Source organism: Streptomyces sp. 7N604, from assembly GCF_052245475.1.
Classification (GTDB): domain Bacteria; phylum Actinomycetota; class Actinomycetes; order Streptomycetales; family Streptomycetaceae; genus Streptomyces.
The window spans coordinates 1-57,113 of sequence record NZ_JBQQBX010000029.1; the positions used below are offsets into that span (position 1 = coordinate 1).

Here is a 57,113-nt window from a genome sequence, read left to right on the forward strand (position 1 = left end):
CCCCCCCTTCCCGCCCCGCGAAACACGTCCCCACAAACCGGTGACCAGGCCGGTTTGGGCCGCCGTTCCGCCCTGCGGAACGCATGCCACAAACCGGTGGCCCGGGCGGTAAGGCCACCTGTTCCGCGCTGCGGAACCGTGGCCCCCGAAGCGAGGGGCCCCGAGCCTTTGGCTCGGGGCCCCTCGTTGCTCGCTTTCCGCCGCGGAGCGGGCTACGGCAGCTGCGCTGCCCGTGCCTCACGGCGGTTGTCGCGGAACGTGTTCACCCGGCGGGCCGTGGCGAACAGCGGGATCACCGCGCCCATCACCAGCTGCAGGGCGCAGCCCGTCTGCAGCAGCAGCTGTCCGCCCGGCGCGTCGAAGGCCCAGGCGGCCAGCATGCCCATGCTGAGCACGATCCAGCCGAGCATCGCCACCGCGAGCCGCCCCCGCGGCTTCGGGTACTCGACCCGGCTCACCATCAGCCACGCCACCCCGATGATCGCCAGCAGCGTCGGGATGAAGGGCAGCTCCAGCAGCACGATCGAGACGACCGTCAGCGCCCCGAAGGGGCTCGGCATCCCCTGGAAGATGCCGTCACGCAGCGTGACACACGAGAATCTCGCAAGCCGCAGCACCACCGCCAGCAGCACCACGATCGCGGCCAGCGCCGAAACCCGCTGGTGCGCGTCGTCGGCGACCATGCCCCAGACCAGTACGAAGTACGCGGGCGCGAGCCCGAAGCTGATCAGGTCGGACAGGTTGTCCAGCTCCGCGCCCATCGCCGAGCTGCGCAGCTTGCGCGCCACGAGCCCGTCGAAGAGGTCGAAGACCGAAGCCAGCAGCATCAGCATCACGGCCGTGGCCGCGCTGTGCCGCGCCATGCCGCCGTCCTCACTGCCTGTGAGGTGCGGGATGAGGACGCCGGTGGTGGTGAAGTACACGGCCATGAAGCCGCAGGTGGCGTTGCCCAGGGTGAGGGTGTCCGCTATCGACAGCCGCGTGGACAGCGGCATGTCGTCCATCTCGTCGGAGTCCGCCTCGACCTCGGGAACCCAGGCGCCGGAAGGCTGCGCCTGAGGCTCGGGATCAATCACGGTCAAGGCGAGTCACCCCCGCGATCGTGGGCTGCCCGACATCGACCGCCACGTCGACACCGGCCGGGAGGTAGATGTCGACGCGGGAGCCGAACCGGATCAGGCCGATCCGCTCGCCCTGCTCCACCTTCGTACCCTGCGGCACGTACGGCACGATCCGCCGGGCCACGGCACCGGCGATCTGCACCATCTCGATGTCGCCGAGCTCGGTGTCGAAGTGCCAGACGACCCGCTCGTTGTTCTCGCTCTCCTTGTTGAACGCCGGAACGAAACCGCCGGGGATGTGCTCGACGGACGTCACCGTGCCGGCCAGCGGCGCGCGGTTGACGTGGACGTTCAGCGGACTCATGAAGATCGCGACGCGGGTACGTCCGTCCTTCCACGGCATGATGCTCTGCACCACACCGTCGGCCGGCGAGATCACCCGGCCCTGGGTGATCTCGCGCTCGGGGTCGCGGAAGAACCACAGCATGCCCGCCGCGAGCGCGGTGGTGGGCACAGCGAGGGCGGCCCAGCGTCCCGAGCGGCGGGCCCGGGAGAGGCTGAGGGCCGCGGTGGCCACGGTCGGGAGGAGCCACGGCGATGCTCCGCGCGCGAGGCGGACCCGGCCGCGTGGTGCAGAGGATTGGCTGTGGGGCATGGATGACCTTCGTAGCGGATGATGCCGCGCTGCAATGGGGGACGGCGGCTTTCCGGGATGCTATCGGTAACGCGTGGCAACTGGGCAAGCCAGCAGCCGAGTCGGTGCCCGAAGACCGAAATCCGGGTGTGATCTTGTTCTAGATCTTCCCGAAGGTATTGCCCCAAAGCGGACAACTATCCCTGGAATCGGTATTCCTCGAGCAGCCGGCGACCAATGATCATTTTCTGAATCTCGGCGGTACCTTCACCGATGAGCAGCATCGGTGCCTCGCGGTAGAGGCGCTCGATCTCGTACTCCTTGGAGAAGCCGTAGCCGCCGTGGATTCGGAACGCGTCTTCCACGACCTCTTTGCAGTACTCGGAGGCGAGGTACTTCGCCATTCCTGCCTCGAGGTCGTTACGCTCCCCGGAGTCCTTTTTGCGTGCTGCGTTCACCATCATGGCATGGGCCGCCTCGACCTTGGTAGCCATCTCGGCCAGCTTGAACTGAATGGCCTGGTGCTGGGCGATCGGCTTGCCGAAGGTGTGACGCTGCTGGGCGTACGAAACTCCCAGCTCGAAGGCGCGCTGGGCGACACCGCAGCCTCGCGCGGCGACGTTGACACGGCCGACCTCGACGCCGTCCATCATGTGATAGAAACCACGTCCGGTTTGCCCGCCAAGCACCCGGTTTTCTGGGATTCGCAGACCATCCATGATGAGCTCGGTGGTGTCAACCCCCTTGTAGCCCATCTTCTCGATTTTCCCGGGGATGGTGAGACCCGGCCGGACCTCGCCGAAGCCCGGCTCCTTCTCGACCAGGAAGGTCGTCATCGACTTGTGCGGCGGCGTGCCCTCGGGGAGCCCCTCGTCCGTCCGGCACAACACCGCCACCAGCGTCGACGAGCCGCCGTTGGTCAGCCACATCTTCTGGCCGTTCAGGACGTACTCGTCGCCGTCCTTGACGCCCTTGGATGTGATGGCCGACACATCCGAGCCGAGGGCCGGCTCCGACATCGAGAAGGCGCCGCGCACCTCGCCGAGCGCCATCTTCGGCAGGAAGTAGTCCTTCTGCTCCTGCGTGCCGTGCTGCTTGAGCATGTACGCCACGATGAAGTGGGTGTTGATGATGCCCGAGACGCTCATCCAGCCACGGGCGATCTCCTCCACGCACAGCGCGTACGTCAGCAGGGACTCGCCGAGGCCGCCGTACTCCTCGGGGATCATCAGCCCGAAGAGGCCGAGTTCCTTCAGGCCTTCGACGATCTGGGCGGGGTACTCGTCGCGGTGCTCCAGCTCGGTCGCGACCGGCAGGATCTCCTTGTCGACAAAGCCACGGACGGTGGACAGGATCTCCTGCTGGATGTCCGTCAGCCCGTGGGTCTGCGCGAGGCGGCTCATCTCTACTTCTCCTGGGGGTTCTTCGAAGTGTCCGGCAGCTCCGGGCGGCCGGGCTGCTCGCCGCCGCGCTCCTTGATGTACGTCTCGGTGGGGACCATCACCTTGCGGCGGAACACGCAGACCAGCGTGCCGTCCTGCTTGTATCCCTTGGTCTCGACATAGACGATTCCGCGGTCACTCTTGGACTTTGACGGCGTCTTGTCGAGCACGGTCGTCTCGCCGTAGATCGTGTCGCCGTGGAAGGTCGGCGCCACGTGCCTCAGCGACTCGATCTCCAGGTTGGCGATGGCCTTGCCGGACACATCCGGCACGGACATGCCCAGCAGAAGCGAGTAGATGTAGTTCCCGACCACGACGTTCTTGCCGAAATCGGTGGTCTTCTCCGCGTAGTTCACATCCATGTGCAGCGGATGGTGGTTCATCGTCAGCAGACAGAAGAGGTGGTCGTCGTACTCGGTGACCGTCTTCCCGGGCCAGTGCTTGTAGACGGCCCCGACCTCGAACTCCTCGTAGGTGCGTCCGAACTGCATGGTGCTCAGGCCTCCGGGATCTCGAACTTGCTGGTGCGCTGCATGCCGGCGGCGCGGCCCTTGCCGGAGATGACCAGTGCCATCTTGCGGCTCGCCTCGTCGATCATCTCGTCGCCGAGCATCGCGGAGCCCTTCTTCCCGCCGGCCTCGGACGTGTAGTACTCGTACGCGTCCAGGATCAGCTCGGCGTGGTCGAAGTCCTCCTGCGAGGGCGAGAAGATCTCGTTGGCCGCCTCGACCTGGCCCGGGTGCAGGACCCACTTGCCGTCGAAGCCGAGGGCCGCGGCGCGCTGGGCCACCGCCTTGTAGCCGTCGACGTTCTTGATCTGCAGGTAGGGGCCGTCGATCGCCTGGAGGTTGTGCGTGCGGGCCGCCATCAGGATGCGCATCAGGATGTAGTGGTAGGCGTCCGCCGGGTAGCCCGGCGGCTGCTCGCCTACGACCAGCGACTTCATGTTGATGGATGCCATGAAGTCGGCCGGGCCGAAGATGATCGTCTCGACGCGCTGCGAGGCGGCCGCGATCGCGTCGACGTTCACCAGCCCCTTGGCGTTCTCGATCTGTGCCTCGATGCCGATCTTGCCGACCTCGAAGCCCATCGTCTTCTCGATCTGGGTGAGCAGGAGGTCGAGCGCGACGATCTGCTCGGCGTCCTGGACCTTCGGCAGCATGATGCAGTCGAGGTTCGGGCCGGCGCCCTCGACGACGGTCACGACATCGCGGTACGTCCACTCCGTCGTCCAGTCGTTGACACGCACGACCCTCGTCTTGCCCGTCCAGTCGCCCTCGTTGAGGAACTTCACGATGGTGTGCCGCGCCTCCGGCTTGGCGAGCGGGGCGCACGCGTCCTCCAGGTCCAGGAAGACCTGGTCGGCGGGGAGGCCCTGCGCCTTCTCCAGGAAGCGCGGGTTGCTGCCCGGCACGGCGAGGCAGGAGCGGCGCGGCCGCAGGCGGTTGACGGGGCTGGTCATGCGGGGACCTCCAGGGGGTCGAGCTTGTTCGCTGTACGGATCTCGTCGACGATACGGCCGATGATCTCCGTGATACCGAAGTCCTTCGGGGTGAAGACGGCCGCGACTCCGGCCGCGCGGAGCGCCTCGGCGTCGGCGGAGGGGATGATTCCACCGACGATGACCGGGATGTCCCCGGCGCCGGACTGACGCAGCCGCTCCAGTACGTCCGGCACGAGCTCGGCGTGCGAGCCGGAGAGGATCGACAGGCCGACGCAGTGCACGTCCTCGGCGACGGCCGCCGAGACGATCTGGTCCGGCGTCAGCCGGATGCCCTGGTAGATCACCTCGAACCCGGCGTCCCGGGCCCGTACGGCGATCTGCTCGGCGCCGTTGGAGTGCCCGTCGAGGCCGGGCTTGCCGACCAGCAGGCGCAGCTTGCCGCTGCCCAGCTCGTCAGCCGTCCTGGCGACCTTCTCGCGGACGGAGGCGAGCGGGCTGCCCTCCTCGGCCGCGACCGCGAGCGGCGCGCTGCTGACGCCCGTAGGAGCCCGGAACTCGCCGAAGACGTCCCGCAGGGCCCAGGCCCACTCGCCGGTCGTCACGCCCGCGCGGGCGCATTCGAGGGTGGGGGCGAAGAGGTTGGTGTCACCCGCGGCCGCGGCCTTGAGCGCCGAGAGGGCCTCCTGCGCGCGTCCCTCGTCGCGGTTGTCGCGCCATGCGTGCAGGGCGGTCACGACCCCGGCCTCGTTCGCCGGATCGACCGTCATGATCGCGGTGTCGAGGTCGGCGGTGAGCGGGTTGGGCTCGGTCGACTCGAAGCAGTTCACACCGACGATCTTCTCCTCGCCGGACTCGATGCGCGCCCGGCGCTCGGCGTGCGAGGAGACCAGCTGGGCCTTGAGGTAGCCGGACTCGACGGCCGCCATGGCGCCGCCCATCTCCTGGATCCGGTCGATCTCGGTCAGGCACTCCTCGACCAGCGCGTCGACCTTGGCCTCGATGACGTGCGAGCCCGCGAAGATGTCGTCGTACTCGAGCAGGTCGGACTCGTGGGCCAGGACCTGCTGTATGCGCAGGGACCACTGCTGGTCCCAGGGCCGGGGCAGACCCAGCGCCTCGTTCCAGGCCGGGAGCTGGACGGCACGCGCGCGTGCGTCCTTGGAGAGGGTGACGGCCAACATCTCCAGGACGATCCGCTGGACGTTGTTCTCCGGCTGGGCCTCGGTCAGGCCGAGGGAGTTGACCTGGACGCCGTAGCGGAAGCGGCGGTGCTTGGGGTTCTCGACGCCGTAGCGCTCGCGGGTGACCTGGTCCCAGATGCGGCCGAAGGCGCGCATCTTGCACATCTCCTCGATGAAGCGGACGCCCGCGTTCACGAAGAAGGAGATCCGGGCGACGACGTCCCCGAACTTCTCCTGCGGGACCTGCCCGGAGTCCCGTACGGCGTCCAGCACCGCGATGGCGGTCGACATCGCGTACGAGATCTCCTGCACCGGCGTGGCCCCGGCCTCCTGCAGGTGGTAGCTGCAGATATTGATCGGGTTCCACTTGGGGATGTGGGCGACCGTGTACGCGATCATGTCGGTGGTCAGGCGCAAGGACGGGCCGGGCGGGAAGACGTGCGTCCCGCGCGACAGGTACTCCTTGACGATGTCGTTCTGCGTCGTCCCCGACAGCTTGGTGATGTCGGCGCCCTGCTCCTCGGCGACCACCTGGTAGAGGGCCAGCAGCCACATGGCGGTGGCGTTGATGGTCATCGAGGTGTTCATCTGCTCCAGGGGGATGTCCTGGAACAGCCGCCGCATGTCACCGAGATGGGAGACCGGGACCCCGACCCGGCCGACCTCGCCGCGGGCGAGGATGTGGTCGGGGTCGTAGCCGGTCTGCGTCGGGAGGTCGAACGCGACCGACAGGCCGGTCTGGCCCTTGGCGAGGTTGCGCCGGTACAGCTCGTTGGACGCCTCGGCCGTGGAGTGCCCGGCGTACGTCCGCATCAGCCACGGACGATCCTTCTGACGCTCAGTCATGCGGCTCGCTCACACATTCCGGAAGCGGTTGATGGCATCGATGTGCTTCGCGCGCATCTCCTCGTCGCGCACGCCCATGCCCTCCTGCGGGGCCAGGCACAGCACGCCCACCTTGCCCTGGTGGAGGTTGCGGTGCACGTCGTACGCGGCCTGGCCGGTCTCGTCCAGGGTGTACGTCCTGGACAGCGTCGGGTGGATCTTGCCCTTGGCGATCAGGCGATTGGCCTCCCACGCCTCGCGGTAGTTGGCGAAGTGGGAGCCGACGATCCGCTTCAGCGACATCCACAGGTAGCGGTTGTCGTACTCGTGGTTGTAGCCGGAGGTCGAGGCGCATGTGACGATCGTGCCGCCCTTGCGCGTGACGTACACGGACGCGCCGAAGGTCTCGCGGCCCGGGTGCTCGAAGACGATGTCCACGTCCTCGCCGCCGGTCAGCTCGCGGATGCGCTTGCCGAAGCGCTTCCACTCCTTCGGGTCCTGGTTGTGCTCGTCCTTCCAGAACTTGTAGCCCTCGGCCTTCCGGTCGATGATCGCCTCGGCGCCCATCTTCCGGCAGATCTCCGCCTTGTCCTCGCTGGAGACGACACAGATCGGGGTGGCGCCGCCGGCCAGCGCGAACTGCGTCGCGTAACTGCCGAGTCCGCCGCTCGCGCCCCAGATCAGAACGTTGTCGCCCTGCTTCATCCCGGCGCCGTTGCGGGAGACGAGCTGCCGGTAGGCGGTGGAGTTGACCAGGCCGGGGGCCGCCGACTCCTCCCAGCTCAGGTGCTTGGGCTTGGGCATGAGCTGGTTGGACTTGACGAGCGCGATCTCCGCCAGGCCGCCGAAGTTGGTCTCGAAGCCCCAGATCCGCTGCTCGGGGTCGAGCATCGTGTCGTTGTGGCCGTCCGCGGACTCCAGCTCCACCGACAGGCAGTGCGCGACGACCTCGTCGCCGGGCTGCCAGGCGTTGACGCCGGGCCCGGTGCGCAGCACGACGCCCGAGAGGTCGGAGCCGATGATGTGGTACGGGAGGTCGTGACGCTTGGTGAGCGGCGACAGCTTTCCGTAGCGCTCGAGGAAGCCGAAGGTCGGCAGCGGCTCGAAGATCGACGTCCACACGGAGTTGTAGTTGACCGAGCTGGCCATCACGGCGACGAGGGCCTCGCCGGGGCCGAGCTCGGGCACCGGCACGTCGTCCACGTGCAGGGACTTGCGTGGGTCCTTGTCCCGGCTCTCGACTCCGGCGAACATCTCCGCCTCGTCCTTGTGGACCGTGACCGCCCGGTACGACTCGGGGAGCGGCAGGGCGGCGAAGTCGGCAGCGGTGCTGTCGGGCGAGAGGATTGCGTCCAGGATCTTGTTCATGGTGGGCCTCCGGCGAAGCGTTGCGGAACGCTTGAGGGAACGCTGGGGTCTTTGACGGTTGGTGCTGCGTGCCGTCGGTTCGGCGCAAGGTGTTGCTTGGCTGCGCGGGGTGGCCGCGGTGGGTCCCGCCGGACGGAGTCCGGGGGATGTGCCTGTGACGCAGGCGTCCGGGCGCGCAATAGGCTTGCGGGGACAGCCGGGCGCAGGTGCCTTCACTCCGCGCCCGGCCGCCCGGACCCCTTCAACGTATGGCACGCCGTGCCACTCGGCAAGACACTGCGTGCCAACAATTTCTCTCAGATGTCATCCCGCAGGTACTTATGAGCAACAACGGCCGCCCCTCCCGGGGCGGCCGTTGCCGACAGTGATGAATCGCGTGCCGTCAGTGCGTATTCTCCAGCGGCGGGGCGCCGATGCCTGCCGCGACGGCGCCGAGCGGAGCCGTCGGAGTGAGCGCGGTCAGCCGCTTGGCCGGATCCCGCCCGGCGGGACCGCACGCCCGCCCGTGCTGCGAGCTCACTTGTCCTTCAGGGCCCGCTCGATGGTGCGCATGACCTCGCTCAGCGGGGCGTCCGTTCGGGCCACCGTCACCAGCACCTCGCCCTCCGCGGACACCGATGCCGCGGGCCCGCGGTCCGCCGTGGGCCGGCCCGCGCCTATCCCGGTCCCGAAGGTGTCCCGGACGATCTCGAAGGCGTGGTCGAGCTGGGTCTCCACATCCCCCTGTCCGCCGCTGCGCAGCCAGCGCCGCAGCACGTGGTTGTGCGCCGTGACCACCGCGGAGGCCGCGACCTCGGCGAGCAGCGGGTCGTCGTCGCCGTCGCGGTGCGCGCGCTCGTCGAAGTGGCCCAGCAGATAGCGGGTGAACAGCCGCTCGTAGCGCGCGACGGAGGCGATTTCGCGCTCCCGCAGGGTGGGCACCTCGCGGGTCAGCCGGTACCGCTCCACCGACACCGCGGGCGAGGCCGCGTACATCCGCATGACCTCCTTGATGCCCCGGCAGACCGTGTCCAGCGGATGCTCATGGGGCGGGGCCGCCTCCAGTACCGCCTCGGCCCGGACGAGCGTGTCGTCGTGGTCGGGGAAGATCGCCTCTTCCTTGGAGCGGAAGTGCCGGAAGAAGGTCCGCCGCGCGACCCCTGCCGCGGCGGCGATCTCGTCCACCGTCGTCGCCTCGTACCCCTTCGTCGCGAAGAGCTCCATCGCCGCGGCCGCCAACTTGCGGCGCATGGTCAGCCGCTGGGCGGCTGCGCGGCGGCTGCCCGGGCTCTCCGAGGGCTCCACAGGAGGGGTACGAGGGGACTTAACGGGCTGGGACATGTGGGGAACGTAACACGATGCGCTTTCGCCGTGCGGGGGCGGACTGCCAACGGGGTCCAGCAGACCGCCCCACGCCGCGTCCCCCTCAACGCCGGGCATACTCGCGGAAGCCGCGCCCCGTCTTACGGCCCAGGCAGCCCGCCGCGACCAGGTGCTCGAGCAGTGGCGCGGGCGCAAGGCCCGGGTCGCGGAACTCGCGGTGCAGCACCTGCTCGATGGCGAGCGAGACGTCCAGGCCGACCACGTCGAGCAGCTCGAACGGGCCCATCGGGTAGCCGCCGCCGAGCTTCATGGCGGCGTCGATGTCGTCCAGCGACGCGTAGTGCTCCTGCACCATCTTCACCGCGTTGTTGAGGTACGGGAACAGCAGCGCGTTGACGATGAAACCGGCCCGGTCGCCGCAGTCCACCGGGTGCTTGCGGACCGCAGCGCACACCTCGCGGACGGTGGCGTGGACGTCGTCCGCGGTGAGGACCGTACGGACCACCTCGACCAGCTTCATCGCGGGCGCCGGGTTGAAGAAGTGCATCCCGATCACGTCCTGGGGCCGCGAAGTGGCGCGGGCGCAGGCGATGACGGGCAGGGAGGAGGTCGTCGTGGCGAGCACGGCGCCCGGCTTGCAGACCTTGTCGAGCGTGCCGAAGAGCTGCTGCTTGACCTCCAGGTCCTCGGCCACCGCCTCGACGGCCAGGTCCACGTCCGCGAAGGCGTCGAGCGAGCCCGCGGGCGTGATCCGGCCCAGCGCCACGTCCTTGGCCTCCTCCGACAGTCGCCCCTTCTCGACCGACCTGGCCAGCGACTTGGCGATACGGGCCTTCGCCGTGTCCGCCTTCTCCTGGCTGCGGGCGGCGAGCACCACGTCGTAGCCGGCCTTGGCGAAGACCTCCGCGATGCCGCTCGCCATGGTGCCGGAGCCCGCGACGCCGACGGCGGTGACCGTACGGCTGCGCGCGGCGGCACCGGCCTCGACCGGGGTCTCGGCGTCCGGCACGACGGTCGCGCTGCCCGGCGCCTCGTACGTGTAGAAGCCGCGGCCCGACTTGCGGCCGGTCAGCCCGGCCTCGCTGAGCTGCTTGAGGATCGGGGCCGGGGCGTTCAGACGGTCACCGGACGCCGCGTACATCGCCTCCAGGACGGTGCGGGCGGTGTCGATCCCGATCAGGTCGAGCAGGGCCAGCGGGCCCATCGGCAGGCCGCAGCCGAGCCGCATCGCGGCGTCGATGTCCTCGCGGGTGGCGTACTTCGCCTCGTACATCGCGGCGGCCTGGTTGAGGTAGCCGAAGAGCAGTCCGTCCGCCACGAAGCCGGGCCGGTCGCCGACCGCCACCGGCTCCTTGCCCAGTTCGCGGGCCAGCGCGGTGACCGCGGTGACGGCGGCGGGCGCGGTGAGCACCGAGGAGACCACCTCGACCAGCCGCATGGCGGGCGCGGGGTTGAAGAAGTGCAGGCCCAGGACCCGTTCCGGCCGGGCGGAGTCGGCGGCGAGGCGGGTCACGGAGAGCGCGTTGGTGCCGGTCGCCAGGATGGTGTCGGGCCGGACGATGGAGTCGAGCGCCGCGAACACCTCGTGCTTGAGCTCGTAGTGCTCGGGCACGACCTCGATGACCAGGTCGGCGTCGGCCGCCGCCTGGAGGTCGGTGAACGTACGGAAGCGGGCGAGGACATCCTGCCGCTCCTGCTCGGTGAGCCGCTCGCGCTCCACGGCGCGGGCCGTCGAGGCTTCCAGGGCGGTCGCGGCCTGCATGGCTGCGGCCTCGCTGATGTCGATCCCAATGACCTCCCGGCCTGCGCGGGCCAGCACCTCGGCGATGCCGGTGCCCATCGTGCCGAGGCCGACGACGGCGACGGTGCTGAGGGTGGAGGGAGTGGAGGCGGGATCCGGGGTGGACGGACGAACCATCGCGGGACTCCTGAGGGTGTTCCCCGGGCACCGCGGCCGCGGGGAGAGTGACGACTGAGGGGTTTTCCGGGTGCGGATAGGGTCCGGCTGCGCGAACGCGCTCACCGCGGAAGGGGGTTGCCTGATGTGGGGCTGCACGGCGGGCAGCGATGCCCGGCGAGAAAGGCGGCCGGCCCTGTCCCGAGGCCATGCCGTACTGCGTGCGTGTTGTGTGTGCAGAACCGACTGCACGAGGCGGCTGCGTCACCAGGCCGCCCGAGCGGGTGTGCTCGTACCAGGAGCTTAACCCGTGGGTAACCAAATCCGCCAGAGGAACTTGGGCGCGGTCGGCTGTGGCGCAGGCCACGCGGGGGAGGAGGACTGCATGGAAGCGGGTGAGGGGCACGGCATGGGGACGGAAGACGCATTCCGGTCGCTGGCGGAGCGGGCGCGGGGGGAGGCCGCGAGACGGGGGGAGGGGGCGGAGTACGAACGACTGGCCGCGCTTGTGGAGGGCGGATCCGTGGTGAACGAATCTGTGGGGGAGGGGCCTGCGAGGAACGGATCCGCGGGGAACGGATGTGTGAGGAGTAGCTCCGCGGGGGGCAGCTGCGCGGGGGGAAGTCACGCGGCTTGCTGTGGCGAGCTGGCACGTGTGCTCGCCGAGTCCGGGTGGCCGCTGTGGGCGCGGGAGATCGCGGCCTTCGCGCTGGGGTGTGCCGGGGACCGGCGGGCGTTCGAGACGCTGGTGCTGCTGCTCAACCACCGGGATCCGCCTCGCTGCGCCACGGCTGCCCACGCGCTGGCCCGGCTCGGCGACCCGCGTACGGCCCGGGCCGCTGCTGCCCTCGCCACGAATCCGCTGCGCACCGCGTACGCCCTCTACCCGGTCCGGCTGCTGACCGAGCTGCGCGCGCCGGAGTCGGTGCCCGCGCTCATGGCCACCCTGGAGCGGCTGCTGGCGGACGGGGGACCGTACTGGCAGGTGGCCCTCGCCTGCGTCGAGGGCCTGGGCGCTCTCGGCGACCCGCGAGCGATCCCTTCGCTGACGGCCGCCCGCGACCACCCGCGCCTGGCAGCGGCGGCCGCCGCTGCCCTGGCCCGGCTGCCGGGCGGACGCTGACCGCGCTCAGAGCAGCGTCAGTGGTGACTGCGTTCAGAGCAGCGTCAGTTGGGTCGGGGGCGGGAGGACCGGGTCGGGGTCGGGCGGTTGCGGGATGCGGCGGGCGGCGCCGGGGCGGGAGGGCCCGATGCCGAACTCGGTCGCGTACTCGTGGACTTGGCGGGTGATCTGCCGCTGGTACCACTTCGGGGCATACGCCCCGCCCCCGTACATCGTCTCGTAGCGCCGTACGAGATACGGATGGTGCTGCGCCAGCCAGGCCATGAACCACTCCCGCGCCCCGGGCCGCAGATGGAGCGCCAGCGGTGTCACCGACGTGGCGCCTGCGGCCGCGATGGCCCGGACCGTCGCGCGCAGCTGCTCGGGCGAGTCGCTGAGGAAGGGGATGACCGGCGCCATCAGGACGCCGCACGGGATGTCGTTGTCGGTCAGGACGCGGCAGACCTCCAGGCGGCGCTCGGGCGACGGCGTGCCCGGCTCGACCGTGCGCCACAGCCCGCCGTCCAGGAAGCCCACCGAGACGGACACGCCGACCTCGGTCACCGCGGCGGCCTGGCGCAGCAGTTCGAGGTCGCGGAGGATCAGCGTCCCCTTGGTGAGGATCGAGAACGGGTTCGCGTAGTCGCGCAGTGCGGCGAGGATGCCCGGCATCAGCCGGTAGCGGCCCTCGGCCCGCTGGTAGCAGTCGACGTTCGTGCCCATCGCGATGTGTTCGCCCTGCCACCGGCGGGAGGCCAGTTCGCGGCGCAGCAGCTCGGGGGCGTTGACCTTGACGACGATCTGGGAGTCGAAGCCGGTCCCGGTGTCGAGGTCCAGATAGCTGTGCGTCTTGCGGGCGAAGCAGTAGACGCACGCGTGCGTGCAGCCGCGGTACGGGTTGATCGTCCACTCGAATGGCATCCGGGAGGCGCCGGGCACCCGGTTCACGATCGTCCGCGCACGGATCTCGTGGAACGTGATCCCGCGGAACTCGGGGGTGTCGAAGGTACGGGTCACCGCGTCGGTGCCGAAGAGCGCGGGCGCCGCCGTGGTCGCGTCGCCCGCCGCCAGACCGTCCCAGCGCATGGCGCCTCCCTCTTCCTCGCAAGCCGTTCCTTGCACACCCGTCACGCTAGAACACTTATTCGAATGGCGCCAGACGGTATCCCGTAACGGCTCACGCGGGGCCCCCGATTTGGGCCGGGGCAGCGCCGGTGGTTGGCTTGGCGGGCAGGACGCACCGCGGGTCACAAGGACTTGCGAGTCGACGGAAGGAAGAACGATGGCGCAGGTAGAGGCCACGACGGAGCGGATCGTCGCGGCGGATCCCGAGACGGTGTTCCGCGCGCTCTCCGACTACTCCGGCACCCGCGCCAAGCTGCTCCCCGAGCACTTCAGCGAGTACGAGGTGCGCGAGGGCGGCGAGGGCGAGGGCACCCTGGTGCACTGGAAGCTCCAGGCCACCAGCAAGCGGATCCGCGACTGCCTGCTCGAGGTCTCCCAGCCGACCGCCGGGCAACTCGTCGAGAAGGACCGCAACTCCTCCATGGTCACCACCTGGACCGTGACCCCGGCGGGGGAGGGCAGGGCGAAGGTCGTCGTCACCACTGTCTGGAACGGCGCGGGCGGCATCGGCGGCTTCTTCGAGAAGACCTTCGCGCCCAAGGGGCTCGGCAGGATCTACGACGCGGTGCTCGCCAAGCTCGCCGCCGAGGTGGAGAAGTAAGCCGTCGGTCTCGATGTCGTCGGCATCAATACGGCCTCGGTCTCGGTGGGGCCTCGGTCTCAGTGAGCATCACGAAGCCCCGGACGCAGGCAGTCCGGGGCTTCGTGATGCTCACCGGATCGAGTGGTTTTCCCGGCGGTTCCGGCGTAAGCCGTGGGTGCCCGGCTGGTGCGAAAGTCCCTGATGAGCGCCCGAAAGGCGCCCCAGGCAACGTAGTTGGCGTTCCTTCCCGTACCCCTCCCGTCAAATTCGCCGCGCTTGCTCGCTGTTGTCGCGTAATGCGAGAAATGGGCGGCGGGTGCAGGAGCGACGAGGGGAGCGGTACGTGGGCGATCATCGCCGACATCGTCCCGCCACGCGCGCGTGGCCGCTACATGGGCCTCATCGGCGCCGCGTTCGGCCTCGCCTCGGTCGCGGGCCCGCTGCTCGGCGGCTTCTTCACCGACCACGCCTCCTGGCGCTGGTGCTTCTACTTCAGCGTGCCCCTCGCCCTCGCCGCGATGGCGGTCATCGCACTCGTCCTCAGGCTGCCCAGGCCCGCCGTCAGGCCCCGGCTCGACGTGCTCGGCGCGCTCCTCCTGGCGGCGTCCTCCACCTGCCTGGTACTGCTGACGAGTTGGGGCGGCACCGCCCGGCCGCCCGGCCCGTCACCGTCCAGCCCTCCCGCGAAACCCGCCAGGACATCGAACTCGCGGGCGGCGCGGTGCTGCGTGGCACCGTACGGGCGCACGGCGGGCGCCCGGTCGAGGACGCCCGGGTCACGTTGCTCGACGCGGCGGGCAATGTCGTCGACACCCTGATGACGGGAACTGATGGCATTTTCCTCTTCGTTGACCTGTCGGCAGGTGAGTACACGGTGATCGCCGCGGGCTATCCGCGGTGGCCACGGTCCTTCAGGTCGCGGGCGGCGGCCGCACGGAGCGGGACCTCCTGCTCGGCCACGAGGACTGAGAAAGCCTGAGAGGACGGAGGGGACGGAGAGGACTGAGGAGATCCAAGGCGGCCTGCGCGACTTGCGCAAACGGCACGCGCTGCACCCTTACTCACCCGTACCGTGGTGACGGTGCCGCGGATCATGCGGCAGGGAAGGAGCCTCCCGGCTATGGACAGTGGCATTCCGTCGCAGGCACCGGCCGGTCCGCCGCAGCCGAGAGCCCTGTCCGGAAAAATCCCGCTCGCTGTCGTCGTCGTGGACACCAACGGCCTCGTCTCGCACTGGAGTTCAGGCGCGCGGAGGCTCTTCGGCAGCACCCGTGAGGAAGCCGTCGGCGTGCCCGCCGCGGATCTCCTGCCCGTCTCCGGCGCCCTCGACGCCGAGCAGGGCGGCTTCGCCTCGTACGAGGAGGGGGCCGGGCCCGGGTTGGGGGACTCGCTCAGCGGCCGGATGTCGTACCCCGCCGCGGGCCGGGCCCGGATCTCCGACACCGGCGCCGGCCCCTCCGCGCGCGTGGGCGAGGAGTCACTGGACGTGCTGTGGTGGGCGTACCCGCTGATCGGCCCCGGCCCCGAACGGCTGCTCGTGCTCGCCGCCGGGACCCGCGGGCTGTGCGGGCCCGGCGGGCCGTACCACGATAGCCCGGAAGCCGAGGAGTGCTGCCCCGGCGAGAGCATCGCACCCGGCTTCGCGCTGCACACGGAGTTCCCCGGCGCGGACGAACTCGCCGGCAGACTGTCGGAGATCTTCCCCAGCATGAGCGTCGCCCAGGGCACCCGGATCGCCGCGCAGGTCCTGGAACTCGGCTATCCCGTACTGGAGTTCAGCCGCCACGACCGGGTGCCCGTCACCCCCGACTGGGGCGTCCCGCGGCGTGCCGGGCGCCCGCGCAGGCCGCAGGGTGGCGACCCCGCCGCCTTCGTACCGCTGTCGCCCGGCTCGGACACCGGCTCCGAGGAGGACCTCGAGTACGCGGCGGTGCGCGAGCGGCTGGAGTTCCTCAACGAGGTGAGCAGCGGCATAGGCTCCTCCCTCGACCTGGCCAGGACGATCCGCGAGGTCACCAGCGCGGCCGTCCCCCGCTTCGCCGACTTCGCAGGCACGCATCTGCGTGCCCAGGTGCTGGCGGGTGAGGAGTTCCCCGACGGCGTGCCGGACGTCACCACCATCTGGCACCGCGTCTGGGTGGAGCACAACGACGAACCGGGCCGCTGGGACGACACCGTGCCGGTCGGGGAGGCCATCGCCTTCCCCGAGCACACGCCGTTCTTCCAGTGCATGGTCACCGGCGAGCCGGTGCTCATCCCGCGGATCAGCGACGAGCTGGGTGCAAGGATCTCCGGCCAGTTCGAGAAGCGGGACCTGCGGCCGCTGATCAACGGGCGGTCGATCCTGATCGTGCCCCTCAAGGCCCGCGATGTCGTCCTCGGCTTCATGGTGCTGCTGCGCCGGGCCGACCGCGAGCCGTTCAACGACATGGACCGTACGACCGGCGCCGAACTCGCCGCCCGCGCCGGGCTGGTGCTCGACAACGCGCGCATGTACACGCACCAGGAGAACGTCGCCGAGACGCTCCAGGACAGCATGCTGCCGCAGGTCGCCCCGCGCCTGCCGGGCTGCGACACCGCCACCCGCTACCTGCCGGGGACACGGCTCGGACGCGTGGGCGGCGACTGGTTCGACACCATCAAGCTGCCCGGCTCGCGCACCGCGCTCGTCGTCGGCGACGTCATGGGCCACGGCCTCAACGCGGCCGCCATGATGGGCCAGTTGCGCACCGCCGTGCAGACGATGGCCGCACTCGACCTGCCGCCCGCCCAGCTGCTGCGCAACCTCGACGACCTGGCGCAGCGGCTCGGCGAGCACTACCTCGCCACCTGCCTCTACGCGGTCTACGACCCGATCCGCTCCGAGCTGCTGATCTCCAACGCCGGGCACATCCCACCCGTACTCGTACGGGCGGGGGACGGGCGCAGCGAGCTGCTCGAGGTGCCCACGGGTGCTCCGATCGGGGTCGGGGGAGTGGCGTTCGGGACGGCGAAGGTGCGGGTGGCGCCCGGCGACCGGCTCATCCTGTGCACGGACGGGCTGGTGGAGGTGCGGGGTCAGGACATCGGGGCGGGGCTCGCGGCCCTGTGCGAGTCCGCGGCGCACCCCGCGGCCTCCATGGACGCCGCCTGCGACACCATCATCCGCGCGCTCGCCGCTTCTTCCTGGGACGAGGGCCAGGGCGGCCGCAAGGACGACGTCGCCCTGCTCATGGCCCGGCTGAACGGGATCCCGCGCGAGCAGGTGGCCGCCTGGCGGCTGGGCACAGACCCGCGGGAGGTGGGCCGGGCCCGGCGGATGGTCCGCGAGCGGCTCACCGACTGGGGCCTGGAGGAGGCCGTCGACACCGCCGAGCTGCTGGTCAGCGAGGCCGTCACCAACGCGGTGCGGCACGCCTACACCGAGCAGGTCGAGCTGCGGGTCGTACGGACGGACGCGCTCCTGTGGGAAGTGTCGGACGACGACCGCGCACTGCCCGTGCTGCTCGACGCGGACCGCGAGGACGGGTACGGGCGCGGGCTGCGGGTGCTCGGCTCGCTGACGCGGGAGTGGGGGACCAGCTCATCGGCGCGCGGCAAGACGGTGTGGTTCGAGCAGTCGCTGCCGCGCCCGGCGAGGCCTGCGACGCGTGCCGGCTCGAACAGCCGGTGAAGGATCGCTACTGCCCCTTGCCGGGCCCCCTGCCCTGGCAGTAGAAGATCTTGACAGTCCGTCAGCGGATCGTGGGGAGCGCACTATGAGCGTGTCGCAGCAGTACAGGGACGCCTGGGAGGGCTACTGGAAGGACACCTCCAGTGCCTCGGGCGAGGCGATCTGGGACTCCGAACCGAGCCTCACCGCGATCCCGCACATGGAGCTCTTCGCGCCGCACGCCGTCGCCTCGCTGCCCGTTGTCGACCTGGGCTGCGGGAACGGCACGCAGACCCGCTACCTCGCCACCCGCTTTCCGCGGGCGATCGGGGTGGACCTCTCGCACACGGCGATCGAGCACGCGCTCCGCGCCGACACCGAAGGCGTCGCGGAGTTCCGGCAGCTCAGCCTCACGGACGCGGACGGCATACGGGAGCTGCACGAGCGGCTCGGCGACGTCAACGTCTATATGCGCGCCGTCATCCACCAGAGCGAGCCGCAGGACCGGGCGCGTGTCGCGGCAGCGGTGGCGGCGCTGGTGGGATCGGCCGGGCGGGCCTTCGTGGCGGAGCTGACCTCGGGGTCGCGCGCGGTGCTCCAGAAGGCGGTGCAGTCGCCCGGCGGTCCGCCGCCGAAGCTCAGCAAGGTCTTCACGCACGGGCTCAAACCGGCCGACGCCGACGACTCGGAGGTGGAGCGGCTGTTGCGGGAGGCGGGGCTGACGGTGCTGGCGCAGGGTGCCACGGTGCTGCCGCAGACCGAGTACCTCGCGGACGGCACGCGGATCGATCTTCCGGCGCAGTGGCTGGTGCTGGGCCCCGCGGGCTGACCGGAGCAGGGAATGGCACGAAGGGCTGGACGATGTGAACCTTCGTGCCCGCACCGCCGTTGAGTAGATGCCGGATCAGTCATCCCCCCAAGACCGGCACCGGCCCGGCGGTCGGCTCCAAGAGAGCTTGCCGCCGGGCCGACTTGTTTGGGGGGCGCAGCCCGGGCTTGCGCCCCCTCACGTAACAGGCCTGTTCCGTTCATCAGGGGCTGGCAACAAGGGACCTGCCCCGTGAACCCGCTGTCTCTGGAATGCCGTTTCGGAGGTGAATTCGCCAAGGACAACGCCGAAAGGGCACACCACCATGTCACTCAACCGCTCCCGTAAGATCGCCGGACTCGCCGCTCTGGTCGTCAGCGGGGTGCTCCTCACCGGATGCAACCCCTTCAGCGACGAGCCCGACGCGGCCGGCACGTCAAAGGCCGCGGCCTCCAGCGTCGACTCGCCGGAGTCGGACAGCCGAGCGGACGGCGTGGTCACCGGCACCCTGACCTATATGGCGCCCGGCAAGCTCGAGGTCGACGGCCGTCCTTTCTACGTCGCTGAGGACACCGAGATCTGGGGTTCCGGCCTCATCTGCGGTGACCCGGCGGGACAGGCCCTCGACGAGTGCACGGCCGAGGAGCTGGAAGCAGCCGCCAAGAAGGGCGGTGCGGAAGCCGAAGTGGAGATCCAGAAGGGCACGGCCGTCAAGGTCACCGATCAATACAGGAGTGACAACCCGTCCGAGGTGGACGAGGGGCACGTCGCCGGCGCCGATGGCGGCACCGACTCTTCCGAGAACCCCGCCGGGACCGACCGCGGCCAGGCCAGCGGGGCGGACGGCGGCAACGACGCGACCGCGGACAACCGCGCGGACGGCACGGTCACCGGCACCCTGACCTATATGGCGCCCGGCAAGCTCGAGGTCGACGGCCGTCCTTTCTATGTCGCTGAGGACACCGAGGTCTGGGGCGCAGGCGACATCTGCGGTGACGGAGAAGGACATGTCGCCGACGAGTGCACGGTCGAGGAGCTGGAAGCAGCCGCCAAGAAGGGCGGTGTGACGGTGGCCGTGGACATCAAGAAGGGCGTCGCGAACGTGGTCCGCGAGCAGTGACCTGGGGTCATCCTCAGGCTGAGGTCACTGACCCGCTTGTGTGAGTCCCCCTGTGAGCCCCACCCCCGCGTGACCCGCGGGGGTGAAACTCACGGCAGCGTGGCAGGTGCTCAGGCTCGTCGTTGGCCGCACGGCCTGGGAGAAGGGACCGCTTCGGCAGCCTGGTACGCGATGCGCCCCCAGCTGCCGCTGCGGCGCAGGGTCAGTCCCATACGGGCCAGGTACGGTTCGAGCCGGACGAGCCGAGCTCGCAGCGTGGGCCGCCGCAGTGGCTGGTCGGACGTGCCCAGCAAGAGGCGGAGATCGTGGCAGCACCACGGCCGACGGTCCCGGACCAGCAGACGCAGCAGAAGCCGCTGCGTACTGTGCAACGGACCCGCGGCGCTGTGCAACGGGCCCGCGCACGCCGGCGGGCCGGGTGGATCCGGTGACGGGTCCGCCGGAGTGGCCGTGAACCAGCGCTGTTCAGCGGTCAGTCGGGCGGTCAGCTCCCGGATCGGCATGTTCCGTTCGAGGACATTCGCTGCGCCGGCCCTGAGCAGCCCCAAAGCGTCGGCACCGCTCGGTACGAGCGCGATCACCGGTGAGAGCCTGCTCAGAACGCTGGTCCGCCGACCGAGATCCGGCAGCCAACGAGGGTGTGGCACGTCCAGGATCACAAAGGGCACTGAGCTGTTGAGGAGTTGAAGATACGCTTCGGACGAGCCCCACCCCTCGAGCATCGGCGGCACCATTCCGGCAATGCGCACATTCCGCAACAGCGGTCGGCTCGCCGAGTGGTCCAGGGTGATCGTCAGACCTCTGCTGTTCAGTCGGCCCGGATTCCTGAAGTGAACGGTGGAGTTGGGCACGGGTTGCATCTATCGACCTTCCGTGTCTTCCGACCGCACCGCGATGTCTCGTGCACTGATGATCCTGTATGTCCCATGCTGTCAGCGGCCCGAGGAACCGTGGCGACTGATCGCGCGGGTCTTCCCCCTCTGCGCTGCGGTCGGTGAGGGTTCGAGCCGCCGGAATGGACGGTGGTGACGTCGGCCGCTGTCAGTGGAGCTTCGCGGTGCCACCGCCGTCGACCGGCAGGCCCGGGGCCGAAACTCTCAACTCTTGATGCCTGCTTGCATCGGCGAAAGTCGCCTACTGAACCCTCGTCTAACGCGCGGGGCTTGGGGCGCCCCGGGGTGGGGCGGCCGCGTCGAGCAGGGGCGACGACGCGTTTTCCGGCTGGTACAGGTCCTTCAACTGCCTGCGCGAGGTGACACCGAGTTTCTTGAAGATGCTGCGCAGGTGGGCATCGATCGTGCGCGGGCTCAGAAAGAGCCGGGTACCGATCTCCTTGCTCGTCGCACCCGTGGCCACGAGGCGAGCGATGGTGAGCTCGCGCGGAGTCAGCTGTTCCAGTTTGTCAGGGGTGCGCCGCCTGGCCTTCTCGCCTGTCGCGCGCAACTCGGCGGCGGCCCGGTCGGCGAACGCCTCGGCCCTCATCGAGTCGAACAGCTCGTGGGCACTGCGTAGGTGAGTGCGAGCCTCTCGTCGTCTGCCGTGTCTGCGCAGCCACTCGCCGTAGAGCAACTGTGCCCGGGCGTGCCAGGTGCGGTCGCGGCTGTCGCCGAGCCGCTTGATGGCCTCGTGGTAGTGAGCGTCGGCCCGGTCGTCCTCGGCGATGAGTGCAGCGGCGCACTGCTCGACGCCCTCGCCCCACTCGGTCCGGACCGTGGATGTACGAGTCCTGAGGGCCTGGTGGGCCGCGACCGCAGCATCACGTTCGCCGCACCGAACGGCCGCCTCGACCAGCTCGGCCAGCGCAAGGCCAGTGACGGCCGGGTCCCCATAGGCGCTCGCCGTCCGTGCGGCCGCCAGCGCGGCCGCGTATTCGGCTCTGCCGTTGTGGAGCAGGGCGGTCGCCCACATGCAGAAGGCGACCTGCAGCCCATCGCCGCGCTGGTTCGCCCCGTGCGCCATCGCACGGATCCGCTCGGCCGCCCCGGGCTCCGCGCGCAACGCCGTGAGCTGCGCGCAGGCGTATGTGAGCCGGGTCACGCCGGTCACCTCGACGAGCGCCTCCATCTCGCCCAGCGCCGACAGCGCGCCCGGAACATCGCCGGCCCGCACCGAAGCGCCGGCCAGCGTGGCCAGGCCGATGGGGAGTGCGAGGAGCGAGCCTGCGGCGCGCGCCGTCTCCACCTGCCGGGCGGCGATCCGCATGTACGCGTCCAAGTTCCACAGTTCCATGGCCAGCAGTGAGCCGAGCCACGGTCGGCGCACCCAGACGTCCGCGTCGGCATCGTCGATGATCGGCTCGAGCTTCGACACGCCCCTCTGGTAGTCGCCGGTGAACAAGTCCAGCACGGCGTCCAGCACCAGATCCACGGCACGCGGCGGCACAGGCGCAGGCGGCGCCGCGAGGGCCGCGCGAAGGGTGGTCATCATCCCGTCCCCGACCCGGCCGACGAGCATCCCCGCCTCGACCGCGTCCAGGTAGTACTCACGCGCCAGCGCGGGGTCGAGCTGTGCGACCCGTTCGGCCGCCCGGAGCAGCAACAGGGGAGCCTCACTGCCACGCTCCAGGCTGAACGCCATCTGGCCGCGCAACAGGTCGACTTGGGCTCGCTGACGCACGCTGAGGGGACTGTTCTCGACCGTGCTCAGGAGACTGACAGCGTTGTCCACCGCGCCGACTTCGAGTTTGGCCCGTGCTGCAGCGAGTGTCCGTGCGGCCCGTCGGCCCGGGTGCGCAGTGAGCGCGGCCGAGCGCTCCAGGAAGGCCGCCTCTGCCGCGATGCCCCCGCGGGCATGCGCACGATCCGCGGAGCGTACGAGTGCGTCGCCGATGTCCTCGTCCGGTCCTGGCGTCGCCTGCGCGCGGTGCCACGCTCTGCGGTCCGGGTCGTGGGCGGGATCGGTGGCTTCGGCGAGGGCATGGTGCGCCCGGCGCCGGTCCTCGATGGAGGCGGCTCGGTAGGCCGCCGATCGCACGAGCGGATGCCGGAAGTGGATGCGGGTGCCCAACTCGATGAGGCCGGCGGCTTCAGCGGGTGCCGCCGCCGTGGCCTCGATGTCCAGCACCTCGGCCGCTCGCCACAGCAGGGCCGGGTCCCCGGTCGGCTCGGCGGCCACGACCACCAGGAGCTCCTCGGTGCGGACCGGCAGGCTCTGAAGGCGCTCGCGGTAGCTGTTCTCGATCCTGCTCGGCACCGGCATGGTGTCGGGCAGCCCGAAGCCGCCCGCCAACTGCGCCGGTCCCATGCTCTTGGGCAGTTCGAGAAGTGCCAGCGGATTGCCGTGTGCCTCGGCGAGGATCCGCTCACGTACCCCCGCGTCCAGCGGAGCACGGAACTCCGAGGCCAGAAGCTCCCGGGCGGGTGCATCGGCCAGGCCCTCGACCCGTAGGGTCGCAAGTCCCGTGAACGCGTCCCCGGCCTCGTCACGGTGGGCGATGACCAGGACGATCGGTTCGGCCTCGATCCGCCGGGCGACGAAGCCGAGGGCCTGAGCCGATGCCTGGTCGAGCCACTGTGCGTCATCGATGACACAGAGGAGGGGTTGCTCCGCCGCGGTCTCGGCAAGCAGGTTCAGCACTCCAAGGCCCAGCCGGAACTGGTCCGGGACAGTGCCGCATGTCTGCCCGAATGCCACGGACAAGGCCTCGCGCTGCGGCTGTTGAAGATTATCCATCCTCTCCAGCATGGGTGCACAGAGCTGGTGCAGTGCCGCGAACGCGAACTCGGCCTCGAACTCGACGCCGGAGGCTTCCAGGGTCCGGAAGCCGGCCGACCGCTCCAGGAGTTGTTTCAACAGGGCGGTCTTTCCGATTCCCGTTTCCCCGAGCAGGACCAACGACCCTCCGCGCCCCTTACGGGCCAAGTCCAGGAGTCGGTCGAGCTCTTCAAGCTCCTTCGCCCGGCCGTGCAGTAGCGAGATACGTGAACAGCTGGCTATGTGCATGAGCGCATCTTAGGGACGGCCCAAATGGCCGCCCAACGATTTGCCGAGGGCGACCCGCCGACTGTGGGGAATACGACAACCCGCCTGTGTTCGCCTTTCACTTCGGCCTCGTGGGGCACCGGTCGGAGCCGAGAAGGCGGGCCCGGTCCATCGGCCAACCGCCGCGGGCTCCTGCGCTACACGATACGGGCCCTTACGCCACACGATACGGGCATTCCAACGGCCCAATCGGCTGCCCGTATGCGGCAGACAGAGTGGCGTATCCGCGCTGAACTGGGAACATTCAGCGGCCCCTTCGGGCAGAAGCGGTCATCGAGGCAAGCCAAACGGAGGTCGGGGCGGCGGTGGATTCCCCCTACGATGAGCAGGGGGCTCATCATGAGGTCGAGAAGCGGCTGTGAGAACGACGCGGCTACCGCCGCCGAGTTCCGAACGGGTTTCTGCTTCTGCTCGGCTACCGGGCCGGGGGCCAGTGCCGTCTGATCACGGACCGCCGCAGCAGTCTCCTCACCTCATTCTCCGGAGACCTGGCCATAGCGGAGCCCAGGAGATCGCCAAGGTTTCGGACCTGCCGGCCCGAATGCAGCGGTCGCCCGACGTCAAGGTCCAGGGCGCTTCTTGTCCTTCCGGTTCTCCTTCCGTCGGTTCCTGGTCTCCCCACAGGTTCGGAGCAGGCAGCTCGAACTGACCGTTGCCGGACGATCAGGACGGACGCAGACAGGAGCGCGACGATGGAGATCACCGTCATCGGGGGCGGGCGTGTCGGCACCGGGCTGGCGCGGCTGTGGAGGACAGCCGGACACGCCGTGACGGTCCTGAGCAGTGAAGGCGGTGACGCCGCTGGAGCGGACGTGGTCGTGGTGGCCGTACCCGCTCCTGCGGTCTTCGAGGCGCTGGGCAGGGTCTCGGGCCTGGCGGGACAGGTGACCGTCGACACCTGTAACGTCTTCGGCGGTCGTGATGAGGAGTTCCCTTCGCTCTCGCATCAGCTCAAGTCGATCATCGGCGGGCCGACGGCCAAGGCCTTCTCGACCAACTTCGCTGCCGATTACGACCGCGTCGGTGAACAGCTCGTCAGACCGAGCAACCTCTTCGCCGCCGAGCCGAAGGCGCGGGAGATCGCCGAACGGCTGAGCCACGACGCCGGCTACGACCCCGTCTTCGTCGGCGACCTCGACCCGGGCGCGCGGCTGCTCGAGGACAGCTTCGGGCTCACCCGGGCCCTCGCGCGCCAGTTCGGGCATTTCTTCTACCGTTACGCTCGCCCCGGAGCCCTTTGAGCAATGCCAAGCGGGGACACGTGCTGCCATTTCTGTTCGTGCGGCGGTGCCCAATGTACCGATGACGAAAATGACTTCGCAGTTCGGCGTTATGGGGCGTGGCATGTACGTAGATGCGGCCTCACGCGGGCCCGTGGTTTTCCAAACGTTTCCCGCGTGATCGAGCGTCAAGTCATCGGGCGCGAACCGGAGCGGTGATTGATAAGTGGTAAGTGGTGAGTGGCGAATGGGTGAGTGTTGAGAGATGAGAGGTGAGGGCTGGGTGAGTGACCGGACCAGGAATGTGGTGCCCCCGTTGTTCCCGCATGCATGCGATGTCGAGCTGCTGGGGGCGGGGGGCGCCCGGTGAGGCTCTGGGGCGAGAGGTCTTCGCGTCCCGCTGGTGGGACGCGCGGCAGTGGTGATGTCGCGGCAGCGAGCCTTGACGCCCACCCACGCGTCGGACTCGTCACCGACACGGTCGGGAGTCTGCTCCTCGTCCGTACCTCTCGCGACAGCCCGCCCGGCCCCGGTGATCTGGCCGAGCTGGCGCAAGTCCTGACGCAGAGCGATACCGGCACGGCGACCGTGGTCGTCGGGGTGGGCCGGAATGAGGTTTCCTCGCTCTGGGCGCGGCTGGGGGAGGACGTCCCTTCGCTGCGCGCCTCGGGCGCGAGGTCCGTACGGCTGGTCATGTCCGGGGCGGGAAGCGGAAGTCCGGACTCGCCCGCCGCGGCGTACGAGCTGGCCGACGCCTGGGAGATGGACGTCCTCGCTCCGGACGGGAACGTGGTGATTGTTCCCGGCGGAACACTTTTCGTCGCGGGATCCGGGGACGTGTCCCGCGGCTGGCGGCGTTTCACGCCGCGGGGAGAGTCGGTGTTCCTGGGGCCGCGCATGCCCGAGCCCTCCTGGCAGAGGGCCCTGGGCGCACTGCCCGCCCGCACCCGCGGCAGATGTGTGGTGGAACAGATACCGGCGGGGGTGCTGGTCCGGCCTCTTCAGGCGCCGGCGCCGGGCCCCGACGACCTCAGGGACGCGCTGCGGGTCGACCATCTCCGGCCGACCGTTCTGGTGGGCGTTCCCGGCGCGCCCGCCGTCCCCGCCGATGCCGTCGCCGAGGTCCTGTCCGCCCTGCCCGATGCGCTGCGCCCCAAGGTCCGCCTCGCTCCGGGGGCGGGCGTGGACCTGCTGCCTCTGGGACAGCAGGTCGCGAACCTGCTCGACATCGAGGTGGAGGTGCTGACCGGCCTCCCGATGGTCATCGAGGACGGGTCGCCGCACCGGGGGGCACCGGAAACGCCGGTGGTACTCGTCGGCGACGACGGCCGGTTGACCTGGCAGCCGTTCGTACAGGCGGTGGCTTGCCCGCCCGCTTCGGCGGCAGGGGGGCGGAGCGGTCCGCGCCTGCTGAGCTGGCACCCGCCGATGCCCGGCTGGGACGGCGCGGGGAACGGAGCCGTCCGGCTCATCGGCACCTGGCAAGCGTTCGTGACGCGAGCCGGGCTGAGCGTCGAGTCCGTGGGGCACGAGCGGCCCTCACTGGACGGACGCGCGGTGGACGCCGAGCGGATGGCCATCGAACTCGGCACGCCGGGCGCGCCGCTGGACGTCACGGTGCTCCCGGCCCTGGCCCTGCTCTTCGACGGGCTGGGGGCCGAACTGCTCAGCGGTGCGGTGATGTACGTGCGGGGTTCGTGCGACCACGACGTGGTTCGGGAACTGCGCACGCTCGCGGACCGCCACGGCGTGGCCCTGTCGGCGCCGGGTGCGCTCGCGGAGCCCGCGTCCAGGGGCAAGGGGTGAACCCCCGCGCCGTCAGAGCCGTTGCGGTGGCGAAGCCGGGTCCGTGCCATGGGCCCGGGGAGCAGGAGAGGCCGCCGCGGCCGCAGTGCGGCGATGCCCCGGGCCAGAAAGGCAGGAACCGATGTCCGACGAGCGCTCGTCACCCGATGACCCGCCGCGTAACCAGTCGGCGCCCGGCGGGCCCGAGGTAGCGCCTGCCGCGCGCCCGGTCCAGTTCCGCCGGCCCGTGTCGCTGCCCGCGGCGACGGCGAACGCCGGTGCCGCGCTCGCCGAAGGTCTGGGGACAGCGCAGCCGCAGGCCCCCGCCCCGGCTCCGGTGAGGCATGAACCGGTGGCCCCACCGCGGGCAGGGTCGCGCCCTTCCGGAGAACGACCCGGCGACGGCGGGACCACCCGCCCCCCGTCCGCGACGTCCGCGACCGCTTCCACAGGCGCGACCGCCTCCACCGGCGCGACCGACGCCACAGCCGCGACCGCGACCACAGCCGCATCCCCCTCCGCCGCCACCTCCACTTTCGCCTCCGGCGGCACTTCCACCCGGGCCAATCCGCTCCCGCTCCCCGGGTCGCCGGCCAGGTTCGGCGGGAAGGGCGGCTCCTCTCAGTCCGACGAGGAGTACTCCTCGACCGCGTTCTTCAAGAAGCCGTTGTTCGTCGCGGCGGCCGTCGCCGGGGCGGTGCTGATCGCGATTCCGATCATGGTCGCCGCCTCGGGGGGCGATGGCGGTGAGCAGAATGCTGCCGCATCGAAGGGCAATGCGCCGCAGACGCAGCTCCCGGACCGCCCTCACATCCCCACGCCTCCCAGCGTCCTGCCGTCCGCGTCGACCTCGGGCAAGCCGTCGTCCTCGCCCTCGCCCTCGCCCTCGGCTTCAGCACCCGGCGGAAAGCCGGAGCCGAGCAAGACGAAGGACAGCGGCTCGAAGCCCGGACGCGGCGGGACCCCCGTCATCGTGGAGGGAAACGTGCTGATCGAGAACAGGAAGACCGGTATGTGCGTGGACCTTCCCGGCGAGGGCAAGGGCAAGCTGGACGGCCCGGTCGTGCAGAACACCTGCGAGCGGTCGGGCAGCGACAACCAGCAGTGGACGGTGGACCTCAGTCAGAAAGGCGCCGGGCTACGCGGTGCCGACCTGTACCTGATCCGCAACAGTACGGACGGCCTCTGCCTGGACCTGGCCGGCTACGGTGCCCGTCCGGAGACCTCACCAGTGACCGAGTACCGCTGCGACGGCACGACCCGCGACAATCAGCTGTGGTGGTTCGACGAGCGGTCCAACGGGACGTACTGGATTCGCAACCACAAGAGCAGCAACCTGTGCCTCGATGTGCGGAGTGACAGGGAGCCTTCCGGAGCCCCGCTCACGATCTTCCCCTGCAACGACGCCGACGACCACCAATGGAGCATGGGGAGCGGCTGAGCCCGCCCTGAGACGGCTCCGCGCCGGCGGGCCGGCCGTCGTCAGCCCTTTCGTGACCGGCTACCGGCCGGTCACGCGTCAGCGACTCGGCCTCTGCTTCTGCTGGTTCGCTTTATGCGGTTGCGCGGGCGGCTGCGGCGCGTGCTCTCGCGTGCTGACCCGGCCGTGGGGCCGTATCCGGGCGGCGTCGGCGATCTGCGCTTGCGCCTGCGCCTGGCTGCACGCGCTCCGCTGGGACTCGGCGAACTTGATCAGGTTGCTCATGCCCTGGTCGACCGCGCTCCGGGTGCGCCGCGTCCCGGGCTGCGACACCACGTCCGACTCAGTGGTGCTGTCCCTGGATGGGGGTTGAGCCCAGACCAGGACCGGGTTCTCGTAGTCGGGGCCGAACTCCACCAGCGGCTCCCCGCCCACCTGGTGGCTCTTCACGATCTTGTCGTAGATCTGCTCGCTGAACGGAGACCGCGGTGGGGGCCAGTACATGTGTGCGCCGTGCATCGTGGCTGTGTTCGACTCGATCATGTGGTCCATCAGCGCGTCGTACGTCCCCGGACTCAACGGCGAGCCGGCCGGTGTCAGCAGATTGAAGAGGTCTTCGTCGCCGGTGATCGGTCGACGAACACCGTCGCCGTCCAAGCCGTGGACCAGACCCTCTTCCACGAAGAACTTGCCCTCCGCGGCGAGCTTCTCCATCACCGGTGCCAGCGTCTCGAACTCCTGTGACCGTTGCTTGTGCCGCGCCTTGATCTCCTCCCACAGGTGTGCGTTCGCGTCCGGCACATCCTCCTGTCCGGGCATCACCGGTCTGAAATAACCGACCAGCCCGATATTTTTCGGATCAGCCCCCAGATACACGTCAATCGGGCTGATCGTCTTCGCCTTGATGTCCTTCGGCTTCGGCAGTGCACCCTGTGCCCGCCACTTCGGCGCCTCCACGTTCGTGGGCCGCACCGAAATCCGCAGTCCGCGCTCCTTCGCTACGTGTCTGTAATGCCGGTAACTCTGCTCCTGCATACCGAACTCGGACTGTGCCGCCGTTGCTGAGACAGTGGCACCTCTGAGATACGCATCCGTCTTCTGGACGGTCGCTCCGGTGCGCGGGTCGATCTTCTGCTCCGTGACGGCGTGCACACTGATGCCGGGGAGTTCCACTGGGGAGTCGGCAACGGCTCTGCGGATTTCCTGCAGTCTGGTGGTCAGTTTCGCCCAGACCTCCGGATCGTAGGAAAAGGCGCGCAGGTCGTCGGGGGAATCCTGCCCGGCTCCCTGGAAGCCGTTCTCCTCAGTGCGTGAGACCCAGTCACCTATAATGATCTTGACGGCTTTCCGGGCCCTTGGAGTTGACGCTGTCACCGCCTTGTTCCCTTCGTGCGAGGCAGATTCCGATTGGTCCGTGGACACACCCCGCGTTTGTGGGCGTGTGGGCGTGTGGGCGTGGTCAGCCGTCGTCAGCCGTCGTACGTGTCCGTCTGGGGAAGTTCCTTGGCGCGGTGCGCCCCCGGCTTGCAGCCGGCGAACGGGCCGGAGGGGTCTCTCAGCGCGGCCATGACATGCGTGAGGTAGTCCCGGTGCCAGACGGCGGGACCCGTCAGTCCGGCCGCCGGGTCGGTGAGTTCCTGCCAGGCCATCCACAGCCCGTAGAGCTGGGCCACGGCCTCCTCGTGCTCCCACCACCGGGGGCACCACGGGGCCGCAGACGTGGTCTCCCTGCCATAGACCGGGATCAGCAGATGGTGCACCCACAGCGTCAGGCTGCGCAGCGCCCGCTCCTGCTGGGGACCCTGCAGATAGAGGATGAACTGCGGCTCCTGCTGCTGGGACGCCGCATCCGGCTCGGCTGTTCCCTTCGGCTCGATGGTCTCGGGGGCACTGGTCATGGGCTCGCTCCTTGCCGGTCGGCGCAGTCCTGGTCGGTACTGGCACTACGGGAGGGCGGCGCCAGGAGTTCAGCGCTCGCGGGGCCGTTGTGGAGAGAGCGTTGAACCCGAGGGGGCCGACATACGTCGTGGGGTTGCGGACACAGCCCCAGCACAGACGGAGGAGAGTTCCATGCCGGAAATTCATACGTACTGGATCGGCGGCTCGCCGCCCGACTGGGCAAAACAGGGACTGCGCAACATTCAGCAGCAGTTTCCGAACGAGGAGCGCAACCTGTGGGTGCTGCCCAGCAGGATCGGCCCGAAGAACACCGGTGACGAAACCATGCGGCAGTTGAGGGAAGCGGCGGCCGAGACCGGTTTCCAGGTCCACAACGTCTGGGACAACCTCGACCAATTCGCGGCGAACATGTCGCGATACAACGGCGACACCCTGCGGGACATCATCAAGTGGGAGATGGCCGACAAGGGCGAGATCTCGGTCAAGGACCTGACGAACTTCATGGTCCTGGGCGAGAGGGGAGGCCTCGCACTGGACCTCTCCACCTATCCGACCACGTCTGCGGTCGGCAACCTGCAGTCCCTGGACAAGGCGGAGTTCAAGGTCCCCATGCTCGCCGACGACGGGATCGTTCGGGTGATCGGCAATCCGTCGTACGACAACTGGGGCAGTAACGCCGAGAATCAGGCCGAACCCCATGACCTCCCGCATCTTGACGTGTGGGCCATGTACGCCCGTCCCGGCGAAGAAAGCAAGGGCCGGGAGGTCATGCAGGGTGCAGCCGAGAAGATGGTCGGCAACTACGCGGATCTGGTGAACAAAGGAATCCGGAGCGGAGCGATCAGCACGCGTCCCGGACCGGATGGGGAATACAAGCGGGAACGGTTCATGCTCGCTGTGGTGGACCCGGATTCCGAACTGGGAGTCAAGTGGAGCCCCGGTGAGGAGTACCGCAAGCACATCATCGGTCAGTTCGCCATGTCCTCGCTCTACGACTCGATCCACGGCGTCTATGGCCAACCCAAGACGCCCACACACCAGTCCGAGATGGCTCGCTTCGAGGTCCCCAGGGACACCTGGGCCAACATCACCTGGCGCACCGACCGCGCTGCGGATAACCGGGTGGTGGTTCCGGAGCTGGGTATCACGAAGCAGTACCAGAACAGCTGGCGCCAGACCAACACCGATGCGGTCACCCGCGCCATGGTGTCCAATATGAAGCTGCCCGGCGAGCACAGCCCTCCGGGCGTCAGGACTCCTCCTCCCGGCGAGAGCAGCAAGTCCTCCCCGACCCACTCGACCGCGACGACCCCGCCCTCCACGTCCCCGGGCCGCGGTAGCCCGGCCTCCAGGTAGGACTTCGGACTCTGCGTTGACATGGGCCCCGGACCCGGTCCGGGGCCCATCGCGGCTGACCGGCTTCCCCGCCCGGCGGATCGTTCACCGCCCCGTACGCGTCGCGACTCGGATTTGCGAGGGTCCTTTTGACGGCAACGGAAAGCATCGTCCCCGTAGTCGGAACAGACGGGGTCTCGCGGCGTGTCCGCGAGCTCGACGTCCTGCGAGGGATGGCGCTGCTCGGCATCCTCCTGGTCAACGTCCAGGTCATGGCCGGACCCTACGGCAGCTCCGGCGGTGACCCGTCCGCCTCGCCAGTGGACCGGGCGGCCACATGGATGATCACCGTCCTGGTCGCCATGAAGTTCTACCCGCTCTTCTCCTTCCTCTTCGGCTACAGCTTCACCCTGCAGATGAGCGCGGCAGAGCGTGACCGGGCCGCCTTCGCGCATCGGCATCTCCGCCGCCTGACCGGTCTCTTCCTCCTCGGACTCGCTCACGCGGTGCTGCTGTACGTGGGTGACATCCTGATGGCCTACGCGGTGCTGGGACTCGTACTGCTGGCAGTTCGCAACGCCGCGCCCCGCACCGCGGTACGGGCCGCGCTCTGCCTCATCGCCGTTCTGAGCACAGCGTTCCTCGGCGTCGGTTTACTCGTCCTCGCCGGCGAACAGACGCCGACGGGGGACCTCATGACCGAGGCCGCGCAGAACGTGGCGGCGTACCGGGGCGATCCGGTCGCGGTGATCCACGCCAACGTGGAGCTGTTGCCCCAGACGCTGAGGGCAACGCTCATCATGGCCGCCGACCTGATGGCGGCATTCCTGATCGGCCTCGCCGCGGGCAAGCGCGAGGTGCTCGCCGGGGCGGATCGGTACCGCGGGTCGATGGTGCGGATCGCGACCTACGGCCTCGCTGTCGGGCTGCCGGGAAGCGTGTTCATGGCGGTCTGCCTCGACGGCTCCACGGATGACCGGTGGTCCTACATCGGTACGGCCGTCGGGGTGCTCACCGCCCCGGCGCTGACCTCCGCGTACGCCTGCGGGCTCCTGCTCTTCCTGAACACGGCGCGAGGCCGGTGGGTCGGCGGCACGCTCGCCCCCGCGGGCAGGATGGCACTCACCAACTACCTCACCCAGTCGCTGGTGATGGCGTTCGTCTTCACCGGCTATGGCCTCGCTCTGTACGACCGCGTCGGCACGGCGGCCGTGCTGGCCGGTTGTGTCGTCTTCTACGCGATCCAACTCGCCCTCAGCGCCTGGCTGATGCGCCGATTCCGGTACGGCCCCGTCGAATGGCTCCTGCGCGCCATCACCCTGGCCCGCATTCCCCCGCGCCGCGACGCCGCGGGCGCCGTGGACGCGATGCGGGCCTGAAACGTGCGGCTCAGGCGCAGCACTATCGAACCTTCCCGACTCCGTTTGCGTAGTGCTGACATCGGACACCTGCCGGAGCAATCAGGAGGAGGACCTCGTGCCCCCAACGTCACCCGGAGAGCGGCTCGACTGGACCCAGGCCAACAGCGAACTCGTGACGGCCGTTCGGGATGTGATCAACCGGGATCTGGAGAGGTCCGGCCTGGGGCAGCGCGAAAAGGAATCGCTGCAGGCCTATGTCCGGGATCTGACAGCGCCGCACCTGGCGGGCCCCACTCCTGGGCGGCGCGGGCAGCAGGAATCCGCAGGGAAACAGCCCGGCCGCTCGTCGTTCTCCACAGTGGGTGAAGGGATCCGGTCCATCGGCCGGATGCTGAAAGGGAGAAGGGCCGAGCAGCAGCCTGAGGACACCTCCGTCTCAGGCGTCCTGCGCGAAGCCGTGCTGCAGGAATCCGGGGAAGAGACGGCGAAGCGGGACCGGACGGAGAGAGACCAGGTGATCACCGTCGCCGCCGCCCACTTGGTCAACGACATCCTCAACAGCAACACGACTCTCCAGAAAGCGCTGGCCGATGACAGAAATGAAAGCCAGGCCCTGCTCCGCGCCGGCGGCTTGATGCCCCCGCTCACGAGCTCTCGCTTGAACGGTGCCGGCGTCGGTGCTGCGTTGGACGGCCCTTCTCCTCACGAGCCGCTTCCGTACGGAGAACTCGTCGAGAGAGGGGTGCGTTCGGAGTCCGGCGTACATGCCGGTGCCGGGTTGAACACTGGATCTGATATGCCGCAGTCCGTCAACGGCGCGTTCGAGATTTTCCGGTCGGACTACTCCGAGCAGGATCGGTCGGTCTCGCGCAGCGTCCCGGATGCGCCGCAGAGCGGCGTCCAGCGAGTGGGTGGTCCCGGTCCTCATGTGCCGCCGTTCCACAACGACGAGGCGCCCCCTGTGCCGCCGAAGGTCCCCCACGGCTCCAGCGCCGACGGACCCAGCAGCGCTACACCGGCTTCCGGTCTTCCGACCGAATCTCCCCGAGAGGCTCGGGCGAGGGCGGCGGCTTTGAGAGTCGAGGAAGCGAAGTCGGAGCCCGTTCCACCCTTGCCCCATGCTTACCGACGTGACAGCAAGGCACCGGCACTGGCCCCCGCGCTGCCACCGCGCCCCGCGTCACCGCAGGGCTCCCAAGCCGGGGGACAAGGACGAGGACGGTGACAGCCGACCGTGGTGGTATCAGCGCAGGGAAGAGGGGCCCGAGGAGAACTCGGGCCCCTCTCGTATGCGCGGCCGGTGCGGTGAGCGGTGGCCTCTACCTGGCGTTCTGCTCCACCCAGTCGACCGCTTCGGTGTAGACCCCGCCCCCCGTCGGGCCACCGGGGTCACCGGTCCGCTCCGTTGCTGCCCACTCCCATGCCTTCGCCGCCCGCTCCGTGATCGCCGCCACCTCGGCCTTGGCCGCCGCGGAGATCGGGCCCGCGTTCGGCTCCTTGTACCAGGGGCGGAGCCGGATGAGCGCGGGCCGTACACCCGTGGCGAGCAGCAGGGCGGTGCCCTTGGGGAGAGCACGGATCTTGTCCGGCGGCAGCACCTGGTCCTGGCGGTAGGAGATGGACCGGGACGTCCCGTCCTTGCTCTTGGAGGTGCTCGGCGTCTTGACGTCGTGCTGGCCGACCAGCTTGGAGATCTTCTCCACGAAGTCCGCGTCGTCGAGGCCCGCTCCCAGCAGTTTGATCGTCGCCGCGCTCCACAGCGCGTCCATACCCGCCTCGCCCCACACCCGGCTGCCCTGACGGTAGCTCTGCAGCAGGGTGACGACGTTGATGCCCCGGGAGCCGAAGTGGCTGTAAAGATCGGGCAGATCGGAGATGCGGCAGACGTTGGCCGCCTCGTCGAGGACCGCCGTCATCGGCGGGTCGAGCCGGCCTCCCATGCGCTCGGCCGCAACCACCCCCGCGCGCATCGTCGCGTCCGCGATACCGGCGATGACGCCCGCCGCCGAGCCGCCGCCGTCCTTGGACAGCAGGTACAGCGTGTCCCGTCCGAGCACGTGCTCGTGCGGCTTGAACTGCAGCAGGTGGGGATCGCGGGTCACCCAGGCGACGATCTGCGGATCCAGCAGGCAGGCCACGCACTGCCGCGCGGTCTCGTAGATGCCGTCGCGGGTCTCGACGGCACCGCGCACCGTTCCCTGCAACTGCTCGGCCAGCGCTGTCATACCGGCGTCGCGCAGCAGGTCGATCGGCGTACGGTCCGCGGGGTCGGCGAGCCAGGCCAGGAGGTCGACGACCGACGCCTTGCCGCGTGCGGCGGCGTGGAACAGGGCCGTCAGGGTGTTCTGCGCGGCCGAGATCCAGAAGTCCTTCTGGGACGAGTCGTCGTTGACCGACGCCACGAAGTGCCCGGCGAGCCTGCGGGCGCCCTCGATCGTGACGCACTCGGCGAGCATGTCCCACCACATCGCCCGGGGCGTGTGCGCGATGCCCTGCGGGTCGAACGTCCAAACCGTGCCGGCCTTTTCGCGCTCGGCCCGGGTCACCGCGTAGACGTCCGACTTGTTGGAAGTCAGCAGGACCGCGCCGCGCGCCCGCAGGACCCGGGGGATCGCGATGCCCGTCGACTTGCCCGCACGGGGGGCCATCAGGTCGAGTTCCACGTCCTCGTACGAGGAGCGCAGCTCGGGCCCGCCCGGTTCGAGGTCGCCGAGGAGGTTGCCGGTCTCGTCGGGGTCCAGATGGTCCATGCCCTTGAGCGAGGGCCGCAGTTCGCGGGCCCGTGCCGCGATGCCCTTGGGGGCGAGGGCGGCCATCTCGCGCCGTCCGGCGAGCCCCTTGGGCCGGGAGAGGTGTTTCCGCACCCTTCGCAGGAGCACGACGGCCAGTGCGGCGAACGCGCCGAATACCCCCGCGATGCCGGCGAACACGGCGGCGGGCGACGCCCCCGGCCACAGTGCGCCCGGACCCTTCGTGCCCAGGGAACCGAACGTGCTCAAGGTGAACGGCGGCGGGTGCCAGCCCGCGCCGGACAGCGCGGCGCCGAGCGTCCCGCCGAACCAGACACCGCCGAACACCACCGAGGCCACTGCGGCCACGGCCACGATCGCCCACGGCGCCAGGTCGCTTCCGTACATCCGTGCCGTGGCTCCACCCGGCGCGCTCATGCGGACCACCTGCTCTCCGGCTCCGGCTCGGGCACCTGCTCGTTCGGGGTCCAGCGGGTGTTGGTGTTGTGCAGCTCGCGCTCGGTGTCGGTGATGGCGACCTTGATCGGGATACCGGGCCGGCCACCCACCTTGATGAGGAAGCGGCCCCGGCCGGGCGGTTCCTCGTGTTCTCCGCCCGCTCCCCAGCCCGGTGGCGAGGACCAGGAGGAGACGAGGTCGATCTCCCGCTGGGACAGGCCCACGACGCGGCCCAGTTCCTGCATCTCGGCGCGCGGCAGCCCCGCGCAGACGACCATGCCCGCGCGTTCGACGAAGCCCCGCGCCTTGGCCCGGTCGGCGTCGGTGCCCAGGGCCTCCGCGTCCTTCAGGGTGTGCGTGATCTTGGCGTCGCCGAGGCCGAGCGAGCGGTTGAGGCGGGTGAGCGCGTCGATCCGGTCGACGATGCCCGAGGCCGAGCGCAGCGGTCGCCACAACTCGTCCAGCACGGTGAAGAACCAGCGCCGGGGCGTCAGCCCGGCGTCGGCCAGGGCGTGCGACGCCGCGACCGTGCCGAGGCCGTCGGACCATGCCGCCAGCATCGCCGCGGCGGTCAGTTGGGTGTCCGCCTCCCCGATCCGGGAGATGTCGATGCACACCGCGGGTGCGCCGGGATCGATCCGGGTCGAGGTCTCCGAGGCGAACGTGCCGCCGAGCGGCCCGTCGAGGATGCCCAGCAGCGAGCGGTGCAGCGGATCGACGGCATCCCGGTAGCGGGTGTCCTCCCCCCGGTCCAGGGTCACGGCGCGGACCCGGTCGGGACCTTCGCTCAGGACGGCCAGCAAGTCGGGCAGCAGGGGCGCCCGGCCCGGCGCGGTGCGCTCGCGCAGGTGGTGGAGCGCCGCGGACAGCACGGACTGCTCGTGGTCGTCCATGGGGCGGCCGCGGACGATCGTGATCAGCGCGGCCACCATGTTGAGGACCCGGCCGTGCGTCTCGGCCATCAGCACCTGGCCCGCCTCCCCGCCGATCCGGGCGGCGGCCGCGCCCATCGCGCCGGGGTCGAGCACGTTGATGCCGCCGACACCGCGCCCGACGGGGATCACCTGGCCGCCCAGCGCGCGCACCGTGTCCGCGTAGTCCGGCTTGAGGTCGCCGAGGACCAGCGGGACGACTCCGGTGGCGGACAGGCCGATGAGCATCCGGTTGACCAGGGTGGACTTGCCCAGGCCCGGCATGCCGAGCATGAACAGCGACGGGTTGGAAATGTACCGGGCACGGGTGAACCACGAGAGCGGGTCGCCGCACACGGTGGCCCCGGTGAAGATGTGCTGTCCCAGCGGCACGCCGGTCATCGGCGCGCCGGAGCCTGCCGCGAACGGCCACAGCCCGCACGCCTGGACGGTCGTCGCCCGCCACATCGTGGGCGGGTCCACGCTGCCGATCTGCCCGCCGCCGGGCCCCGGGTACCCGCGTATCGGCGCCATCCGCTCCCTGGGCTGCGCCTTGGACTTGGACTTGGACGTGGAGGTGGACTTGGCGCTCTTCTTGCCCGGGCTCACAGCGCCTCCTGCAGCTCGTGCGGGACCAGCATGTACTCCCACGGCAGGACCCCGACGGGGAGCGAGCACGTGAAGGCCGCCGCCTGCATCCGGTCGGCCGGGCGCAGCGACATCCGCGCCGCGGCCTGGAGGTTGCGCACGGTCACGGTAGCGTCCGCCAGTTCGTCGGCGGAGTCGACCGTGACCGTGAGCATCAGGGAGAACTCCACCAGGCCGGCCCCGGCCGCCTCCTCCGCCGCGGTCTGCTCGGCCGCGGCCATCTCCGAGGCGGCGCGTGCCTGCACCATGCCGCGCCCGGAGGTGGCCATGAACTGGGCGCTCCGGCGGTCGGCTTCGACGATGCGTGCCGAGGTCCCCGGGTCGATGGGCCGGTAGAGCAGGGTGACCCGCTTACGGCGGGTGCCGGGTGAGGCCTCCAGCATGCCGCGCAGCACGCTGGACCGCACCGTGCCGCGCGGCGCGAGCGTCAGCAGCCAGGTCCGGGAGATCCCCGAGTCGTGCTGGTAGGCGTTGACCGTCTCCACGGCCGCCGCGGGTCCTGCGTCGTCCCACTCGAGGCCGGTGCCGCCGTGCTGGGCCTGCGCGTCGAGGACCTCCGCGGCGACCGCCGGGTCGTAGGCCACCCGTACGACCTCGGCGATGCGCTCCGCCGACAGCGGGGCGGCGGATCCGCCTCCTGCCCCGACCAGTCCGGAGAGCAGGCCGGGAATGCGGATCGCCAGGTCGGCCAGCAGCTCGTCCTGCTTGCGTTTCTGGCCCCCCGGGGAGCCGTAGGTGAGCGCGATGTACGTGTGCATCTCGGAGGACGCGGACGGGTAGCGCTCCACCACCTCCTCCATCACGGCGCGTGCGGCGGGCGGAGCGTCGGGCTGGATGCGCGGCAGTACCTCATGGGCCAGCCGGGTCCCCGTATCGGGGGCGGTCTCGACGCTGACGGTGGCGCCGCGCAGCCCGGGCTCGTGCGACAGGCGGGACAGCCACTCGCCCCACGAGGCCACCCAGACGTCCAGTTGGTCGGGGTCGACCAGCGATCCGCCGTCGGGTTCGCAGCCGAGCACGATGGTGTACAGGTTGCGGCCCTTGTGGTGCAGCACGCCGAACGGACGGTCGTACGGGTCCCTGCCCTCGAGCATGGTCACCCGGCTGAGCAGGCCCGGTGGGCGGAACCTCCCGTCGGCCCGCCGTGACAGCGGCCCGGAGACGTAGGTGTGCGAGCCCTTGGCCTTGCGGCGGAACCATCCGATGCGCAGCGCGAGCAACTGGTAGACGTTGCGCCCATCCTGGGTCCGCACCGCCAGCGGGGTCAGGAACAGGACCAGGGGGACGAGCACGACCGCGGCGGCGATCAGCGAGATCAGCGACGCCAGCAGCGTGAGGACGAGCCCGCCGAACGCGCCGAAGGTACCGATCAGACCCAGTGGGCCGAGGCCCGCTCGTCTGGGCCGGCGCCAGTTCCCGTACGTGGGGTGGCTCACGGCTTCGGAAGACATGGTGGTCATCGCCTTTCTTCTACGGATCGTTTGGGTCGGTCGACTGGCCTACTGGTTGTGGCCCGCGTTGCCATCGGCGCCGTCGACTGCACCCGAGGCGGTCTTCCCGACTGCCTTTGCGGCCTCGGCTGCCGCAGCCAGCGCGGCACCGGCCGGTCCTGCCGCGGCCGCGGCTCGTGTCGCTCCGGCTCCGCCTGCCGCTCCGGCCCGGCCGCCGCCGGCGGCGGCTCCGGGACCCCGGGCCGGCTGGGCGCCGGTAGGCGGCGCGTCCCGCCCTCCTCCGCCCTCGGATCCCTCCGATCCCCGGCCGCCGCTGCCGCCGGCCGCCCCTGAGGCGCCCTTGGGACCGGCGGATCCGCCGCGTCCGGAGGCGCCCCCGGAGCCGCCGCCCGAGAGGGCGGAGCCACCGACCCCCTTCGCCCCGGACGCGATCGCCCCGCCGAGGGCCGACATGCCCTGCTGGTGGGCCTGGGCGCCGCCGAGCGCCGCGGTGGCGGGCACCACGAGCTTCAGCAGCGCGGGAAGCGCGACGGCCGACAGGACCATCACGCCTATGCCGGCGATCCGTTCGTGGATATCGGTGTTTCCGTTGGTCGAACTGTTGCTGATCATCGCCGAGCCGGCGTACAGGATCAGGCCGACGGCGGGTTTGTAGAGCAGCCAGGCGATCATCCAGCCGATGTGCTTGCGCCACCATCCGGCGCCCCAGTCCGTCATGGAGGCGGCGGCGGCGATCGGCAGGGTGCCCAGCAGGAGGATCATGACCCCGAGCCGGATATAGAGCAGGACCGTGTGGATGATGGCGGAGAGCAGCAGCAGGAAGGCGAGAACGATGAGCAGGAACGGCGTCATGCTGTCGGTGTCCTCGCAGCCGACCTCCTGAATCTGCGCCAGCGCCCCCTCCTTGAAAAGGTAATTTGCGTAACCGTCGGCCAATTTGGCGGCGGCAACGACGACTGTCGTCGCGGCACCGGAGACCGCGATGACGCGCAGCAGTCCCTTCACCGCGGTCATCCCCGCATCACCACGGCGGTCCATCGCCATCCTGATGGACGCGAAGATGAGCGAGCCGACGGCGAGGTAGACGACGATCCACTGGGTCTTGTCGTTGACCTTCTGCTCCGTCCCGCTCGTCCCCAGTGTGGGGATTCCCGTGACCAAGGCCCCGAGCACGGAAATCGCGGCGGCGAGGACGGCCTTGGCGACGGCCTTCACGATGGTGCCGATGGGATCGCCCAGGAACGAGAAGAAACCCACCAAGGCATCCACGAGTGGATTGCCTGTGCACATATCACACTCTCCACATGATGAATCCGCTGGCCGCTGTCGCGGAGGTCACGGATGAATACAGGGACCCGTCAGAGCCGGGCTCGACCTTCCAGTCGCCGTCGGTCCACCGCATCGACACGGTCGTCTCCATCAATCCGCCCTGCTGGCCCTTGATGAGGAGCCGCACTTTGGCGGAATCCGGTGAATACGACGCGACGGAGAATCCGGAAAAGGATCCCCCGGCGCGGGTTTTCGCATACGAGTCCGACACGGTGCCCCGCCGGGTGGAGAAAATATCCCGGGCGGTTCCCGGTACGACCTGCTGCTCCGTGATCGTGCGCCAGTCGTCCCCGCTCATCTGCACGGGGATGAGGTGCGCCGCCATGACCGCCCCCAGGGGGGTACGGGCGAAGCACCACCGCACCGGACCGTCCTTCCGCAACGGCCCGGCGGACGGCGACGCCGGCACCTTCGCGGCACCGAGCGGCTCCCACCGCACGTCCTCCGGCGCGGACTTCGGTGTCGCGTCGTCGCTGTCGTCGGTGCGGCAGCCGGCGGGCCGGCCGCCCGGCTGCTCGCCGCCGCCTGCCGTGAACGGTCCGGTCGTGGCCTGTGCGCCGCTCTGGCCGCCTGTCGTGCCGGAAGCACCGTCGCCACCGACCAGGAAGGCCACGATCGACATGATCAGGACAACCGCGAAGAACGCGGCCGAGAGTACCCAGCCGCGCTGCTTCCAGAAGGCCGGGACTTCCGTGTCGTATTCCTGCCTGCGCTGAAACATGCTGGTCATCCCCGGATCGGTTTACTAGAAGACGAACTCGATCAGCGGTCCGGCCGAGGCGACCAGAATGCAGCCGCCCAGCACCATGCCGAGGCGGCTCATGTGCTCCGAGCTCTCACCCCGCTTCAGGGATATGGCCATCATCGTTCCGGTGATCAGAACGCCCGCGACACCGGCCGCGGTACCGGCCCATGCGGCGATTCCGAGTACCACATCGACCTTTTCCTGGAGCTTGGGCGGCGCGTCTGCCTTCGGATCGGGAATCTTGGCCAGGAACTGATAAAGGGCGGCCTTGTTCATGGTTGTTCTCCCTGGTCTGTTGCTACTGCTACTGAATGAAGGTGAGTGGACGTCAGAGATCGAGCGGGCCGAGAAAGGAAACGAGCGGGCCGGCCGTCGAGGCGATGACACAGGCGCCCAGGATGAGGACCATGGCCCTGAAGTACGTTGCGCCCTCGCCCATTTCCCCTCGGCGGAGCTGGAGCGCCATCTGGGTGCCGACGATGATCACTCCCGCGACGCCCGCCGCCGAGGCACACCAGGCGAGAATGCCGAGGAGATAGCCCGCCGGGTCGCCCTCGACGCTGCCCGGGTCAAAAGCTTGATGGAGCATTCGCTGTCCATTTCACGGTCATCGTGCTTCGTTGAGGTACTCGGACACCCCGAGCAGTTCGGCGAGTTCCAGCACCTGCTTCGGCGGTTTCTCCATCCGCTTTCCGAGCCGCAGGGACGGGATCCACGGGATCCTGTGGATCTCGGCCACGGAGCGGAGCACACGGACCCGCTGGCCGAGTTTGAGCGGCAGGCGCCCCGGGGCGTCGGCGACGAGCACCACTCCCAGGAGCTCCACCCCCGGCGGGTGCTGCCGCCTGCGAAAGGAATCCAGGGCCCGGCCCACTGCCCGTAGGCCCTCGGAGTGCGTACGCCCCACCAGGAGCGTCCGACCGGGTTCGCCGAGAGCCGGGTCGGGCCAGCGGCGTCCGAGGTCCGCCCCGCCGAGCAGGGCGGTGAGTGTGCTCGCTCCGGCGCCGCCGTGTGCGTTGACCCAACTGACCGCGAGCCCACGGTGCTCGACCTGCGCCGAAGGTCCTCCGGACCGGGCGGTCATCGCGCCCTGCCTCCCGGCGGGCTGTCCCGTGGTCGGCCCGCGAACCCATGACTGCGGGCCCGCGGGCGCCGCTGCGGGAACGCTCATGCGGCTCCACCCCCCTTTCGTGATCTTTGCTGCCGACGGACCGGATTGAACTGATTCGTCACGCTTCCCGTCTCGGTCTGCGGGCTCGACGCGATCCGTCAGAGGGCCACAACGGGGGCTCGGCCCGAAAGGGTTCAACGTCCGAAGGTCCGCTTCAGGCGGGGAGATCAGGGAGTGATGTGCTCATGAGCGAGGGCGAAGGAGAGACATCCAAGGCGGTCAGGAACACCGCTGCGGCGGCGGGGACTCTCGGATGCCTGGCGTCCCCCCTCATCTTGGGCGGTGGCGTGGTCATCGTGATCATCATCGGGGGATTCGGCGTCCTGCTCGCCCCGGTCATCGCCCTGATCCTCCTGTTCGGAGGCGGCGGAGGCTCGGACGCGGCCAACCAGGATTACGGAGAGCAGGCCCAAGCGGCGTTCGAAGGCGACGGGAAGGGCGAGTTGGCGGAGGGCACCGTGCCCGACGACCTGCTGGAGCCCATCGAGGACGCCGGGGGCGTCTGCGACGCGATCGGTCCGGTGGTGATCGCCTCGCAGATCATGCACGAGTCCGGTTTCAACAAGGACCTGGTCGGCCCGGACGGCGAGGAAGGCATCTCGCAGCTCCCGCCCGAGAAGTTCGATGAATTCGGGGATGACGGTGACCCGTTCGAACCCGAGGATTCGATCGAGGCCCAAGGGGAGTACCTGTGCCGGCTGGCCGAGGATGTCCAAGGAATGATCGACGCGGGTGAGGCCGAGGGAGAGGTGCTGGATCTGACGCTCGCCGCCTACGAAGTCGGACTGGAGGCGGTACGCGCAGGCCATGGCATCGAGGGCAACACCGAGGCCCAGGCCTACGTCGCGGGCGTCAGGGCGCAGTTCGCCCGGTACCAGGGGATCGGCGGCACGCTGGATCCCACCGTCGGGCCCACCCCCACGTCAACGTAGATCAGCTGACCCCGTGACCACCGCAGAACCGCAGACCCGATGAGGAGGGACAACTCCCATGCTGAGGAGACCTGTACGTACCGGCCGGGAGCGGCACGCCGCCGACGCCGCCCCGAATCCGTCCTCCCCCTTCGAGGTGGGAGTCACCCGCTTCGACGTGGTCGTCTCCCACGACGGCTCCGCCACCGTCAACGGCGTGAGCGTCCCGGTGATGGAGGAGGAGACGGTCAGCGTCGCGATTCTCAACCTGTTGCAGGGATACGCGAGAGGCCGGGAGAACCCGGTCGAAGCGGTGGTCCTCGACGAGGCAGCGGGTTACACGGCACGCATCGAGGTCTCGCCCGACGGCTCCAGCCGACTCCTGGGGGACGCCGAGTCCGCTCCCGCCCCCGCGGAAGAAGCCGTCGAGGCCGGGACGCCCCAGCCTCGCGACGACCGGGGCCGCGAGGACGCGCTCCCCGCCGTACTGATCCCGCGTGAACTGGCAGAGCCCGTGGCGCGGGTCAACGCCGCCGTGGCCGCCGGGGAGCTGGAGCGCGCCGAGGAACTGGTCTCGCAACTGACCGAGAGCATGGTGCGCTGGCACGGGGCAGAGCACCCGTACACCCTGGAGTGCCACGAACTGGCGGCCTACATAGCCTTCCTGCGCGGCCACCACCGGCGGTCCGCGGCCATCTCTCTCGAACTCGCCGGGCTCCGCCACCGGCAGGGCGACCCCCTCGCCAGGGAGGACGTCATACGAGCCGCGTCCGCCTGGCGGCTGCTCCGCGACACCCCTGCCGCGATCGCACACGGCCGGGAGCTGGTCACCCTGCGGACCCGGCTCGCGGCCCAGGGGTGGCTGAGCGCCGCGGACGTGAAACTCCTGGACCGTGTGGAGCGCCGCCTGAATCGCCTCACCACCGCAGACACGGCGCTGAAGGCCGCAGCCCCGTGAGGTACGCCGGCCGCCTTGCCGGCCGTATATCCGGATCCCAATCATCCGTCAACGGGACGTGCAACACCGCTCGACAGACTCCCCAGATGTCGGGCCGCTCACGTCTTGTTCGGCCCAGGAGTCCTCCTCCGGTCCTTGCGGCCGGACGACCAAAGGAGCAGACCTTGCGCCGGAGCATCATGGGATCCCTCGGAACGGACAGCCCCCGGGAACAAGCGGTCCGGAGGCTGTACGACGAGCACAGGGACGCGCTGCACAACTACGTGGTGCGCCTTCTCGGCGGCGACCGGGACAAGGCCGAGGACATCGTTCAGGAGACGCTGCTGCGCTACTGGTTCAAGCACGACCAGGACGACCCCGGCAGCCTGACCCGTGCGTGGCTGTTCACGGTGGCGCGCAACCTGGTCATCGACGGGTACCGCAAGCGAGTGGCCCGTCCTCAGGAGGTGTACGGGGGCGCCTGGTTGGACGTCCTGCACGACAGCGAGTCCGACTCCCTGGACTCGCTGCTCACCTCACTGGTGGTGGAGGACGCGCTGCAGGCGCTGTCGCCCATGCACCGGGAAGTGATCTACGAGACATACTTCGCCGGCAGGACGGCGCCGGCGGCCTCGCGCAGACTCGGCATACCCATCGGCACGGTGAAGTCCCGCCTCTACTACGGCATGCGAGCCCTGCGACTGGCCCTGGAGGAACGTGGCGTCCGCAGCCCGGTACGTCAGGGGGACCGCGAGGTTGTCGCCACTCGCTCGGGTTCCCCGTAACGGCGGACGACGGGCCGCACCGGAGTCCCTCTCCAGGCAACTGCGGTGCCGTTCGGGTAAGTAACGGTTTCCTCCCGTCACTCGGCTGAATCGATGAAGCGCACAGCGCCGTCCGTATCGTCGAACGGGTGAACGGATCACAGACAGGAACTGTGCGGTACAGCGTTCTGGGCCCGGTCAGAGCATGGCGAGACGAGAAAGAGCTGACCCTTGGCCCTCCCCAGCAGCGGGGGGTGCTCGCAGCCTTGCTGCTGCGCCGCGGACGTCCGATGACGGTCGGCGAGCTGGTCGACGCGCTGTGGGGCAGCGACTCGCCGTCAGGTGCGGTATCGGTGATACGCAGCTATGTCTCGCGACTGCGCAAGGTGCTGGACCTGGACAGCGCTTCAGGTGGTGGCTCGTCCATCATGATCCCGGTGGCCGGCAGTTACGCGCTGAACCTCGGGCAGGACGCCCTGGATCTCGGCGGCTTCGAGCAGCTGGTGGCCGAAGCCGCGCAGCAGAGGACCGCCGGTGACCTCCCGCACTGCCGCTCGCTGCTGCACGCTGCTCTTGACCTCTGGCAGGGTTCGCCGCTGGCCGGGATCCCCGGTCCGCTCGCCGAGACCGAGCGTTCCCGGTTGGAAGAGCGCCGGCTCGGCGTGCTGGAGCGCCGCCTGACGGTGGATCTGCAACTGGGACTCCACCGCGAGGTCGTAGCCGAGCTGGCAGCGCTGGCGCGTGAGCACCCGCTGCGGGAAGGGCTGCATGAATCGTTGATGGTCGCGCTGTACCGGTGCGGTCGGCAGGCGGAGGCGCTCGAGGTCTACCAGAGGGCCCGGCGCACGCTGGTGGACGAGCTGGGCATTGAACCCGGTCCGGCGCTCCGGGATCTGCATGCCCGGCTGCTGGATGGCGATCCGGCGCTCGACGCACCGCACGATTCCGTTGACCAGCTGGATGCAGCGGCGGGTCCGGCCGACGCCTCAGGCGTACCTGCACTGCCGGCGGAGGCGACCACAGCGAAAGGTGGGGAGGAAGCCGGGACTGCGAAGGGCTCGCCGTCAGGGGCGCAGGAGCCCGGAGTCCCGTACGACCTCTGCCAGTTGCCGGCAACGACGGAGGGCTTCTGCGGCCGTGAGGACGAGCTGGCCGACGCGGTCCGCTACGTGGCCGAGGCCGGCAGCAGCGCTGGAGGGCCGGACGAGGCGCGCCGAGGTCCGCGCGTCCTCGCCATCTCCGGGCAGCCGGGCATCGGCAAGACCACTCTTGCGGTGGAAGCGGCGAAACGACTGCGCGAGACCTTCCCCGACGCCGTTCTTTTTCTCGAACTCCGAGGCCACGCGACACCCGTCGAGCCTGCCCAGGCGCTGGAGTGGTTACTGCGGGCACTCGGCGTGCCGGTGTCCCGGCTGCCCTCGACCGTGGAAGAGCGCTCCGCGCTGCTGCGTGCCCTGGTGCGTGGCAAGCGCGTCCTGCTCGTACTCGACAACGCGGCCGACGAGCCGCAGATCCGCCCCTTGCTGCCTGTCGACCCGACGGCGGCGGTGCTCGTGACCAGCCGCCGGATACTCGTCGGACTGACGGACGCGCGTCACGTGAGTCTCGACCAGCTGCCGCAGGGTGGCGGGCTGCAGCTGCTGAGCCGCATCGTCGGCGAGGAGCGGGTGAGCGCCGAGCCGGAAGCGGCCTCGGCAATCGTCGACCGGTGCGGGCACCTTCCCCTTGCCCTGCGCATCATCGGAAACCGGCTGGCTGTCCGTCCACGATGGAGCCTGCACCATATGGCCGGCCGCCTTGCCGACGAGGAGGACAGACTCAATGTCCTGGCCGCGGGGGACCTCGAGATCCGGGCGGCCTTCCACCTCGCCTACCGTCAACTCGCCCCCGAGGTCCGCCAGGTCTTCCGCCGGCTCTCGCTGATCGCCGGCACCGAGTTCGGCGTCCAGCTCGGCTCCGTGGTGACGGGCATACCCAAGGCGGAAGCCGAGACCGCTTTCGAAGAGCTCACCGACAGCAGTCTGCTCCACGTGGGCGGCCAGGCCGGTCGATACCGGTTGCACGACCTGCTCCGGCTGTTCGCCAGGGAACGACTGGAGGCCGAGGAGTCCCCCGACGACGTGCGCCGCATCGAGGAGCGGATGACACGCTGGTTACTGATCATGGCGACGGCGGCCGGCGTCAAACAGGACGTGGTCCTGCCCGCGGCAGACCCTTCGCCCGGGTCCGCCGGGGACAGGGCACCGCAGGAGGGCGGGAGTGACCGCGGCCTGGTCCTGGTCCGGATGGAATCGTCCGCAGCCGCGTATGTCTGGCTGGAGCGCGAGCGGGAGCACTGGCTCGCTGCCGCCCGGTCGGCTGCCGAGTTGGGGCTCCACCTGGAACTGGTGCGGTTCGCCCGCGCGATGCACTGGTACTCCGACCGGGTCCCGCGGGGCGTTCCCTGGGCCGAACTGTTCGCTTCCGGTGCCGCCTCGGCCCGGGCGCTCGGCCACGCGGACGACGAGGCTGTCCTGCTGAACTTCCTCGGCTGGGCCCAGCTGATCCCCGAGGGGGCCGCTGAAGCCGGTCTGGCGACGCACCAGCAGGCCCTGGCGCTTGCCCGCCGAATCGGAAACGTGACCGAGGAGGCCTGGGCGCTTACGTACATCGCCATATGCCTGAAGATGCTCGACCGCCCGGAAGAGGGACTGGAGTGCGCCATGCAGGGCGTGGCGTTGTTCAGCGGCCTCGACGAGCCGATGGGGAACTACACCTCGCGATCGCAGGTCGGGCAGACCTTGTGCGCCATGGAACGTTATGACGAGGCCATGGACATGTTCCAGGAGATGCTTGGGCTCACGGAGATACTGGGGCGGGTCACGGCGGAACAGTCGACACTGCTCCAGGCGTATACGAACCACCTCATGGGGCGGGCGCTCGCGGCACAGCAACGCTGGCCCGAGGCCGTCGACGCCCAGGTACGCGCGCGCAAGGGGCTCGCTACGGCTCAGGGCTATCGGTGGGTCGCGGCCCTGGTGGCATTCCACGAAGGCATGGCCCGGCAGCACTTGGGCGAGCCCGCCGCCGCAGGTTGTCTGCGCGATGCCCTGGACGAGTTCACCAACCTCGGCGACCTTGAGTGGCAGAGCCGGGCCCGCGCGGCCCTGGCAGAGCTCGCCGGCGTCGCCGGCCCCCGGTATGTGGCGTGCGCTTCAACGGCGACGCCGTCCTGATCGGACACCTGCTTCAGCAGCCCTCCCGCACGAGGGGTTCCCGGGAAGACACAGGCGGTGACGGGCCCCTGTGCCAGGGTGGGTCACACACCCACATCGACACGAGTTCCGCGGCCCATGTCTGGGCAGCGATCAAGGCGCAGCAGGAAGCGCCGAATGTCGTTGGAGATCTGCTGGATTGCGACGAAACTGATGTCGGCGACTGAGATCAGGCCTCAGGAAGGTGGGCCTGACCAGGGGAAAAGGGAGATCTTTTTGAAGATCCTCATCAGTGCGGACATGGAGGGCGCGACGGGCGTCACGTGGCCCGCCGACGTGCTCCCGGGCAGCGAGCAGTGGCAGCGCTGCCGCCATATGTTCACGTCCGATGTGAACGCGGCGATCGGCGGGTTCTTCGACGGCGGCGCGGACGAGGTGCTGGTCAACGAGGCGCACTGGACCATGCGCAATCTGCTGCTCGAACGGCTCGACGAGCGCGCGCAGATGCTCACCGGCCGGCACAAGACACTCAGCATGGTCGAGGGCGTCCAGCACGGCGACGTCGACGGCATCGCGTTCGTCGGCTATCACGCCGGCGCGGGCACGGAGGGCGTGCTGGCGCACACCTATCTCGCGAACTCCATCACCGGCGTGTGGGTGAATGGCGCGCGGGCGAGCGAGGGCCTGCTGAACTCCCTGGTGGTGGCCGAGTTCGGGGTGCCGGTGGTGCTGGTGACCGGCGACGACCGCACCTGCGCGGACGCGCAGGGGTACGCACCGGAGGCGCGCTCCGTGGCCGTGAAGGACTGCGTGTCGCGGTATGCCGCCGTGTGCCGCCCCCCGGCCCGTACGGCGGCGGACATCCGGGCGGCCGCCAAGGAGGCGGCGGTGCTCGCGGTGCGGCGCATGCCCGTGGAGGACGGGCCGTTCACGGTGGAAGTGGAGTTCGACGCCGAGCATCTGGCGGGGGCCGCCACTGTGGTGCCAGGCGTCGTCAGCAGCGGCGAGCGCCGGGTCGCGTACAGCTCGGACACCATGTACGACGGCATCCGCTGCTTCAAGGCCGTCACGACCGTCGTCTCGTCCGCCGTGGAGGAGCAGTATGGCTGAGCTGCCGGGCAGTGCGATCGACGCCCAGGCCCTGGACGAGGCGGTGCGGTTCACCTCCGAGCTGATCAGGATCGACACGACCAACCGCGGCGGCGGCGACTGCACCGAGCGGCCCGCCGCCGAGTACGTGGCGGAGCGGCTCGCCGAGGAGGGCCTGAAGCCGGTGCTGCTCGAGCGCGCCCCCGGGCGTACGAACGTGGTGGCGCGGGTCGAGGGCACGGACCCGGGTGAGGACGCGCTGCTGGTCCACGGTCATCTGGACGTCGTGCCCGCCGAACCCGCGGACTGGAGCGTGCACCCCTTCTCGGGAGAGGTCCGGGACGGCGTGGTGTGGGGCCGCGGCGCGATCGACATGAAGAACATGGACGCGATGATCCTGGCCGTCGTCCGGGCCTGGGCGCGCTCCGGGACCCGGCCGCGCCGCGACATCGTGCTGGCGTTCACCGCCGACGAGGAGGACAGCGCGGCGTACGGCTCCGGCTTTCTCGCCGACCGCCACCGGGAGCTGTTCGAGGGCTGCACGGAAGGGATCAGCGAGTCCGGGGCCTTCACCTTCCACGCCTCCGGCCTGCGGCTCTACCCGATCGGGGCCGGCGAGCGGGGCACGGGCTGGCTCAGGCTGACGGCGCACGGCAGAGCGGGCCACGGGTCCAAGGTCAACCGTGCCAACGCGGTGAGCAGGCTGGCCGCCGCGGTCGCCCGGATCGGCGAGCACGAGTGGCCGGTCCGGCTCACCCCGACCGTACGGGCCGCGCTGGCCGAACTCGCCGAGCTGCACGGCATCGAGGCGGACCTCTCCGCAGCCGGCCCCGGCGACCTGGCGCGCGAGGTCGACGCGCTGATCGCGGGGCTGGGGCCTGCGGGCAAGCTCGTCGAGCCCACCGTGCGCAACAGCGCGAACCCGACGATGCTGGACGCCGGTTACAAGGTCAACGTGATCCCCGGCAGCGCTACGGCCTTCGTCGACGGCCGCATCCTCCCGGGCGGCGAGGAGGAGTTCCGGGCGACGCTCGACCGGCTCACGGGGCCGGACGTGGACTGGGAGTTCCACCACAGGGAGGTACCGCTGCAGGCGCCCGTCGACTCGCCCGCGTTCCGGGCCATGCGCGAGGCCGTCGAGCTGTTCGACCCCGGGAGCAAGGCCGTGCCGTACTGCATAGCGGGCGGCACGGACGCCAAGCAGTTCTCCCGGCTCGGCATCACCGGCTACGGCTTCTCGCCGCTGAAGCTCCCCGAGGGGTTCGACTACGGAGCGCTCTTCCACGGGGTCGACGAGCGGGTCCCGGTCGAGGCACTCCACTTCGGCGTGCGAGTGCTCGATCACTTCCTCAAGAACAGCGGCACATCGCACTGAAGAACAGCAGCACATCGCAGGAGGCATGACGCATGGTGTCCACGGCCCCGTACGGCGCCTGGAAGTCGCCCATCGGCGCGGCCCTGGCCGCCTCCCACGACGGGAGGCCGGAGTTCGTGGGTGCGGTCGGGGAGGAGGTGTGGTGGACCGGGCCGAGGCCCTCCGAGGGCGGACGGAGAGCGCTGGTCCGGCGTCGCGCCAACGGCACCGAGCAGTCGCTGCTGCCCGCGCCCTGGAACGTCCGCAGCAGGGTCATCGAGTACGGCGGGCAGCCGTGGGCCGCGGTGCCCCGGGCGGAGGGCGGCCCGATCGCCGTCTTCGTGAACTTCGCCGACCAGCGGCTGTACGTGTTCGAGCCGGACGCCGGGCCGGGCGCCGGGGCGGACGCCGGGCCGGGCGCCGGGCCTCCCGGCGCGCACGGTGCTGCGGAGCCGCGGCCGCTCACACCCCTCTCGGCGCTCGGCGGCGGGCTGCGCTGGGCCGATCCGCGGATCGACCTCGAGCGGGGCGAAGTGTGGTGCGTGCTGGAGGAGTTCACCGGCGAGACGCCCACCGACGTACGCCGGGTCATCGTGGCCGTCCCGCTCGACGGGTCGGCGGCGGAGGACCGCACCGCAGTCCGTGAGCTGACCGACGAACGGAACCGTTTCGTCACAGCACCGAAGCTGTCCCCGGACGGGCGGCGGGCGGCCTGGATCGCCTGGGACCACCCCGGGATGCCGTGGGACGGGACGGTGGTGAATCTCGCGGATGTCACGCAGGACGGCAGGCTCACGCGCGTCCGCCCGGTCGTCGGCGGCGCCGTCGAGTCCATCGCCCAGGCCGAGTGGACGCCCGACGGAGAACTGCTCGTCGCGAGCGACCGCAGCGGCTGGTGGAACCTCTACCGCATCCCCCTCGAGGGCGGACGGGCCACCGCCCTGTGCCCGCGGGCCGAGGAGTTCGGCGGACCGCTGTGGCGGATCGGCTCCCGCTGGTTCGCCCCGCTGCCCACCGGCCTGATCGCCGTCGTGCACGGCCGCGGCACCACGGCGCTGGGCGTCCTCGACCCCGAGACCGGTGAACTCACCGACGCGGCGGGGCCGTGGACGGCATGGGCGCCGAGCCTGGCCGTGCAGGGCTCCCGGGTCGTCGGGGTCGCCGCCAGCCCCCGGAGCGGGTACGAGGTGGTGGAGCTCGACACCGCCGCGGGCCGCACCCGCGTGATCGGCGCGGAGCATGTCCATCCGGTCGACCCGGCGTACTACCCCGAGCCGCATATACGGACCTTCAGCGGTCCAGGCGGCCGGAAGGTCCACGCCCACATCTACCCTCCGCACAGCCCGGACCACACCGCCCCGGCGGGCGAGCTTCCGCCGTACGTGGTGTGGGCGCACGGCGGGCCGACGGACCACGCACCGCTCGTACTCGACCTGGAGATCGCCTACTTCACCTCCCGCGGCATCGGCGTGGCGGAGGTCAACTACGGCGGCTCGACGGGATACGGGCGGGAGTACCGCAACCGACTGCGCGAGCAGTGGGGTGTGGTGGACGTCGAGGACTGCGCGGCCGTCGCCGGGGTGCTGGCCGAGGAAGGCACGGCGGACCCCGCGCGGCTGGCCATCCGCGGCGCCAGCGCGGGCGGCTGGACGGCGGCGGCCTCCCTCGCCACCACGGATGTCTACGCCTGCGGCACGGTCATCTACCCCGTCCTGGATCCGCTGAGCTGGGCCGCGGAAGACGGCACGCACGACTTCGAGTCGCGCTATCTCGAGAGCCTGATCGGCTCGCCGTCCGAAGTGCCGGGCCGCTACCGCCACCGCTCGCCGCTGCGTCACGCCGACCGGATCACGGCGTCCTTCCTGCTCCTTCAGGGGCTGGACGACGTGATCTGCCCGCCCTCGCAGTGCGAGCGGTTCGTCGCGGAGATGGCCGGACGCGGCGTCCCGCACGCGTACGTCACCTTCGAGGGGGAGGGCCACGGGTTCCGCAGGGCGGAGACGATGATCCGGGCTCTGGAGGCCGAACTCTCCCTCTACGCCCGGACCTTCGGCATCGACGCGCCGGACGTACCGACGCTGGAGCTCACCAAGTGACGTATGGGTGACCGGCGCGACTGGAGAGGTCGGCTGCGACCGGCTGCGGCCCGGGATCCGGGGGCGGCAGAGGCGGTCGGCACGCTGCTGTACGCGGTCATCGCGCTGCCGTTCGCGCTGGCCGGGGCCGTACTGGTCCCGGCCGGGCTGCTGGTCGGGGCGCGCTGTCGGTGACCCCGCTCGGGCCCTGGCTGATAGCGGCGACCCTGCGCGGCGCCCTCGGGCTCGCGGCCGCTCACCGCGGCCTCGTCCGCGGCCTGTTGGGCGAGCGCGTCGAGCCGCCCGTACCGCGTACGCAGCCCGGCCTGTTCGGCTGGCGGCGCGCCGTGCTCGGCGACCCGGCCTCTGGCGGGCGGTCGGGGCGCTCGTCGCAGCGGCGGCACTGAGCCGCGTCGCCGCAGGTGGCACCGCCCTCGACCCCGACGTGGTCACCCAACTGCTCGGCGCGGGCCGCGTTCCGCCACGGCCGTACGTCACCGATCACCGGTACGGTCATCAATCAGCACCGGGAATCACGCATCGCGCATCACACAGCACGAATGGCCACATGGACTGACCGCACCCGCCCCTGACTGTAATCACGGCGCAACACCCCCAGGAGGACGACCGATGACCGCCGTTGGCAGCCCGTTCGACGGACCGGCCGTCGGGTGCACACCCGTGCCGCACCGGTACGGGGCAGACCCCCTGCCCGCACCGTGGGCGGGTGGGGCGCTGCGCCTGTGGGTGGCAGGCGTGTCCGCGCACGCGGAGCGCGCCGCTGCCGAGGAGCACCTGCTGGACGAGGGGGAGCGGGCGCGGGCGGCGGCGTTCGTGCGCCCGGTGGACCGCGACCGGTACCGGGTCGCGCATGTGGCGCTGCGGCGGCTGCTCGCCGCGTATCTCTGCCTCGCCCCGGCAGCCGTGGAGTTCGTACGGGAGCCGTGCCCGGGCTGCGGCGGCCCGCACGGCCGCCCCGCCCTGCGCGGCGCGCCGCTGCACTTCTCCCTCTCCCACTCCGGGGACCTCGTGCTGCTCGCCTTCGCGGACACCGCTGTCGGCATCGACGTCGAGAAGGTGCCGCCCGCGAGGACGGCGACCGAAGTCGCCACCACTCTGCACCCGGCCGAGCGCGCCGAACTCACCGCCCTGCCGGACGCCGAACGTCCGGCGGCCTTCGCCCGCTGCTGGACCCGCAAGGAGGCCTACCTCAAGGGCACCGGTACGGGCCTCGCCGAGGACCCGTCCATCACCCTTGTCGGGGCGGGTCCTGAACCGGTGCAGCCGCCCGGCTGGACCCTCGCCGATGTGCCCCTGCCAACCTCACGCGACCTGCCCGTAATGCCTGCGGATCGGCCCGAAGACCTCGTGGATCGGCACGAGTACGCGGCAGCCTGCGCCGTACGCCTCAGCCCGACCGCTGCGGTCGCGCCTGCGGATCCCCTCGTCCGTAGGGAGCAACCGCCGTCCCCGTAGGGAGCGGGCCCGCGGGCGGGAGCGTTCCGATCCGCTCGCCGTGCGTCCCGCGCCCCCGATTCGTACGATGGGCCGGTGCCGTTCGACGCCGTCCATCTCGCAGCAGGGCCTCGCGTGGCCATCCGGCACATCGAGCGGGCAGACCAGGAGGAGTTCACCGCACGGGTGCGGGAGAGCGCCGGGCTGCATCACCCGTGGGTGTTTCTGCCATCCACCGCCGAGGAGTTCGAGCGGTGGTCCGCCAAGTTCCGCACCCCCGGCGCCGAGGGCTATGCGGTCTGCGAGCGGGACACCGGGCGGATCGTGGCGGGCATCGCGATCAACAACATCGTCCGGGGCGGCTTCCAGTGCGGTGCTGTGGGCTACGGGGTCTTCGCGCACGCGGCCGGGCGCGGCTACATGACCGAGGGTCTCGGGCTCGTCGTGCGGTACGCGTTCGGGCGGCTCGGCCTGCACCGGCTGGAGGCGAACATCCAGCCGGGCAACGAGGCGTCACGGAAACTCGTGCAGCGGCTCGGCTTCCGGCTCGAGGGCTACTCGCCGGACTTCCTGTTCATCGCGGGCGCCTGGCGGGACCACGAACGCTGGGCCATCACGGCCGAGATGACAGTTGATCAGCCCAGCGGCCGCACGGGCCCGCCGACCGACGCGGCCAACGGGAACGATGCCGACGACTCCGCCGGTCGGCGCACGCCGTCCTGAGAAGACGGCCGGGGCCCGCTCCTCCCCTCGCCCGAAAACCCAACCCTGACCAGAAGCGGGCCTGGTCAGCGGGGCCACGAGCGTGTTCCATGGTCATCGGGGGCGCCGGCCAAGCCCAGCGGCCGCGAACTCCTCTACGCAACCCGGTCTTCCAGCCCGCGTCCTTCGCCCTCAACGGCGCCTGGTTCTCCGGCGGCATCGAGTGGAACATCGGCGCGACGGGTCACACCACGCTCTCCGTAGCGGGCTCTCCTCGAGGCCTCGGCGCCGACCGCCGACCGTGACTACCACCTGGGGGTCGCCCAGTGGCACGCGGGCGACCGCTCGCAGGCCGTGCGCAGCTGGGAGCGTTCGCTGCGCAGCCGGGGCGCGGACTCCGGGGCCCCTGGGTGCTGCGCTGCCTGGCGGTCGCGGAGGCGGAGGCCGGTGAGACCGCGCGGGCCGCCGATCTGTACCCCCGAGCTTTCACCGAGGCGGTGGAGTCGGCGTGGGACGCCCGTACTGGAAGCACTTCCACACGGCGCTCGCCCGCGAGGCGATTCCCGCCCTGCTGGCCGCGGGGCGCGCGGGCGACGCGGCGGCCGTCCTCGAAGCGCTCCGCCCCTCCGTCCGCGACCGTGGCCGGTTCCGGCTGCTCCAGGCGCAGGTTCTGCTCGCGCAGGGCGACGCGCAGGCCGCGCGGGCGGTGTTCGACGCCCGCTTCGAGGTCGACGACCTGCGGGAGGGCGAGGAGACGCTGGAGCGGACCTGGTACGCCGTCGTGGAGCAGCTGATGGCGGGCGGCGGTCCGGTGACCGAGGACGTACGGGCCCGCGCCCGCGCCGCGCACCCGCTGCCGCGGCGGTACGACTACCGCATGCGGCCACACGGATGACGTTCCGCCAGAATGCGGCGGGGCGGGAATGATCGGTTCCGGCCCCCCGTTCCAGCGGGCATGAAGGCAGTCACGATCAGCGCCTACGGCGAAACCCCGCAGATCACCGTCCAGCCGGAGCCCAAGGTCGGCCCGGACACCGTACTCGTCCGCACCAAGGCCGCCGGGGTCAACCCGGTGGACTGGAAGGTCGCGGCCGGCTACCTCGACCAGATCATGTACGTCCACTTCCCGCTGATCCCGGGCTGGGACCTGGCCGGTGTGGTGGAGCGGGCCGGCCCGTCCGTCACGGAGTTCGCGCCGGGGGACGAGGTGATCGGCTACAACCGGCAGGACGTCGTGCAGCACGGCACGTACGCCGAGCTGGTGCCCGCGCCCGTCCGCACCCTCGCGCGCAAGCCCGCCTCGCTCAGCTGGCAGCAGGCCGCGGGCCTGCCGCTGGCCGGGCTCACCGCGTACCAGTCGCTGAGCGCAGCCGGCGTCGGCAGGGGCGACACGGTCCTGGTGAACGCGGCCGCGGGCGGCGTCGGTTCACTCACCGTGCAGATCGCGGCAGCGCGGGGGGCACGTGTGATCGGCACGGCGAGCGAACCCAAGCACGGCTATCTGCGCTCTTTGGGCGCGGAGCCGGTGACGTACGGGGAGGGGCTCGTCGACCGGGTGCGGGCGCTGGCTCCCGAAGGGGTCGACGCGGCCTTCGACTTCGTCGGCGACGACGCCATCCCCGCGTCCCTGGAGCTGGCGAAGTCCCCGTCCCGGGTGGTGTCCATCATCGACCCCGGGATCGCGGAGCGGGGCGGCCGCTACCTCTTCGTCCGCCCCGACAGCGCCGATCTGACCGCGCTCGGCGAGCTCGCCGACGCCGGGAAGCTCACCGTCCATGTCGACAAGGAGCTTCCGCTCGCGGAGGTCGCCGAGGCGTTCCGGCTCAGCCAGGAAGGCCGCACGCGGGGAAAGATCGTCCTGCTGGTGACGTGACGGGATGTGACCAGCGGTGGGCCCGTGGCGGGTCTGCGGCCTGTGGCCCCCATCAGGCCGCGGACCCGCCACGGTCGACGTACTCGAAGACCGATCCGTCGGGGTGACGGGCCAGCAGGTTGCGGCCCACCGGGGTCGGCACGGGGCCCGCGATGATCTGGGCACCCACCTCGGTCAGCACGGCGTACGCCTCGTCCACGTCCTTCACGGCGATGGTGGCCGTGACCTTCCGCAGAATGTCGAGCTCGGCCTGGGGGCCGCTCATCAGCAGGAAGGCGCCGACCGCCGCGACGGAGACACCGCCGCGCTCGAAGCGCAGCGCCTGGCTGCCCGTCAGGCGCTCGTAGACACCGACAGCGGACTCGAGGTCATCGACGCACACGCGCAGTGAAGTACCCAGGATCTCCATACAACGAGCCTAGGCCGTCCGGGGGATCCACGGTACGCGGGTTGCGGTCGCTGTGCGGCACAGGACCTCGCCGTGCAGCACGGCGAACCAGCCGTCGTCCCTCCGTCCCCACTCCCGCCACGCGTCCGCGATCCGCCGCAGGTCCGCCCCGGTGGCGTGGCCGCCATCCACCGCGCGGCGCGCATAGAGCGATTCAGTCGTGCGGTCCGCCCACAGGCCGCTCCACCAGGCGCGCTCCTCGGGCGTCGCGTAGCACCAGGTCGCGGCAGTCGCCGTCACGTCGGTGAAGCCTGCCTGGCGGGCCCACGACGTGAGGCGCCGGCCGGCGTCCGGCTCGCCGCCGTTGGCGCGCGCCACCCGCCGGTACAGCTCCAGCCAGTCGT

49 protein-coding genes and 2 pseudogenes (1 of these 51 running past the window's edge) are annotated in these 57,113 nt (G+C 70.3%); 27 read left to right on the forward strand and 24 right to left on the reverse strand.

Translation table 11 applies throughout. The annotated features are described in order from the left end of the window. Nucleotides 1-212 precede the first annotated feature (212 nt). The 10 genes from pssA to ACTWP8_RS28535 form a co-directional block, all read right to left on the reverse strand. Nucleotides 213-1,082, reverse strand: a complete 870-nt coding sequence (gene pssA / locus ACTWP8_RS28490) for a CDP-diacylglycerol--serine O-phosphatidyltransferase (RefSeq protein WP_443324970.1) — start codon at nt 1,080-1,082, stop codon at nt 213-215. After that, nucleotides 1,069-1,716, reverse strand: coding sequence for a phosphatidylserine decarboxylase (locus ACTWP8_RS28495; protein ID WP_443317037.1), 648 nt, complete (start codon nt 1,714-1,716; stop codon nt 1,069-1,071). Before ACTWP8_RS28495 ends, pssA begins: the two co-directional genes overlap by 14 nt. 176 nt (nt 1,717-1,892) lie before the next feature. Then, nucleotides 1,893-3,098: an acyl-CoA dehydrogenase family protein gene (locus ACTWP8_RS28500; protein WP_443324971.1), complete on the reverse strand. Its 1,206-nt coding sequence runs from the start codon at nt 3,096-3,098 to the stop codon at nt 1,893-1,895. A 2-nt stretch (nt 3,099-3,100) separates the two neighbouring features. Further along, nucleotides 3,101-3,628, reverse strand: a complete 528-nt coding sequence (locus ACTWP8_RS28505) for a MaoC family dehydratase (RefSeq protein WP_443317035.1) — start codon at nt 3,626-3,628, stop codon at nt 3,101-3,103. A 5-nt stretch (nt 3,629-3,633) separates the two neighbouring features. Beyond that, nucleotides 3,634-4,599, reverse strand: coding sequence for an HpcH/HpaI aldolase/citrate lyase family protein (locus ACTWP8_RS28510; RefSeq protein WP_443324972.1), 966 nt, complete (start codon nt 4,597-4,599; stop codon nt 3,634-3,636). Next, nucleotides 4,596-6,608, reverse strand: a complete 2,013-nt coding sequence (locus ACTWP8_RS28515) for a protein meaA (protein WP_443324973.1) — start codon at nt 6,606-6,608, stop codon at nt 4,596-4,598. The genes ACTWP8_RS28510 and ACTWP8_RS28515 overlap by 4 nt, the downstream gene beginning before the upstream one ends. A 9-nt stretch (nt 6,609-6,617) precedes the next feature. Continuing rightward, complete coding sequence (gene ccrA / locus ACTWP8_RS28520) at nt 6,618-7,955, reverse strand: crotonyl-CoA carboxylase/reductase (RefSeq protein ID WP_443324974.1); 1,338 nt, start codon at nt 7,953-7,955, stop codon at nt 6,618-6,620. A 382-nt stretch (nt 7,956-8,337) separates the two neighbouring features. Further along, nucleotides 8,338-8,475, reverse strand: a complete 138-nt coding sequence (locus ACTWP8_RS28525) for a hypothetical protein (RefSeq protein WP_443317031.1) — start codon at nt 8,473-8,475, stop codon at nt 8,338-8,340. Beyond that, nucleotides 8,472-9,275, reverse strand: a complete 804-nt coding sequence (locus ACTWP8_RS28530) for a TetR family transcriptional regulator (RefSeq protein WP_443324975.1) — start codon at nt 9,273-9,275, stop codon at nt 8,472-8,474. Before ACTWP8_RS28530 ends, ACTWP8_RS28525 begins: the two co-directional genes overlap by 4 nt. Nucleotides 9,276-9,360: 85 nt before the next feature. Beyond that, nucleotides 9,361-11,175: a 3-hydroxyacyl-CoA dehydrogenase family protein gene (locus ACTWP8_RS28535; RefSeq protein WP_443324976.1), complete on the reverse strand. Its 1,815-nt coding sequence runs from the start codon at nt 11,173-11,175 to the stop codon at nt 9,361-9,363. Between the two features lie 388 nt (nt 11,176-11,563). Here ACTWP8_RS28535 and ACTWP8_RS28540 point away from each other — a divergent pair, with 388 nt between their 5' ends. Further along, the gene (locus tag ACTWP8_RS28540) at nt 11,564-12,277 is read left to right on the forward strand and encodes a HEAT repeat domain-containing protein (RefSeq protein WP_443325058.1); all 714 of its coding nucleotides are present in this window, start codon (nt 11,564-11,566) and stop codon (nt 12,275-12,277) included. 33 nt (nt 12,278-12,310) lie between these two features. On the opposite strand, the gene ACTWP8_RS28545 is transcribed toward ACTWP8_RS28540, so the two are convergent. Beyond that, the gene (locus tag ACTWP8_RS28545) at nt 12,311-13,342 is read right to left on the reverse strand and encodes an Rv2578c family radical SAM protein (RefSeq protein ID WP_443324977.1); all 1,032 of its coding nucleotides are present in this window, start codon (nt 13,340-13,342) and stop codon (nt 12,311-12,313) included. A gap of 196 nt (nt 13,343-13,538) precedes the next feature. Between ACTWP8_RS28545 and ACTWP8_RS28550 the strand changes: the two genes are divergently transcribed. From ACTWP8_RS28550 to ACTWP8_RS28575, 6 genes and pseudogenes are all read left to right on the forward strand, one after another. Then, nucleotides 13,539-13,982: an SRPBCC family protein gene (locus tag ACTWP8_RS28550; RefSeq protein ID WP_443317026.1), complete on the forward strand. Its 444-nt coding sequence runs from the start codon at nt 13,539-13,541 to the stop codon at nt 13,980-13,982. Between the two features lie 320 nt (nt 13,983-14,302). Continuing rightward, a pseudogene (locus ACTWP8_RS28555) lies at nt 14,303-14,611 on the forward strand (MFS transporter); the annotation flags it as partial. Then, nucleotides 14,611-14,933, forward strand: a pseudogene (locus ACTWP8_RS28560) (carboxypeptidase-like regulatory domain-containing protein); the annotation flags it as partial. The pseudogenes ACTWP8_RS28555 and ACTWP8_RS28560, both read left to right, overlap by 1 nt. Before the next feature lie 151 nt (nt 14,934-15,084). Beyond that, nucleotides 15,085-17,616, forward strand: coding sequence for a SpoIIE family protein phosphatase (locus ACTWP8_RS28565; protein ID WP_443324978.1), 2,532 nt, complete (start codon nt 15,085-15,087; stop codon nt 17,614-17,616). A gap of 85 nt (nt 17,617-17,701) precedes the next feature. Continuing rightward, a complete protein-coding gene (locus ACTWP8_RS28570; RefSeq protein WP_443324979.1) occupies nt 17,702-18,424 on the forward strand; it encodes a class I SAM-dependent methyltransferase in 723 nt (240 codons plus the stop codon). A 304-nt stretch (nt 18,425-18,728) separates the two neighbouring features. Next, entirely contained in the window at nt 18,729-19,523 is a 795-nt protein-coding gene (locus ACTWP8_RS28575; RefSeq protein WP_443324980.1) for a hypothetical protein, read from the forward strand. A gap of 1,149 nt (nt 19,524-20,672) precedes the next feature. Here the strand turns inward: ACTWP8_RS28575 and ACTWP8_RS28580 are convergent. After that, complete coding sequence (locus tag ACTWP8_RS28580) at nt 20,673-23,465, reverse strand: AAA family ATPase (protein ID WP_443324981.1); 2,793 nt, start codon at nt 23,463-23,465, stop codon at nt 20,673-20,675. 731 nt (nt 23,466-24,196) lie between these two features. Here ACTWP8_RS28580 and ACTWP8_RS28585 point away from each other — a divergent pair. The 3 genes from ACTWP8_RS28585 (at nt 24,197) to ACTWP8_RS28595 (ending at nt 27,950) form a co-directional block, all read left to right on the forward strand. Then, the gene (locus ACTWP8_RS28585; RefSeq protein WP_443324982.1) at nt 24,197-24,745 is read left to right on the forward strand and encodes a dinucleotide-binding protein; all 549 of its coding nucleotides are present in this window, start codon (nt 24,197-24,199) and stop codon (nt 24,743-24,745) included. Between the two features lie 345 nt (nt 24,746-25,090). Further along, the gene (locus ACTWP8_RS28590) at nt 25,091-26,530 is read left to right on the forward strand and encodes a hypothetical protein (RefSeq protein ID WP_443324983.1); all 1,440 of its coding nucleotides are present in this window, start codon (nt 25,091-25,093) and stop codon (nt 26,528-26,530) included. Between the two features lie 121 nt (nt 26,531-26,651). Continuing rightward, complete coding sequence (locus tag ACTWP8_RS28595) at nt 26,652-27,950, forward strand: RICIN domain-containing protein (protein WP_443324984.1); 1,299 nt, start codon at nt 26,652-26,654, stop codon at nt 27,948-27,950. A 78-nt stretch (nt 27,951-28,028) separates the two neighbouring features. Here the strand turns inward: ACTWP8_RS28595 and ACTWP8_RS28600 are convergent, their stop codons facing one another. After that, complete coding sequence (locus tag ACTWP8_RS28600; RefSeq protein WP_443324985.1) at nt 28,029-29,351, reverse strand: hypothetical protein; 1,323 nt, start codon at nt 29,349-29,351, stop codon at nt 28,029-28,031. Between the two features lie 47 nt (nt 29,352-29,398). Further along, nucleotides 29,399-29,827, reverse strand: coding sequence for a DUF4913 domain-containing protein (locus tag ACTWP8_RS28605; RefSeq protein WP_443324986.1), 429 nt, complete (start codon nt 29,825-29,827; stop codon nt 29,399-29,401). 172 nt (nt 29,828-29,999) lie between these two features. Here ACTWP8_RS28605 and ACTWP8_RS28610 point away from each other — a divergent pair, with 172 nt between their 5' ends. The 3 genes from ACTWP8_RS28610 to ACTWP8_RS28620 all read left to right on the forward strand — a co-directional run bounded on the left by ACTWP8_RS28610 (nt 30,000) and on the right by ACTWP8_RS28620 (nt 33,749). After that, entirely contained in the window at nt 30,000-31,184 is a 1,185-nt protein-coding gene (locus ACTWP8_RS28610; RefSeq protein WP_443324987.1) for a hypothetical protein, read from the forward strand. A gap of 212 nt (nt 31,185-31,396) precedes the next feature. After that, on the forward strand, nt 31,397-32,542 hold the full coding sequence (locus tag ACTWP8_RS28615) for a DUF418 domain-containing protein (protein ID WP_443324988.1): 1,146 nt from the start codon (nt 31,397-31,399) through the stop codon (nt 32,540-32,542). A gap of 52 nt (nt 32,543-32,594) precedes the next feature. Continuing rightward, nucleotides 32,595-33,749, forward strand: a complete 1,155-nt coding sequence (locus ACTWP8_RS28620; RefSeq protein ID WP_443324989.1) for a hypothetical protein — start codon at nt 32,595-32,597, stop codon at nt 33,747-33,749. A 94-nt stretch (nt 33,750-33,843) separates the two neighbouring features. Here the strand turns inward: ACTWP8_RS28620 and ACTWP8_RS28625 are convergent, their stop codons facing one another. The 8 genes from ACTWP8_RS28625 to ACTWP8_RS28660 form a co-directional block, all read right to left on the reverse strand. Next, the gene (locus ACTWP8_RS28625) at nt 33,844-35,691 is read right to left on the reverse strand and encodes a type IV secretory system conjugative DNA transfer family protein (protein ID WP_443324990.1); all 1,848 of its coding nucleotides are present in this window, start codon (nt 35,689-35,691) and stop codon (nt 33,844-33,846) included. Continuing rightward, nucleotides 35,688-37,157: an ATP/GTP-binding protein gene (locus tag ACTWP8_RS28630; protein WP_443325059.1), complete on the reverse strand. Its 1,470-nt coding sequence runs from the start codon at nt 37,155-37,157 to the stop codon at nt 35,688-35,690. The genes ACTWP8_RS28625 and ACTWP8_RS28630 overlap by 4 nt, the downstream gene beginning before the upstream one ends. 71 nt (nt 37,158-37,228) lie before the next feature. Next, nucleotides 37,229-38,722, reverse strand: coding sequence for an SCO6880 family protein (locus ACTWP8_RS28635; protein WP_443325060.1), 1,494 nt, complete (start codon nt 38,720-38,722; stop codon nt 37,229-37,231). A gap of 48 nt (nt 38,723-38,770) precedes the next feature. Next, a complete protein-coding gene (locus tag ACTWP8_RS28640; RefSeq protein ID WP_443324991.1) occupies nt 38,771-39,979 on the reverse strand; it encodes a hypothetical protein in 1,209 nt (402 codons plus the stop codon). A 34-nt stretch (nt 39,980-40,013) separates the two neighbouring features. Continuing rightward, on the reverse strand, nt 40,014-40,781 hold the full coding sequence (locus ACTWP8_RS28645) for a hypothetical protein (protein ID WP_443324992.1): 768 nt from the start codon (nt 40,779-40,781) through the stop codon (nt 40,014-40,016). 15 nt (nt 40,782-40,796) lie between these two features. Continuing rightward, nucleotides 40,797-41,072 carry a hypothetical protein gene (locus ACTWP8_RS28650; RefSeq protein WP_443324993.1) on the reverse strand — a complete coding sequence of 92 codons (276 nt, stop codon included), beginning with the start codon at nt 41,070-41,072 and terminating at the stop codon, nt 40,797-40,799. Nucleotides 41,073-41,124: 52 nt separating this feature from the next. Further along, on the reverse strand, nt 41,125-41,385 hold the full coding sequence (locus ACTWP8_RS28655; RefSeq protein WP_443324994.1) for a hypothetical protein: 261 nt from the start codon (nt 41,383-41,385) through the stop codon (nt 41,125-41,127). A gap of 18 nt (nt 41,386-41,403) precedes the next feature. Next, nucleotides 41,404-41,967: a DUF6668 family protein gene (locus ACTWP8_RS28660; protein ID WP_443324995.1), complete on the reverse strand. Its 564-nt coding sequence runs from the start codon at nt 41,965-41,967 to the stop codon at nt 41,404-41,406. 185 nt (nt 41,968-42,152) lie between these two features. On the opposite strand from ACTWP8_RS28660, the gene ACTWP8_RS28665 reads away from it, so the two are divergent. From ACTWP8_RS28665 to ACTWP8_RS28730, 14 genes are all read left to right on the forward strand, one after another. Then, the gene (locus ACTWP8_RS28665) at nt 42,153-42,899 is read left to right on the forward strand and encodes a lytic transglycosylase domain-containing protein (protein WP_443324996.1); all 747 of its coding nucleotides are present in this window, start codon (nt 42,153-42,155) and stop codon (nt 42,897-42,899) included. 58 nt (nt 42,900-42,957) lie between these two features. Further along, nucleotides 42,958-43,836 carry a hypothetical protein gene (locus tag ACTWP8_RS28670; RefSeq protein ID WP_443324997.1) on the forward strand — a complete coding sequence of 293 codons (879 nt, stop codon included), beginning with the start codon at nt 42,958-42,960 and terminating at the stop codon, nt 43,834-43,836. Between the two features lie 164 nt (nt 43,837-44,000). Then, entirely contained in the window at nt 44,001-44,600 is a 600-nt protein-coding gene (locus ACTWP8_RS28675) for a sigma-70 family RNA polymerase sigma factor (protein WP_443324998.1), read from the forward strand. A 152-nt stretch (nt 44,601-44,752) separates the two neighbouring features. After that, the gene (locus ACTWP8_RS28680) at nt 44,753-47,794 is read left to right on the forward strand and encodes an AfsR/SARP family transcriptional regulator (protein ID WP_443325061.1); all 3,042 of its coding nucleotides are present in this window, start codon (nt 44,753-44,755) and stop codon (nt 47,792-47,794) included. Nucleotides 47,795-48,049: 255 nt separating this feature from the next. Then, complete coding sequence (locus ACTWP8_RS28685; protein WP_443324999.1) at nt 48,050-48,883, forward strand: M55 family metallopeptidase; 834 nt, start codon at nt 48,050-48,052, stop codon at nt 48,881-48,883. After that, entirely contained in the window at nt 48,876-50,237 is a 1,362-nt protein-coding gene (locus ACTWP8_RS28690; RefSeq protein WP_443325000.1) for a M20/M25/M40 family metallo-hydrolase, read from the forward strand. The genes ACTWP8_RS28685 and ACTWP8_RS28690 overlap by 8 nt, the downstream gene beginning before the upstream one ends. Before the next feature lie 32 nt (nt 50,238-50,269). After that, on the forward strand, nt 50,270-52,312 hold the full coding sequence (locus ACTWP8_RS28695; RefSeq protein ID WP_443325001.1) for a prolyl oligopeptidase family serine peptidase: 2,043 nt from the start codon (nt 50,270-50,272) through the stop codon (nt 52,310-52,312). 3 nt (nt 52,313-52,315) lie between these two features. Next, a complete protein-coding gene (locus ACTWP8_RS28700) occupies nt 52,316-52,486 on the forward strand; it encodes a hypothetical protein (RefSeq protein WP_443325002.1) in 171 nt (56 codons plus the stop codon). Then, a complete protein-coding gene (locus ACTWP8_RS28705; RefSeq protein ID WP_443325003.1) occupies nt 52,483-52,698 on the forward strand; it encodes a sensor domain-containing protein in 216 nt (71 codons plus the stop codon). The genes ACTWP8_RS28700 and ACTWP8_RS28705 overlap by 4 nt, the downstream gene beginning before the upstream one ends. Before the next feature lie 223 nt (nt 52,699-52,921). Beyond that, a complete protein-coding gene (locus ACTWP8_RS28710; RefSeq protein WP_443325004.1) occupies nt 52,922-53,767 on the forward strand; it encodes a 4'-phosphopantetheinyl transferase family protein in 846 nt (281 codons plus the stop codon). Between the two features lie 75 nt (nt 53,768-53,842). Further along, complete coding sequence (locus ACTWP8_RS28715; protein ID WP_443325005.1) at nt 53,843-54,469, forward strand: GNAT family N-acetyltransferase; 627 nt, start codon at nt 53,843-53,845, stop codon at nt 54,467-54,469. Nucleotides 54,470-54,558: 89 nt separating this feature from the next. Then, a complete protein-coding gene (locus ACTWP8_RS28720) occupies nt 54,559-54,753 on the forward strand; it encodes a hypothetical protein (protein WP_443325006.1) in 195 nt (64 codons plus the stop codon). A 203-nt stretch (nt 54,754-54,956) separates the two neighbouring features. Then, on the forward strand, nt 54,957-55,343 hold the full coding sequence (locus ACTWP8_RS28725) for a hypothetical protein (protein WP_443325007.1): 387 nt from the start codon (nt 54,957-54,959) through the stop codon (nt 55,341-55,343). 60 nt (nt 55,344-55,403) lie between these two features. Then, entirely contained in the window at nt 55,404-56,321 is a 918-nt protein-coding gene (locus tag ACTWP8_RS28730; protein WP_443325008.1) for an NADP-dependent oxidoreductase, read from the forward strand. Nucleotides 56,322-56,373: 52 nt separating this feature from the next. On the opposite strand, the gene ACTWP8_RS28735 is transcribed toward ACTWP8_RS28730, so the two are convergent. Together ACTWP8_RS28735 and ACTWP8_RS28740 are read right to left on the reverse strand one after the other, a co-directional pair. After that, nucleotides 56,374-56,730, reverse strand: coding sequence for a VOC family protein (locus ACTWP8_RS28735; protein WP_443325009.1), 357 nt, complete (start codon nt 56,728-56,730; stop codon nt 56,374-56,376). A gap of 9 nt (nt 56,731-56,739) precedes the next feature. Continuing rightward, a protein-coding gene (locus ACTWP8_RS28740; protein WP_443325010.1) for a class I SAM-dependent methyltransferase crosses the window boundary here: on the reverse strand, nt 56,740-57,113 show its 3' end. 526 nt of this gene lie beyond the right edge of the window; only the last 374 of its 900 coding nucleotides appear in the window; its start codon lies beyond the right edge, outside the window — the gene reads right to left on this strand; the stop codon is at nt 56,740-56,742.

Coding starts and splice junctions, on each gene's coding strand:
- ACTWP8_RS28580 (WP_443324981.1), bottom strand. CDS start 23,465: ATGCACATAGCCAGCTGTTCACGTATCTCGCTACTGCACGGCCGGGCG.
- ACTWP8_RS28585 (WP_443324982.1), top strand. CDS start 24,197: ATGGAGATCACCGTCATCGGGGGCGGGCGTGTCGGCACCGGGCTGGCG.
- ACTWP8_RS28575 (WP_443324980.1), top strand. CDS start 18,729: ATGTCACTCAACCGCTCCCGTAAGATCGCCGGACTCGCCGCTCTGGTC.
- ACTWP8_RS28720 (WP_443325006.1), top strand. CDS start 54,559: ATGGTCATCGGGGGCGCCGGCCAAGCCCAGCGGCCGCGAACTCCTCTA.
- ACTWP8_RS28500 (WP_443324971.1), bottom strand. CDS start 3,098: ATGAGCCGCCTCGCGCAGACCCACGGGCTGACGGACATCCAGCAGGAG.
- ACTWP8_RS28670 (WP_443324997.1), top strand. CDS start 42,958: ATGCTGAGGAGACCTGTACGTACCGGCCGGGAGCGGCACGCCGCCGAC.
- ACTWP8_RS28615 (WP_443324988.1), top strand. CDS start 31,397: ATGGCGCTGCTCGGCATCCTCCTGGTCAACGTCCAGGTCATGGCCGGA.
- ACTWP8_RS28515 (WP_443324973.1), bottom strand. CDS start 6,608: ATGACTGAGCGTCAGAAGGATCGTCCGTGGCTGATGCGGACGTACGCC.
- ACTWP8_RS28735 (WP_443325009.1), bottom strand. CDS start 56,730: ATGGAGATCCTGGGTACTTCACTGCGCGTGTGCGTCGATGACCTCGAG.
- ACTWP8_RS28730 (WP_443325008.1), top strand. CDS start 55,404: ATGAAGGCAGTCACGATCAGCGCCTACGGCGAAACCCCGCAGATCACC.
- ACTWP8_RS28695 (WP_443325001.1), top strand. CDS start 50,270: ATGGTGTCCACGGCCCCGTACGGCGCCTGGAAGTCGCCCATCGGCGCG.
- ACTWP8_RS28690 (WP_443325000.1), top strand. CDS start 48,876: ATGGCTGAGCTGCCGGGCAGTGCGATCGACGCCCAGGCCCTGGACGAG.
- ACTWP8_RS28495 (WP_443317037.1), bottom strand. CDS start 1,716: ATGCCCCACAGCCAATCCTCTGCACCACGCGGCCGGGTCCGCCTCGCG.
- ACTWP8_RS28550 (WP_443317026.1), top strand. CDS start 13,539: ATGGCGCAGGTAGAGGCCACGACGGAGCGGATCGTCGCGGCGGATCCC.
- ACTWP8_RS28655 (WP_443324994.1), bottom strand. CDS start 41,385: ATGCTCCATCAAGCTTTTGACCCGGGCAGCGTCGAGGGCGACCCGGCG.
- ACTWP8_RS28510 (WP_443324972.1), bottom strand. CDS start 4,599: ATGACCAGCCCCGTCAACCGCCTGCGGCCGCGCCGCTCCTGCCTCGCC.
- ACTWP8_RS28595 (WP_443324984.1), top strand. CDS start 26,652: ATGTCCGACGAGCGCTCGTCACCCGATGACCCGCCGCGTAACCAGTCG.
- ACTWP8_RS28535 (WP_443324976.1), bottom strand. CDS start 11,175: ATGGTTCGTCCGTCCACCCCGGATCCCGCCTCCACTCCCTCCACCCTC.
- ACTWP8_RS28570 (WP_443324979.1), top strand. CDS start 17,702: ATGAGCGTGTCGCAGCAGTACAGGGACGCCTGGGAGGGCTACTGGAAG.
- ACTWP8_RS28540 (WP_443325058.1), top strand. CDS start 11,564: ATGGGGACGGAAGACGCATTCCGGTCGCTGGCGGAGCGGGCGCGGGGG.
- ACTWP8_RS28710 (WP_443325004.1), top strand. CDS start 52,922: ATGACCGCCGTTGGCAGCCCGTTCGACGGACCGGCCGTCGGGTGCACA.
- ACTWP8_RS28665 (WP_443324996.1), top strand. CDS start 42,153: ATGAGCGAGGGCGAAGGAGAGACATCCAAGGCGGTCAGGAACACCGCT.
- ACTWP8_RS28545 (WP_443324977.1), bottom strand. CDS start 13,342: ATGCGCTGGGACGGTCTGGCGGCGGGCGACGCGACCACGGCGGCGCCC.
- ACTWP8_RS28630 (WP_443325059.1), bottom strand. CDS start 37,157: ATGGCGCCGATACGCGGGTACCCGGGGCCCGGCGGCGGGCAGATCGGC.
- ccrA (WP_443324974.1), bottom strand. CDS start 7,955: ATGAACAAGATCCTGGACGCAATCCTCTCGCCCGACAGCACCGCTGCC.
- ACTWP8_RS28505 (WP_443317035.1), bottom strand. CDS start 3,628: ATGCAGTTCGGACGCACCTACGAGGAGTTCGAGGTCGGGGCCGTCTAC.
- ACTWP8_RS28645 (WP_443324992.1), bottom strand. CDS start 40,781: ATGACCAGCATGTTTCAGCGCAGGCAGGAATACGACACGGAAGTCCCG.
- ACTWP8_RS28530 (WP_443324975.1), bottom strand. CDS start 9,275: ATGTCCCAGCCCGTTAAGTCCCCTCGTACCCCTCCTGTGGAGCCCTCG.
- ACTWP8_RS28610 (WP_443324987.1), top strand. CDS start 30,000: ATGCCGGAAATTCATACGTACTGGATCGGCGGCTCGCCGCCCGACTGG.
- ACTWP8_RS28635 (WP_443325060.1), bottom strand. CDS start 38,722: ATGTCTTCCGAAGCCGTGAGCCACCCCACGTACGGGAACTGGCGCCGG.
- ACTWP8_RS28700 (WP_443325002.1), top strand. CDS start 52,316: ATGGGTGACCGGCGCGACTGGAGAGGTCGGCTGCGACCGGCTGCGGCC.
- ACTWP8_RS28605 (WP_443324986.1), bottom strand. CDS start 29,827: ATGACCAGTGCCCCCGAGACCATCGAGCCGAAGGGAACAGCCGAGCCG.
- ACTWP8_RS28660 (WP_443324995.1), bottom strand. CDS start 41,967: ATGAGCGTTCCCGCAGCGGCGCCCGCGGGCCCGCAGTCATGGGTTCGC.
- ACTWP8_RS28625 (WP_443324990.1), bottom strand. CDS start 35,691: ATGAGCGCGCCGGGTGGAGCCACGGCACGGATGTACGGAAGCGACCTG.
- ACTWP8_RS28650 (WP_443324993.1), bottom strand. CDS start 41,072: ATGAACAAGGCCGCCCTTTATCAGTTCCTGGCCAAGATTCCCGATCCG.
- ACTWP8_RS28565 (WP_443324978.1), top strand. CDS start 15,085: ATGGACAGTGGCATTCCGTCGCAGGCACCGGCCGGTCCGCCGCAGCCG.